At 70.8% G+C, this 41035-nt stretch carries 13 protein-coding genes and 1 pseudogene (1 of these 14 cut by a window edge); 2 read left to right on the top strand and 12 right to left on the bottom strand.

Annotation, left to right across the window (positions count from 1 at the left end; translation table 11 throughout):
* The 11 genes and pseudogenes from LFM09_RS21855 to eccD all read right to left on the bottom strand — a co-directional run.
* Window positions 1–23480, bottom strand: a pseudogene (locus tag LFM09_RS21855) (hypothetical protein); the annotation flags it as partial.
* An 84-nt stretch (window positions 23481–23564) separates the two neighbouring features.
* Window positions 23565–24608: a hypothetical protein gene (locus LFM09_RS21850; RefSeq protein ID WP_414098373.1), complete on the bottom strand. Its 1044-nt coding sequence runs from the start codon at window positions 24606–24608 to the stop codon at window positions 23565–23567.
* 31 nt (window positions 24609–24639) lie between these two features.
* A complete protein-coding gene (locus tag LFM09_RS21845; RefSeq protein WP_414098372.1) occupies window positions 24640–24960 on the bottom strand; it encodes a hypothetical protein in 321 nt (106 codons plus the stop codon).
* A 13-nt stretch (window positions 24961–24973) separates the two neighbouring features.
* Window positions 24974–26959, bottom strand: coding sequence for a hypothetical protein (locus tag LFM09_RS21840; RefSeq protein WP_414098371.1), 1986 nt, complete (start codon window positions 26957–26959; stop codon window positions 24974–24976).
* Window positions 26960–26965: 6 nt separating this feature from the next.
* A complete protein-coding gene (locus LFM09_RS21835; RefSeq protein WP_414098370.1) occupies window positions 26966–27376 on the bottom strand; it encodes a YbaB/EbfC family nucleoid-associated protein in 411 nt (136 codons plus the stop codon).
* Window positions 27315–29429, bottom strand: coding sequence for a hypothetical protein (locus tag LFM09_RS21830; RefSeq protein WP_414098369.1), 2115 nt, complete (start codon window positions 29427–29429; stop codon window positions 27315–27317). Before LFM09_RS21830 ends, LFM09_RS21835 begins: the two co-directional genes overlap by 62 nt.
* A 6-nt stretch (window positions 29430–29435) precedes the next feature.
* The gene (locus LFM09_RS21825) at window positions 29436–29885 is read right to left on the bottom strand and encodes a hypothetical protein (RefSeq protein WP_414098368.1); all 450 of its coding nucleotides are present in this window, start codon (window positions 29883–29885) and stop codon (window positions 29436–29438) included.
* Window positions 29886–29918: 33 nt separating this feature from the next.
* Entirely contained in the window at window positions 29919–30218 is a 300-nt protein-coding gene (locus LFM09_RS21820) for a WXG100 family type VII secretion target (RefSeq protein ID WP_414098367.1), read from the bottom strand.
* A gap of 39 nt (window positions 30219–30257) precedes the next feature.
* On the bottom strand, window positions 30258–30611 hold the full coding sequence (locus tag LFM09_RS21815) for a WXG100 family type VII secretion target (RefSeq protein ID WP_414098366.1): 354 nt from the start codon (window positions 30609–30611) through the stop codon (window positions 30258–30260).
* 127 nt (window positions 30612–30738) lie between these two features.
* A complete protein-coding gene (gene eccB / locus LFM09_RS21810; RefSeq protein ID WP_414098365.1) occupies window positions 30739–32148 on the bottom strand; it encodes a type VII secretion protein EccB in 1410 nt (469 codons plus the stop codon).
* Window positions 32149–32151: 3 nt separating this feature from the next.
* Window positions 32152–33525, bottom strand: coding sequence for a type VII secretion integral membrane protein EccD (eccD, locus tag LFM09_RS21805; protein ID WP_414098364.1), 1374 nt, complete (start codon window positions 33523–33525; stop codon window positions 32152–32154).
* A 136-nt stretch (window positions 33526–33661) separates the two neighbouring features.
* On the opposite strand from eccD, the gene eccCa reads away from it, so the two are divergent.
* On the top strand, window positions 33662–37633 hold the full coding sequence (eccCa, locus tag LFM09_RS21800) for a type VII secretion protein EccCa (protein ID WP_414098363.1): 3972 nt from the start codon (window positions 33662–33664) through the stop codon (window positions 37631–37633).
* 219 nt (window positions 37634–37852) lie between these two features.
* Here the strand turns inward: eccCa and LFM09_RS21795 are convergent, their stop codons facing one another.
* The gene (locus tag LFM09_RS21795) at window positions 37853–38980 is read right to left on the bottom strand and encodes a S8 family serine peptidase (RefSeq protein WP_414098362.1); all 1128 of its coding nucleotides are present in this window, start codon (window positions 38978–38980) and stop codon (window positions 37853–37855) included.
* A 142-nt stretch (window positions 38981–39122) separates the two neighbouring features.
* Here LFM09_RS21795 and LFM09_RS21790 point away from each other — a divergent pair, with 142 nt between their 5' ends.
* Window positions 39123–41035, top strand: partial view of a right-handed parallel beta-helix repeat-containing protein gene (locus tag LFM09_RS21790; RefSeq protein WP_414098361.1) — the 5' portion only. 1372 nt of this gene lie beyond the right edge of the window; the window shows 1913 of its 3285 coding nt (coding positions 1–1913); it begins with the start codon at window positions 39123–39125; its stop codon lies off the right edge, out of view.

The following is a 41035-nucleotide window of genomic DNA, read 5'->3' as shown; positions in this document are numbered from 1 at the left end:
ACCGCCGACCGCGGCACGTCGGTCCACAGCACGCGGGTGAACGGCCCGTCCAGGTACTCGAGTTCCTCAGCCGTTTCGGCGAGGTTGTCCCGCATCTGCACGCGACCCGCGCTGCTCGTGTCCAGCGGGCCGCCCAGCCAGATCGAGTACCGCACCCGCGGCAGCTCCAGCGCGCCCGGCAACGGCACAGGTGCCGCAGGTGCCCAGTCGTTCAGCGTGTCCTCGGGACGGTCGGCCAGCCAGACCCGGTCGAGGATGTCTGCCAGGTTCTCCGGCGCGGTGTCGTCGTGCGACGGCGCGGGCCTGCGCATGTCCAGCAGGTCCAGCAGATGCATTCCCTGTGCGGCGGTCAGACCGGTGTAGTCGTGGCCGCGCAGGAACTCCGGCGCCGGCGGCGCCGACAACAGCCCGAACAGATCCGGCTCCGGCACGTCGGCCACCTGCTGGGGTGCTGTCGCCTCCACCAGCTCGTCCAGCAGCTCATCGGCCGTGGTTCCGCTCCCTCGGGCCGAAGCGAAGTCGGCTCCGCCGTCCAGTCGCGGCCGCTCTCGCAGCGACGACTCCTGCCACTCCCGGTACCTGCGGTCCAGCCGCCGCGGGTCGTTGCCCCACGCACGGAGGTCGGCCTCCGCCCGCTCGACCCGGCCCAGCGCCGCGTCACGCGCGGTCGCCAGCTGCACCAACCGGGCGGCGTCGCTGGAAGAGCCCACGCCCTGCGCCACGCGGGCGGCCAGCTGGTCGTGGGCCGTTCTCGCTGCGGAGAGTTCCTCACGGGCCCGCAAGAGCTCGCTCCACGCCTCTTGTCTCGACGCCGGGAACGTGGCCGGATCGGTGATCAACGACGCGATGGGCACGACCCTGCCGCCCGCGTCGTCGTCGAGGATCCGCAGTCGCTGGTCCGAGTTCTGTTGCCAGGCTTGCGTGATCGAAGCCGCAGGCGGGGTCGTGGTCTCGACGTCCACGGTGACCACCGCACGCCGGCGCGCCTGCTTCGCGGTCATCCCGTCCGGCAACGACCCGTCGCCGAGATCACGGCCGTTGGACGTCGACACGATGTCGACGACCTCGTCAACGCGATCGCGGCTCTGGTCCAGCTCGTCCGCGACGGCGTCGCTGAGCGCCTCGACGACGGCCTCCGCACGCGCCTTGCCCGACCGCACCGCCTGCTTGGTGTCGAGCACCGAACCGTTGCCGTAGCCCACGACCGTCGCCCGCGGCCGCGGCAGGCCGCTCCCCTGCCGTGCGACAGCGGCCCTCGCCAGCAACGCCGCGATCGGGGCCAGCTTGGGCCGTTCCTGCTCCGGGAACGTCTTGACGCCCTCCGGGAACAGGATCTCCTGCCGCGACACCGGTTCCTCGTCGCTGCTTTCCTCCGGCGTGTCCTCTGGCAGTGCCGCATCGTCCACAGGCGACGGTGCGGAGGCGTGCTCCATGGTGGCAGGCCGAGTGAACTCGGCCAGGAAGCTGGTGACCGGTCCGTCTTCGACGGTGAAGAGCCGTAGCGCCTCCGTCGGCAGCTCGACCGCGCGCTCCTGGCCCAGTGCGACCAGTTCGCGGTCGGTGACCGTGCGCACCAGCTCGGCCAGCTCCGGCCGTGACGCCAGATACCCCAGCGCCGCCGTCCACACGAGATCCGGATCGTGGTGCCGCGCCACCGCGTCCGCGATCACCGTCAGATGCAGGTCGCCATTCCGGTTGTACAGCTCCCGCACCAACGTCTGGACCACCCGCTTGGTCAGCTCCAGCGTGGCGTCGACGTCCTCGGTCCGCACGGAGGCCGGCGGCCGTTCCCTGCCGGTCCAGCTCGCCCCGCTCACCACCGGTGAGGTGTAGGGAGGCAGCTGGTCCGCGCGCTCCCAGCCGAGCCGGGTGGCGAGCGTCGCGAGGTTGTCCGGCCCGGTGCGCAGCATCACCGAGTGCCGCCGGGCGAGCAGATCCGGTACCGCGAAGAACTGCGCGGGCCCGAAACCCGCGGCCTCGGCCAGCAGGTCCCGCTGCGGCCTGCGGTAGTTCTCCCCGATCAGGTCCAGGAACACGGACGCGACCGGATGTCCCTTCGGCATCAGCAACACGTCGTTGCCCTGCGAGTTCTCGTGCTTGTGGATGCCGAACGCGGCCTGGGACTGGAGCACGCGTTCGATCTGGACCCGGTCCTCCGGGGTCGTGACGTACTCGCCGTCGCTGTAGAGCCCGCCGAAGCGCTGCAACACCGTCAGCCTCAGGACGTCGCTCGCGGCGGCGTAGCCGTGCCTGGTCTGCTTGGCGAGCTCCGCCTGCAACGCCGCCTGCAACGGCATCGGGCTCTCGGCGTTGAACACCTCGAACACGTTGACCAGAACGATGTCGTTGCTCTGCGCCCAGGCCAGCATCTCCCGCACGCCGCTGAGCGGATCCTCACCGTGCGCCTCGGGGAACAGGCGCGCCTGCTCGAACGCGGAACGGGGCACGTCCGTCCACAGCACACGGGTCATCCACCCGCCCAGTTGCCGCGCCGACTGCGCGAGGTTGTCCCGCATCTGCACGCGACCCGCACTGCTGGTGTCCAGCGGACCGCCCAGCCAGATCGAGTGCCGGACACCCGGCAGCTCCAACCTGCCCGGCAGCGGCGGGACCGCACCCGGTGCCCAGTTCGTCAGCGTGTCCTCGCCACGCCGCACGACCATGACCAGGTCGTCGTGGTCGGCCAGGTTCTCCGGCGCCATTTCCTCGTGCGTCGGCGCGGACCGGCGCAGGTCCAGCAACTGCAACAGGTGCAGGCCCTGGCGCGCGGTCAGGCCGGCGTAGTCGTGTCCCTGCAAGAACTCCGGCGCTGACGGTGCCGACAGCAACCCGAACAGGTCCGGCTCCGGCACATCTCCCACCAGCCGCGACCGCGTGGCCTCCACCAGCTCGTCCAGCAGCTCTTCCGGTCCGAAGTTCGGGATCTTGACGTCCGGACCGGGTGTGTCGCCGGCGCCGCCGGGACCGTTGACGTCCGGGTTGACCTGCCGCTCGGCCGGGCCGCCGGTGACCGGGTCGACGCGGGTGGGGGTGATGACCTCGGGGTTCGGGCCGCGCTTGTCCAGCAGCCACAGGTCGGCCGGCGTGACCAGGGCACCCGGCCCGCGGGCCTTCGCGCCCATGATGCTGTTGTCGTCGACGATCCGGCCCCGGCCGACCACCTCGACCGTGCCATCGGTGTGTCTGACGGTCTTGCCCTTGGCGTTGTGCTGGAAGATGCTCGGGTTCTCGTCCGGTCCCTCGGCGTAGGTGTCGTCGAGGCCGCCGAAGTGCCCGCCGATCTCGTGCGCGAAGTGCACCGGCAGCGCGTCGATCGGAATGGTGAGCTGGTTGGGCCGGGTGCCCGCCGGGCCGACGGTGACGGTCCCGGTGGCAGCCGCCGGATCATCGGTGAACTCGACGTGGACGTTGAGCTGGTCGCCTCGCGGCAGGGCGTGACCCTTGTTCCAGAACTGGTCCATGCCCCGCTGGGCGTTCGCCTTGAAGGCGGTCAGGTCGTAGCCGTGCGGGTTCTTCAGGTGGATGCGGAACGTGCGGTCCTGCACGATCGTGCTCGGCCCGCCGTCCGGGCCGGGGAACTCGAACCGCCTGGCCTCGTACGCGATCGGGCTGCGCCACGTCCTGAAGTCGAACCGGGGACTGCCGTCCTCGCCGAAGGTGATCTTGCTGTCGTCGGTCAGACCGCCCGACTCACCGAAGAACCGGGTGGGTGCCACCAGGTCGCGCACCGCGTTGATCCGGTCGGCACCCACCGGGTGCGGATGCGTCGCCCAGCTCGCGGCCGGGTCGTCGAAGCCCCGCTCGCTGTGCCGCCACGACTCGTCGGCGAGCACCTTCTCCCCGCTGCTCCGCTTGGGCCCTGCCTCGACGAGCACGAAGTGGCCGCGCTTGTCCACGTTGATCGCGGCGAAGACCGGAACGAGGTTGATCGTCTCCGTGGGTGCGAAGACCTCCCGCGTGACCCCGCGTTCGAGCAGGACCCGGCGGAACTCGAAACCCGCGCCGCCCGGCCCGTTGAGCTGACCCGACTCGCACGCCAGCAACACGATCGGCCCGCGCGGCCGTTCCCGCGCGACCTGCTGGAACCTCTCGTCGGCGAGCACGATCTCGGCCAGCGTCGCGCCGTCCACCCGCAGCACAGACCTGTCGCCGGTCCTGACCTTGAACGCCGTCTCCCCTGCGTGCAGGTAGAGGTAGATCGGCTGTGCGTCGGGATCGTCGCTGGCCCACGGGACCGCGTGCGGCGTCGACTTCGGCGCCGTCCCCGCGGCCTTCTCCGCCGCCTCCTGGGGAATCAGCGAGCTGTACTCGACGACCGGCTTCGCTGTGGTGCGCGAGGCCCACCACTGCGCACGATGTTCGTCGCCTTTCTTGCTGGGCAACGAGATCCCGATCGGAACGCCGTCCTCGTCCGCCATCAGGTTCGGCTCGACCTCGCCGAGCCGGAACGTCGTCGGCTTGCCGAGCAGGCCGGTGCGGGCCGGCAGCAGCGGGCGTTGGTCCACTTCGGATGGTTGGGCCGGCGGGAACCCCGGCGTCTTGGGTCCGGCGAGCACGGCGTCCTGCTGGTACTCGTTCAGCCAGGTGCGTTCCGTGCCGGGTGTGACGGTGAGAAGTGCCTGCGCCGCATCGGGAAGCGTGACCTGGCGCAGCTGACCTGAGTCGAGCTTGCGGTCGGTGACCGTGCTGACGAGCGAGGCGAGCTCCGGGCGTGCCGCGATGAAGCCGAGCGCGGCGGTCCAGACGACGTCCGGCCGCGGATGCCGGTTGACCGCGTCTTCGACGAGGGTCAGGTGCAGGTCGCCGTCCCGGTTGTGCAGCTGGCGCACCAGGGTCTGCACGACCTTCTTCGTCAGCTCGGCGGTTCCCGCCCGGTCGAACGACGGCGCGGCTCCGGGCGGCGGCGGCTTCAGCCAGCTGCCGGCGCTGTTCATCCTGATCCCGGGGATGCCGGGGTAGTCCACGAGCAACCGCCGGTACCCGAGCTTCTTGGCCAGATCGAGGAGCAGGTTGGGGCCCGTGCGGAGCATTACCGAGTTGCGGTGGACCCGCCCCAGCGGCGAGTCGAAGAATCCCGGTGCGAAACCGGAGACGTAGGACGGGAACAGCTCCTTCTGGGTCTTGCCGTAGTTGGCGCGGATCTCGTCCAGGTAGAGCTGGGTGAACGGGTGTCCCTTGGGCAGCACGAACGCCGAGTTCCCCGCCTTGCCGTCGCCCTCCTTGTTGACCGCGAACGCTTCCTTGGTCCGGACGAGCTCGTTGACCTGCTCCAGGTCCTCGATCTCGTTGTCTCCGTCGGTGTAGACGCCGCCGAACCTCGCGAGGATCTCCATGCGCAGGACGTCGCTGGCCGCGGCGTAACCGGGGCCGGCCTGCTTGGTGGTCTCCGTCAGGTAGAAGGGGTGCAGCTGCATCGGGGACTCGGCGTTGAACACCTCGTCCACGTTGATCAGGCGGATGTCGTTGGCCTGGGCCCACTCGCGCATGCTCCGGACATCCGCGAGCGGATCCGGCTCACCGTCCGCGGGTGCCGGGGTGTCACGCGCCAGGTCGAACTGGCTGCGCGGCACGTCCGTCCACAGCACGACATGCATCATGCCGCCGTACTCGTACCCCGCGTTGCCGTAGTTCTCACGGAACCACGCCATGGTTCCGGCGTCGCGCAGCGGGCCGCCCAGCCAGATCGCGTGCAGGAGCGCCGGCAGCTCGACCGGGTTCGGCAGCGGCGGGACGTCGTCAGCGGGTGCCCAGTCGCGCAGCTCCTCCTCCGGCCGTTCGACAGCGGTGACCCACGCCGTCTCGTCCGTCAGCTCGGCGGGGTCCAGAGCCTCCGCGGTGGGGGTCTCGGCCGCGACCATGTTCAGCGTGTGCAGGAACTTCACCGACTGCCCCGGGGTGAGGGCGGAGTAGTCGCGGCCGGCGAGGAACGGCGGCGCGGGCGGCGGCGTCAGCAGCCCGAAGAGGTCCGGGCCCAGCAGGCCGGTCACCGACGCCGAGGGCACCACCGCATCGTCGAGGTCCTCGATCAGCTCGGAGAGCGAACCCGGATCGGGGTTCTCGTGCTTGCTGACCTGGTACAGGGGCGTGCCGCCGTCCAGCCGCGGCCGTTCTCGCCGCGAAGCGGTCAGCCACTCCTGCCACCGCTCGTCCACCTGCCGCGCGTCGTTGCCCCAGGCGCGGAGATCAGCCTCCGCCCGCTCGACCCTCGCCAGTGCCGCCTCGTGCAGGCCCGCCAGCACCACCAGCTGCCCGGCGTCGCCGGAGCCTCCCACGCCCTGCTCCACACGAGCCGCCAGCCGCACGTACGCCTGCTCGGCATCGCCGAGTTCGTTGCGGGCCCGTTGGAGCTCGGCCCACGCGTCCGCCCTCGTCGCCGGGAACGTGGCCGGATCAGTGACCAACGACGCGTTGGGCACGACCCTGCCGCCCGCGTCGTCGTCGAGGATCCGCCGCAGCTGCTCCGCATCCCGTTGGAACACCCCTCCGGTCCGGCCGTCGGGCGGAACCGTCGTCTCCAGGTCCACGGTGACCACCGCACGCCGGCGCGCCTGCTTCACGCTCATCCCGGCCGGCAACGGGTCGTCGCCGAGATCGCGTCCCTGGGACACGGGCACGATGTCGACGGCGTCGCTCTGGTTCAGTTCTTCCGCCACGGCCGAGCTGAGCGCCTCCGCGGTGGCGTCGGCACGGGCCTTGCCCGACCGCACAGCTCGCCGGGGGTCGAAGACCGAGCCGTTGCCGTAGCCGACAATCGTCGCCCGCGGCCGCGGCAGACCGCTCCCCTGCCGTGCGACAGCCGCCCTCGCCAGCAACGCCGCGATCGGGGCCAGCTTGGGCCGTTCCTGCTCCGGGAACGTCTTGACGCCCTCCGGGAACAGGATCTCCTGCCGCGACACCGGTTCCTCGTCGCTGCTTTCCTCCGGCAGGGACTCATCGTCCACAGGCGACGGTACGGGGACATGCCGCATGGTGGCCGCTCTGGTGTACTCGGCCAGGAAGCTGTCGATCGTCGCGTCCTCGACGGTGAGGAATCCGTCGACCAGCCCGGGCAGCGTCACGGCGCGCTCGTCGCGCTCGGTGATCAGCTCGCGGTCGGTGACCGTGCGCACCAGCTCGGCCAGCTCCGGCCGTGACGCCAGATACCCCAGCGCCGCCGTCCACACGAGATCCGGATCGTGGTGCCGCGCCACCGCGTCCGCGATCACCGTCAGATGCAGGTCGCCATTCCGGTTGTACAGCTCCCGCACCAACGTCTGGACCACCCGCTTGGTCAGCCCCAGCGTCGCCTCGCGGTCCTGCGCCGAGATCGAGGCTGCCGGCCGTGCCCTGCCCGTCCAGCTCGCTCCGCTCTCCACCCTGGCGACGCCGAAGGCAGGCAGCTCCTCCATGCGCTGCCAGCCGAGGAGGGTGGCGAGCGCGCCGAGGTTGTCCGGACCGGTACGCGCCATCACCGAATGCCGCCGGGCCCGCATCGAACGTTCCGTGAAGAACATGTCGGGCGAGATGAACCGCATGGCGCCCAGCAGGTCCCGCTGCCCCCGGCCGTAGTTCCTGCCGATCAGCTCCAGGAACACGTCCGCGACCGGATGCCCCTTCGGCATCGCCAGCACGTCGTTGCCCTGCCACATCCCGTCGTTGTTGACGCCGAACGCGGCCTGCGACCGGAGGACCCGCTCGACCTCGGTCAGCGTTTCCGGTGTGGCGACGTACTCGCCGTCGCTGTAGAGCCCGCCGAAGCGCTGCAACACCGTCAGCCGCAGGATGTCGCTCGCCGCCGCGTAGCCGTGCCCGGTCTGCTTGGCCAGTTCGGCCTGCATCGCCGACTGCAACGGCATCGGGGCGCCGTCGTTGAACACCTCGAACACGTTGACCAGGACGATGTCGTTCTCCTGTGCCCACGACAGCATTTCCCGCACACCCGCGTCCGGGTTCTCGAACGCCGCTCGTGGCACGTCCGTCAGCAGCACGCGGGTCATTCCCCCACCCAGCTGCTGCGCCGTGCTCGCGAGGTTGTCCCGCATCTGCACACGGCCCTGGCTGCTGGTGTCCAGCGGGCCGCCAAGCCAGATCGAGAACCGCACCAGCGGCAGTTCCAGCACCTGAGGCAGTGGTGCTACCTCACCCGGCGCCCAATCGGTCAGCGCGTCCTGGTGACGCTGTTCGACCAGCACCCGGTCGCCGAGATCGTGCAGGTTCTCCGGCGCCGTCTGCTCGTGCGACGGGGCCGGGCGGCGCAGATCCAGCAACTGCAACAGGTGCAGGCCCTGTCCCGCCGTCACGTCCGTGTAGTCGTGGCCCTGCAAGAACTCCGGTGGCGGTGGTGGCGACAGCAACCCGAACAGGTCCGGCTCCGGCACGCCTCCCACCAGCCGCGAACGGGTCGCCTCGACCAGCTCGCCGAGCAGTGCGGCGGGCGCGAGACCTTCCGGCTGGGTGAACCACGCCGGCGCGGGCTGCTCGGGGGCGAGCTCCTGCGGGACGGCCTCGCCCTCGCCACCCGGCAGGTTCGAGAGGTCTGGGGCCCAGGCACCCATGAAGTCGTCGCCCGAGAACACCGGGAAGGCGGTCTCCTGCGCGGGCACCACCGGCCCGTCGTCCCCGGCAACGTCGTCCCCGGCAACGTCGTCCGCCAGACCCGAGAAGTCCGGAACCCATGCGCCCATGAAGTCGTCGCCGGAGAACGCCGGGCAGGCGGTCTCCTGCGGGGCCGCTGGCCCGTCGTCCCCGGCAACGTCGTCCCCGGCCACGTCGTCCGCCAGACCCGAGAAGTCCGGAACCCATGCGCCCATGAAGTCGTCGCCGGAGAACGCCGGGAAGGCGGTCTCCTGCGGGGCCGCTGGCCCGTCGTCCCCGGCAACGTCGTCCGCCAGACCCGAGAAGTCCGGAACCCATGCGCCCATGAAGTCGTCGCCGGAGAACGCCGGGAAGGCGGTCTCCTGCGGGGCCGCTGGCCCGGCGTCCCCGGCAACGTCGTCCGCCAGACCCGAGAAGTCCGGAACCCATGCGCCCATGAAGTCGTCGGAGGAACTGGGGAACCGGGGCGCCAGCGGAACGGTCGCGGGAGCCGCCGCAGCGTCACGCAGGTGGACGACGGTCATCCCGGTCCAGTCGGTGGCCCGTTCGACCGACACGACCTCGAAGGACGCACCCGGCGGCACGACCGTCACGTCGTTCTGGGTCCCGTTCACCGCGATCCTCGCCACCTGGGTGTCCAGGACGAACTTGACGTTGCCCGAGGTGCCGCCGACGAGCATCGTCGGCTCGGTGACGATCTTGCCCTGTCGGTACGCGTCCAGCTGGGCGGCGGACCGCCACGTCGTGATCTCCACCGGGCCGTCGGCGGCGGGCCTCCTGCTCAGGGCCCGCAGCGCACGGAGACGCTTCTCGTGGAACGCACGGGCGTCCTGAGTGGACAGAGAGGCGTGCTCGCCGTTGCGGTCGTCGACGAGGTGCTCCATCGCGAGCGTGTCGTCGATGCGGCCCGGGCCCGGGTCAGGGCCGGCGGACCCGGTGAACGGCGTCGCGAGCGTGGTGGGGGTGGCCTCGACCTGGCGCAGCGTCACGTACAGCCGGTCGCCGTCCTCCTTCACCTCGACCACGTCGAACTCGGTGCGCGGCGGCAGCATCACCTCCTGCTCGCTGGGACGCCGCGATACGCTCTCGACGCTGGCGCCGTCGTGGACGATCGCCTTGACGATCACTTTGCGGTCGTTGTACAGCGTGTCATCGCCCCGCATGGCGCGGAAGAAGCTCGGGTCGGCATACCGTTCGCCGACGACGAAGAGCTGTTTGGCCTTCTCCACGCTCAGGCTCATCACCCGCGTCACCGGCCCGGTGTAGCGGGTGGGGATGCGGGTCAGCGCCGACGACAGCAGGCGGGTCAGCGAGGGCGCGTGGTCCGGGTGCTTGGCGCCGTGCAGGAAGCTGTCGATGAACGGGTAGTGGGTTGACGAATAGGCCCGGATGGCAGCCAGTTCGGCCTCACCCGTCGAGGCCAGGTACGGGTGGCTCCGCAGGACGGTGGCCACCTCGTCCAGGTAGCCGGCCATCTCCGGCTGCGCGCGGAACTCCTGCTCGTCCTGCGGTGAGGCGAGGAAGCCCGGCCCAGGTCGTTCGACCCGAGGCGGAGGTGGCGTCGGCCGCGGTTCGTCACCGACGAGCGACCGCGCGCGGTCCCACAGCAGCTGGAGGTTGCGCGGTTCCAGCACGACGTCGCCGGTGACGGCCGCCGCGGTCATCAGGCCGCGTCCGCCCGCGACCCGGCCGGCGCCGTCGAGGTGCTGGAAGATCGGCGGGTCGATGCCCGCCTCCTGGTCCTCCCGGACGAAGTACTCGTCGTACAGCCCGAGGAAGTGTCCCAGTTCGTGGGCGAAGTGGACGTCGTTCCCGTCGGCGGGCCAGTGCGTCTGGTCGGCCGGCGTGCCGGGATCGGTGACGAAGATCGTGCCGTGCGCGTCGGCGCGGTCGGTGAAGACGACGTCGACGAGCAGCTGTTCGCCGTTGGGCAGCCGGTAGCCCCGGTTGAAATGACTGTCCACAGCGGACTTGACCCGGCTCTGGAACGCCGTGAGGGCGACCTGGTTCTGCCCGGCGTTCTCCAGGTGGAGGCGGACCGTGTGCAGGCGGACGGGCACCTTCGTCCCGTCCCTGGTGATCTCGCCGGGCTGCAGGTCGTAGCCGATCGTGCCGCGCCAGAGCCGTCCCGCTCGGGTCAGCCCGCCGTCCTCGGACGAGACGACGGTGACCGGACTGCCGCCGATCTGGTCGCGAACTTCCTGCAGTGACAACGGGTTCGCGGCCCGGTGGTCGGGCGCGATGGCCGGGTCCGCCGATCGCCACCACTCCTGCTGAGCCCGCTCGCGCCCCCAGCGACCGGACGGACGGGCCGTTCGGCGCGGCGATCCGCCGACCTCGTCCCGCACGGTCCGATCGACGGGTGCCGGCGCGCTGAGCAACAGGGCGGCGGCCCGCTGTGCGTCCGCGGGCTCCGGCATCGCGGCCGCCCAGCGACGGGCCAGGTCGGCGTGCGTGTCCGCGTCGGTCTCGGTCCCCGCGCGCCAGGCGGTGTCGAGGGCCTCCAGTTCGTCCAGCACGGCGTTCAGGTCCGCGTGCGCACCGGGGACAGCGCGTCCCAGCCTGGCCAGGATCGCCGCCGGCGACGCACTGGTCCTGGACTGCATCGCCGTGGTGAACGCCTGCTCGAATTCGCCGGACATCGCGAACATCGCGTCGGCGAGCGCGTCCGGGTTCCCGGCGAGATCCCGGAACAACAGGTCCTCGCGCAGCGCCGAACGCACCGGCGCCGCCAGGTCGAGGAGGGCGAGCTGGGTGAGCCTCCTGGGCAGCGGGGCCTCCGGCTCGTAGCCGAGGTCTTTCAGCGACGCGACGTCGGTCAGGATCTCGCGAAGCCGTCCGGGCGGCAGCGGCCGCACCGCCGTGTCACCCCGGGACGGCACGAGGGTGGCGAGCAGCAACGCGTCGTTCGCGAGTGCCCGCGCCTTCCTCCGCACCACGCCGTCGATCGTGTCGTCGGCGAACACCTCGTTCACCTGCGCGAGCACGTCACCGAGCTCTGCCGGCCGCGCTTGCGGCGTCAGATCACCCGTCCCCGCCAGCAGGGAGAACTCGGCCAGTGCGGTGCGCAGCTCGCCATCGGGGAGGCGGAGCTGACTCAGGCCCTCGGTGTTCTGGTGGTAGGCGCCGACCAGGTCCGCGAACTGATGCGCCGAGGCGCGGCGTGGTGCGACGTCCGGCGCGGGTGAGATCGGGAACTTGGGATCCGCCACCGACTGGATCCCGCTGCCGGACGAGGAAGCGGCCGACGGGCGGTGCGGGGTGAAAGTCGTCTTGCCGTTCGGGTTCGGGTTCGCGTCGAGGTGCAGGTCGGGCCCCGGTGCCTTGCCGCCCTTCCGCTTGGGATCGACGAACGGCTTGAGGCGCTTCGGCTTCTCGCCGTCGCGGTGCACGACCAGCGGCCGGTTGAGCTCGGTCGCGAGCAGCCGCCCGGCGAGTTCCTCCGCCCTGGCCGCCTTGTCGTTGTCGGCCTGCTGCTCCTGCGTGTCCTCCTCAGCCGCGGTCTCGGTCTCGGTCTCGGTGACCGGCGTGCCGGCGCCGTTGCGCCGGAAGCTCTCCGGGAGCTCGGTCACCGGCGTCGGTCCCGGCTCGACGAGCGCCTTGACGAGGTGACCGAACGCCAGGCCGTGCTCCTGCCGGAAGTTCGCGATCTGCGTGATGATCCCGGCCGGCGCGCCGGAGCCCTGGCGGATGGTGTTCAAGCGCAGTTCGGTCGCCGGCGTCCTGGCCGCCGGTGTGCGCTTCGGCTCCAGGGCGAGCGCCCTGTGCACTGCGGCGAACAGGCCGTCCGGCCTCGGGTCGGAGGCGAGCGGCAGGCTGCCGTGCTCCAGCGAGCCGAACGCGCGGATCACGTTGCTGTTGTTGTCCGACAGCGCCATGTTCAGCACCGTGGCCATCTTCTGCTGTTTGGCCGCCGGGTCGATGTGCCCCAGGTCGGCCTCGGTCCTCTGCTTGGCATCGCCCCCGCGCGGCGGGTACTCGGTGGTGGTGTCGATCTGGGGATCGACGCCCATGTGCCCGTGGCCCTCGATCGGTGCGGAAACCGCCTTGTTCAGGACGTTCTTGTCCTCCCAGGCGAGTTTCAGCGCGTCGGTCTTCGAAGGCGTCCAGCCACCCTCCGACCCCCGGTGCGTGTGGACCTCGGTCTCGGGGTCGAAGTCGTACTCGTGCCTGATCAGCTGCTGGGCTTCGCGTTGCGCGTGCGACTTCGTCTTGGGGTTCGGCCGGCCGTCCTTGCCGGGCGGCTTGTCCTGGAAGTCGTTGCGGATGTCCGCCGCCGACGTGTCGGCCTTGGCCGCCTTGGCGTCCTGCGGCTTCTCACCGCCGTACAGACGGTTCGGCACGTTGTTGAGGGCGACGTGCGTCTGCGGCCACGACTTGCCCTCGCTCTTCGCGAACCCGAGCGCGATGCGGGACAGGTCGGTGCCCACCGCGCCGTCCACGAAGTCGGTGGAGAAAGTCACGCCGCGGTACGGGTTGCGGTTCGTCTGCCGGTCGACGTCGATCCCGGAGTCGACGACGGCTTCGTCGCCGGGTTTCGGCGGCGGCAGGTGGTTGCGGTGGATGTCGACGAGCTCTCCGCCGGCGAAGACGTTCATCGACTTGCCGAGGCCGTTGAACTCGTTGTCGCGGTCGCTGAACCTCACCGAGTTGTCGACCAGCGGGACGATCGCGTCGACGAACAGGTTGGGCTCCGGTGCGTACGGCAGCAGCTGGGCCGAGTCGCCCAGCCGGACCCGTGCGTCCATGTCGTCGTTCATCGCCTGCTGGAACTTCTCCACGAAGTCCGGCCGGTCGAGCTCCCTCTGGGCCGTGTCCAGCGCCTTCAGCCTCTTCGCCCGGTCCTCCGCCTTCAGCGCGCGATCGGCCTTGACCTCCCTGGTCTCCTTGGTGATCCGCTTCTGGACGTCGGTGCGGAGTTGCCCGGGGTCGCCGACGCGGTAACCGCCCGCGTACATCAGCGGCCGGATCGGGCGGATGCCCGGCGGGTTCAGCGAGTCGGTGAAGTGGGTGAAGACGTCCTTGCCCGACGGCACCCGGCGCGAACCGGAGTCGAAGTCCTGCATCGACAGGTACGGGTGGGTGCCCCTGCCGATCAGCGCACCCACCGCGAACCGCGTGGCCGGGCTGGTCATCGTCTCGTTGCGCATCCGGCCGAACGGGAACTCCTCGACTGCCTTGACCTCCGGCAGCGGCACGATCGCGATCGGCTCTTCCCGGTGCGCCACGGCGTTGTTCGCCGCCTCGATGTGGGTGGCCATGTCCGCGTTCGAGCCGGCACGGCCGTTCACCCCCACGACGAACACCATGTCCTTGCCGATCGGCCCGGCGTCCCTGGTGATGGCGTCGATGACCGCGTTGATGTCGCCCAGCTGGTTGTGGCCGACGATCATGTTGATCACGAACGAGGGTCGCCTGCCGCCCTCGACGTCGTCCTTGAGCCGCGCGAGGTAGGTGTTCCTGGTGGGCAGGTCGAACGGGCCGTTCGCCAGCTTCGCGAACTCGGCGTTGTAGGAGAAGTCGATGTCGCCCAGCGACAGGCTTTCGAAGTGAGCGGCCAGGTTCTCCGACTGGCTACCGCTCACTGCGCTCACGTCGACGTCCATCGCCGTGTCCGTGTCCGTGCTCCAGGTGCGCGGACCCGGCTTCCTCTTGGTGCGCCGGTCGTCGGTCAGCGAGGTGTCGCTGTCGCTTTCCTCGTCGCGGCGGTGCTTCGGCGTCGAGGCCGAGGAGGACGGCGGCACCGTGACGGGGCGGGTCGGCGGCGCGGTGCCGGGCCGGGTCGCCAGGAAGTCCGCGGCCGACGTCCGGACCACCCGCACCGGTTCGCCGAGATCCGGCCCCAGCGTGATCTCCGTGCCCTCCTCGGTCAGCACGCGCAGCCTGACGTTGAGCGCGACGGCGACCTCGTCCGGGGTCGCGGCCGGCCCGAGTGACGCGCCTGCCTGCCTCAACTCGTCCTGGCGGGTCCGGGAGTCCGGCGCGAGCGTCATGGTGACCGCCTCCACCAGGTTCGCTGGTGTGCCGACCGGGAAGACGTCGATCTCGTCGCGCCTCAGCACGTACCGCTGGGCCTCGCTGAGCACCGGTCCCGCCGCGGCCGGCTGGTCGTCGCGGTGGTAGGAGTCGGTGAGACGAGATCCCAGCTGGTCGCGCAGGATGCGGTGGATCATCCAGCTGTGGCGGGGCAGCAGACGCGGGACGCCGCGCTCCGGGTACGCCACGTCCGCGCCCATGATGCTGCCGCCGCCGGTGATGACAGCGCCCACGCCGTCGTCCGCGCGGCTCAGCAGGACGCGGTTCCTGTCGTGCTCCTCGTCGACCACGCCGAGGTAGTGGAGCAGTTCGTGGGCGAGGACTTCCGGTGTGGCGTCGGAGCGCCAGACGTCCTGCCTGGTGCCTTCCTGCTCGTCGGTGCTGACCACGACTTCCTGCGGGCGGCGGGACTGGCCGCTCTCGTCGGTCAGCGGATCCGCGGTGAACTCGGCCCGCACGTGCAGCTGGTCGCCGCCGGGCAAGCGGTAGCGCTGGTTGACCAGGGTGTCGAGACCGGTCTGAGCGCGTTCCTTCAGTTGCGCGAGTTGCTCTTCGGTGACGCCGGGGCCGCGCACGAGGTTGATCGGCACGGTGAACTCGGTGACACCACGCCCGTCGACGGTGAACCGCTGGACGGCGTAGTCGATCAGACCGTCGTACCGCTTGTCCCTGGTGGTGAGCAGGGTGGTCAGCACGTCGGCGGCCTGGGTGCGTACGGCCCACCTCGGGGTCTGCGCCCGCTGGTCCTCCCACTGCGCCGGGTCGAGCGGGTTCGCCGCGCTGAACCAGGGTGCCTCGGTGGCCCGGCTGTGCCGCCAGCCCTCGTCCTCCGCGGTGCGGGGCGCGACGGCGGCTCGCCGGGCGAACTCGGTGTCCAGCACGTCCTTCGCGAGCCACCACGCGTTCTGCTTCGTGTCGACGAAGTCCAGCCAGGCCGCCTGCAACGCCGCCTGGGACAGGGCGACCTGGTTGACCGCGGCGGTCCACCGCGCGGTCAGCTCCAGAGCACGGGTACGCGCGGCGGCCAGCTCCTGCCGCTGCTCCGCGATGATCGCGACGGCGAGGTCGTGCCGCTCCTTCTCGTTCTCGCGCTGGACCTTCACCTCCAGCGCCGACAACGCGGGATCCGGCCAGTAGGTCAGTTCCTTGATCCTGCGCGCGGATTCCTCCGCGACCTGCTGCGCGAGGAACAGCTCTCCGTCGGGGCCCTCCCACGCCGCTTCGAGCTCCGCGAGTGTGCGCTCGGCGTTGGCGCGGATCCGGCGCAGATCGCCGAGCTGGACCTGCGCGGCCTCGGCGATCGCCTCGGCCTCCCGCAGTGCCTTCTCCGCGACACCGGAGAACCGCTCGTGACGATCGGCCGGCGTCAGCTCGGTCAGCTTCTGCCCGTGCTCCCCCAAATCTTGTTGCGCGGCCTGCAGGTCTTGCTGTGCCCTGGTGACCTCCTCGGCCGCGGCGTCCCTCAGCGTCCGCGCCGCCTCGACGTCCGCCGGCGCGCCGTCCCGCGCCTGCCGCTGCCGTTCGAGGACCCTCGTGGCGACCTCCAGCCGGGTCTGCGCCTCGCCGAGCCGCTGCGCCTCGCTCCCGTCGTTCGCGGACTCCAGTTCGTGGATCTCCCGCGCGATGTCGTGCGCCGTCTGCTGGAGAACGAACATCGAACCGGCCGGGCCGTCCCATGCCGCTTGCAGCGCGGCGGCCCTCGCCTCGGCGGTGTCCACGCGCCGGCGCAACTCGTCGTGCCGGACCTGCGCGGCAGCGGCGGCCTTCTCGGCGGTCCGCACGGCGTCTTCAAGCACACGCCGGGCACGCCGCGCCTCCACCGTCTCCTCGTCCGGGTGCGTCCCGTCGTAGCGGTCCTGGGCGTCCTGGACGTACGCCGTCCGCAGCAGCTCGACCGTCCGGGCCCAGCCGTCGCCCACCCCCAGCTCCCCGACGAGCGCCTCGGCCCTGGACCGCTGCCGCCGCGCGCCGATCTCGGCGTCCTGCCACGTCTTCGCGGTCCGCGTGACCCGTGTCTGACGGGACCTCAGCACCCGCGAGACGGCGGTGCCGGAGACGTTCTCCGCGTCGGTGACCGGCATCCGCACGTCCGCCGAACCGGGCAGCGTCACGTCCACGACCTGTGTGCGCCCGCCGGCCCGCACCACGACCCGGTAGTCGACGTCGAACCGCACCAACGCGCTGCGCCCGGCGTTCTTGAGGTTCGCCACCGCGGACGTGCTCGGGTCGTCCGGCGCCGAGTCGACCGGCTGGCTCACCGCACGGAGCTGCACCCCGCTGAGGTCACCCGCGATGTTGCGCGGCGTGTTGGTGGCGATCACGCCGGGTACGCCGACAGACAGGTCACCACTCCCCACGACCTTGCGCTCCGCCACGGTGAGCTTCGACTTGGACGTGGGGTTGTCCAGCGTGACGCTGTCGCTCAACGCGACCACTCGCGGCACCCTCAACCGCGCGTGCACCTCGACCTCAGCGCGCTTCCCACCCAGCACCGCCGCCTCGCGCAGTGCCGGCACGGGCAGGCTTTCCGCGGTCATCGACGGCAGGAACGCCTGCAGCACCTGCGGGCTGAGCGTCGAGGACAGCGCGTTCACCGCGCTTGTGCCGTAGTCGGTGATGCCGTCGCCCGCACCGGCTCGCTTCAGCGCGTTCCGGACAGCCTCGCGCAGTTCCGCCGCTGCTCGCACGGACTCGACCGATGCTTGGTCCGGCAGCTTCGGCACGCCGCCCAGGCGCCAGGTGTCCAGCGACGTGGCCGCGTCGGCGTCCTGCTCGGTGACCACCGGTGCCTGGTCGTTGGACGGCTGGGTGACTGGCAGCTCGGCGTCCTGCTCGGTGACCACCGGCGCCTGGTTGGCCGGCTGACCGGCCTGCTCGACGTCCACCGGCGCCTCGCCGACGGACGGCTGGCTGACCGACGCTCCACCGCCCTGCCCGACCACCGGCACCTCGCCATCAGGCGGCCGGCTGGTGGTGAGGTTGTCGGCGGGCACGCGGATGCCGAGCGTCCGCTCCCCAGTGCCCACCGACGCGACGACGGAGTCCTTGTGCCGCACCTCGAGCGTGAACTCGACGGGGATGTCGAACAGCGCGGCCGGTCCGCTGACGGTGCGCAGCCGCGCCTGCTGGTCGGTGGTGATCTCGATGGAGTTCTTCTCCGCGGCGAGAGCGGCCGATCCGCCCGCGGCGCCGCCGGCCGTCGTCGTGTGCTGGGCGTCGGGAGTCTCGTGCGTTTCCCGCCCGACCGCCGTGCCGAAGACCGACCACGACCTGGTCGTGCCGTCCACCGTGATGACCCGGCTCGCGTGGACCGTGTTGTGCTCGATCGTGCGGCCGTCGTTGACGACCTCGCGGAACTCCGGCTCGCCTAGCGTCTTCGCCTTCAGCAGCACCTGGTAGCCGTTGCTGCCGAACGTCACGCCCGGTAGGTGGGCGTGCAGCGGGATGCCGCCGTCCAAGGCACTGTCCACCAGCGCCTCGACTCCGTCCGGGGACACGAGGTCGAGCAGGCGGCCCCAGTTGTTCATGGCGTCGTTCAGTTGCGCGTCCGGCAGCAGCGGCACCGCGGCCCGTGCCAGCTCGTCGCTCAGCCTCGGCACCAGGTCCGACAGGTCGGGCAACTTTTCCACGACTCCCAGGCCCAGCGCGCCGGATCCTCCTGCGGGCAGTGTCGCGGGTGGGACGAGGCGTTCACGCCGTTCGATGACGGGCTCGGGCGCGTCGGCGGGCAGCAGGCCGTATCCGCGTGCCTGGTCTTCCGTGAGCCACACGAGTGCCGAGCCGGGCAGGTCGACGAAACGTGCGGCGACCCGCGGATCGGGGCTTTGCACGACGTTCTGCTGCCGCGACTCGGCGAGCACGGTGAACCCGATGTCGAACCGCGCCAGGACCCTCCGCTCGCCCGGTGCCGTCGTCACGGTGCGGTCGATGTTCGCGGTGACGTCGGTGAGCTCCACGTCGATGTTCGTCTTCGACCACGGCTTGACGTTCACCGCGCCGATGCCGGTCGCGGTGGGGTTGTCCTTGGCGGTGCCGACGACCGTGGTGCCTGCGGTGACGGTGGTACCGCTCGTCTTGACCAGGCCGCCCTCGAACCGCAGCCCGCCGGAGGTGGACCGGTCCGCGGCCGCGTCGTCGGTGACCCGCACGAGGCCGGGGTTGGTCAGCCGCGCGACGACGCCCACCTTGCCCACCCGGTCGGCGAGGCGCCTCGGGTAGACCAGCTCGTCGCTGACCACACCGCCGGTGAGCCTGCGCAGCGAGGCCTTGAGGTTGTCCGGGCTGACCATCTCCTCGACGGCGGTCCACGCGTCGCTGCCCGGCAGGGTGAGCGCGCGGTCACCGTCGGAGGCCTCCAGCAGAGCGGCGCGCACCGCGTCGCGGACCATGTTCGTGTGCACGACGGTCTCGACGCCGACCCAGTCGCTGACATCGGGCGGTGGCAACGCCTTGAGGTGCTCGCCGATCGAGCGCGGCGGCACGAGTGAGTGCACGCGCCGCTCACGGACGGGCTCGCCCGCGGCGGGAGCGGTGGACGAGGTCAGGCTGTCGGGGACCCACAGGGTGTAGTTCGCCGGCAGTTCGTGCGCGTCGTCCTGGTCGATCGAGCGCGGGTTCTGGGTCTGCGTTCCCGGGAGCATCGACCTGAGCAGCTTGCGCGGCCGGGAGTGGGAGGTGATCTCGACGACGAACCTCGCCTGGTGCTCGAACACCTGCGCAACGGGGTCGCCGACGACGGTGCGGGCCGCCTCGGTGATCGGCCCGCCACCGAGACGGGTCGTGGAGGAGCGGCCGTACTTCACCGCGCCCGCCGGCACGATCGCGAGCTTCGACGAGAGCGACTCGGTGACGACGACCGTCTTCGCCTCCGGCCCCGCCGTCCAGCCCCGGCTCGTCTCCGCGGCGGCACCGGTCGCGGCTCGCCTCGTCGCGGCGTTGCGCACCTTCCGGTCGCCGACCTCGCCGACGTGGGTACCCGGCTCTGACTCCAGCCGGACGGTGATGGTGACCGCGTCGCGCGAGAACACGTCCTGGTGCTTGAGCGTGACCGACACGCCGGGACCCATCAGCGCGTCCAGCCGGTTGCGCAGGGCCTCCGGCGACAGTGCGGCCGCGAGCTTCTGCTCGTTCTCCAGCATCTGCCGGACGTGCCTCGTGTTCGCACGCTTGCTGCGGGAGTTGTCGTTCTGGCTGTCCCACGACGGCAACAGGTTCGCGTACCGGGACACACCCCGCAGCCGGCGCCTGATCTCCGGCACGACGGCCTCCGCGCCGTCGAACCGGCCGACCTTGACGTTGCCCGCCGCGAGTCGCTCGTGCAGGTGGGCGGGCTCGAAGCGCGGCGGACCGGATCGCTCGATGCGGCCGTTGGCGCCGCCGGGCGGCTGCAGGCCCAGCTCGGCCGCCTCCGCGGCGCCGACCCTGGCGTACACCACCGCGGTCTGGTTCTCGGTCTGCTTGCCGTCGAGCGACTGCACGACGATCTCGACGTCGAACCGGTAGAGCCCGACGTCGCCCTGGAGCCCGATGCCCGTCGTCGTCGACGACGTGCGGGCGGACGTGGTGAAGTGCGTGGCTGCGGCTGAGCGTCCGCCACCAACGCCGACTCCGACGCTCGCCACCCCGGGAACGACGTCGAACCCGTAGCCCCCGGAGAGCGACGCGTCGAAACCGCTCTTCGTGTACGCGGTCGTGGCCGACCCCGCGGAGGTGGACTCCTCCAGCCGCAGTGCGGTGTCCGCGGTGGGACCGACGAGCTCGGCGTACCTGAGGACGGCCTTCATCCGGACCTGGCCGGTGCGGTCACCGTCCTCACTGGACAGTGCAGGCGAGTTGACCCAGCCCGTCAGCATCGCGCCGAAGTTGTCCCGGATGCTCGCCCCGCCCAGGAACGTCCGCAGCGCGTCCCGGCCAGGGGCACCGACCGCGGTGACCGAGCGGTGCAGCAGATCGGCGGCCGCGCCGAACACGCCGGCCACCTCGGTGACCGCCTCCGCCACCGGGTGCTGGAGCCTGCGCCCGGACTCCTCGTTCAGGACAACGGGTTCCTGCCCCTCCGGCCGCGTGATGCGCACCAGGTTCTCCGGGACGCGCACCACGACCTGACCGGTCTCCGGCGGGCCGGCGGCCGGCGTTTGCTCGAGCTCGTTGCCGTGCTCGTCGCGGACGGTCACGACGAACTCGACGTCGAGCTCGACCTGCCGCCCCGCACCCGAGTCGATAGTCCGTTGGTCGTGCGAGGACGTCGTGACGGCCCGCGCCGCACCCGGTGTGGCGAACGAGACCTTGCCGCCGACCGTGACGTACGGACCGGTGCCCGGCGCCTTCACCGTGACGGAGCCGCCGACGTCACCAGCGGTGCGCCCGGTTCGGTTGTCGGTGTTCGAGCCGCCGCCCTTGACCGTGAGGTGCGACCCGCCGCTGTCCGGGCCGGCCGGCCTGGCAGCACGCACGACCGCGCGCACCTCGACCTCACGCCGGTTCCTGGAGGTGCCGACCGAGAAGAACATGCCGCCCAACGCGGACTCGAACCCGTCCCTGACGGCGTCGGTGATCTCGTCGACCTCGTCGCCCTCGACGTCGGGCAGCGCATGGTGCAGCTTCGCCCGGAGCATCTCGGCACACTTCACCTCGACCACGGAAGCGGACCCGAGCGACCTGCCCTCGGCCAGGAACGGCGCCAGGTCGGCCAGGGTCAGCTCCTGACCTGGCTCCACAGCGGCGTTCGCACTCCTGACCGGCGGCAGAGGCGGCGGTTCCGGAATGGCCGGGGCCGCGACCTCTTCTTCCACTGTGGACTGTGCCGTGTCCGGCGCCGCGGTGAGGACGGGACCGGCGGGCTGGTTCTGGCTCTCGGCCGCCGGACTCGCGTTCGCGACCTCACCGGCCGACTCGGTGGTGTTCGGGGCTTCGACCGGGTTCACCGCGACCGGGTTCGACTCGACCGGGTTCGACTCGACCGGCGCGGCGCCGGCGGAGGACGGCCCGCCGGCGTTCGCCTGCTGGCCGGAACCTTCGGCCGACATGGTGCGCTGCGGGGCGGGGCGCGTGCGAGGACGTTCCTCGTCCTGCCGAGATGCGTCCTTGTCCGAGGTCCGCACGTTGCCGGCCGCGTTCTTCGCGTCGGACTTGCTGTCGGACTTGGCGTCGGACACCGTCCTCGTGTCCGTCGACGTCTTGGCGTCCGTCGACGTCTTGGCGTCCGGCGACGCCTTGGCGTCCGGCGCGGACTTCGTGTCCGATGTGGACTTGGTGTCCGGCGTGGACCTGGCGTCGGAGGCCGCCTTGCTGTCGGGCGACGCAGCCTTCACATCGGAGCCGGCCTTGCTGTCCGAAGTGGACTTCACCTCGGACGGCGTGTACGGCGGCGGCGCACCCGGAGCCGACTCCGCGTACGCGGGCGGCCTGTCCGACGCGACATCGGTGTACAGAGGCGGCGGGTCCGACTCCGCCACGAAGTCGGGAGAGTCCTTGCCCCCGAACATGCCCTTGATCGACGTCATCATCGCGTCGAGGCCCTTCTCCCCGACGCTCTCGATGCCGTGACTGACCGCACCACCGACCAGGCCGGCGACGAAGCCCATGCCGTAGTCCTCGCCGCTGACTTCCTCTCCGTTGATCGCGGCCATGGCGGCCTGGGACATCACACCGGAGACGCCCTCGGCGAGGAACATGCCGCTGAACGCTGTCGCCTTGGCCGCGAGGTTGCCGCCGAGGTGGTCGTTCACACTGCGGGACATCACGTCCGGCACGTCGTCGGAGAGCACCCGCGTGACGTCCTTGCCGATCTTGTCCGAGTGCGGCGCCAGCACCGAGCGGAGATCGTTCTTGAACGCATCGACGCCACCGTCGCCGTGCCTGCCCCAGTTGCCGACGAACTTCTCCGCGTAGTCGCGGCCCAGCTGCCGGGCCGCGTCCTTGCCGAGGGTGTCGCCGAACGCGGTCTCGAACCGGTCGGCGACCTCGTTCGCGAACTTGTCGCGCTGCCACTTGGTGAACGCCGTGCCGGGACTGGTGAGCTCGCTGCCCGTCCGGCCGGTCAGGGTGTGCCCGATGTCGCGGAACCACGTCTTCGTCAGGTCGTCACCGGCACCGCCCGGCAGCTTGACGTCGTTGATCTTCTTCAGCAGGTCTTCTGTGGTGAGCTTTTTGAAGTCCTTGCCCAGCAACCCACCCAGCTTGCGGCCGAGCTGCTCGCCGAACTCGCCGACGACGCCGCCGAGCAGACCACCGACCACACCGGAGATCAGCGTGCCGGTGGTCGCCTCGCGGTCCCACGTCTCGCGTTCCTTCTGCAGCCGCTGCACCGCGACGTCGACGATCAGGCCGCCGGTCGTGCCGATGAACATCTCGAACACCGCCGCCCGCGCCAGCAACTTGAACAGCGCGAGCAGGTACTGACGGGTGGCGGCGTACTGCCAGGTGAGGTTCAGCATGGACAGGCCACCGGTGGCGGCGGCCATCGCGTACTCCAGCGCGATCTCCCACGCGAGCAGGAAGAGCTGGCCGATCGCGGAGTACTTCGCGTACTCGACCTTCAGCGCGATGTCGTCGCAGTTGTCGGAGATTCCCTTGGTGCCCTTGGCGAGCTCGTCGACGAGGCTCGGAGAGCCGCCGGCGAGTCGCTTCATGCTGTCGTCGAACGCCTCGGCCGCGTCGGGCATCCCGTGCCTGTCGGCGATTCCCCGCTTGGTCCGGTGGATGAAGTCCGTCAGCCCGAGGATCTTGTCCGTGACCTGACCGTACTCCCGCCCCACCGCGCGGAACTTGTGCTGGTTGGCCGACGGCCAGTCCACCCCGAGGATCTGGAGGAGGGTCCGTGCCCACTCCGGCAGATCACCGAAGTCGCTGCGATCGACCTTGACGGGCACCGGACCTCCACGAAGAACACCACTTCACCCGAGGCAACGCAGCCCGGTGGCCGGACGGTTCGCTCCCTCTGGTCTTGACGAACATCACGCCTGGCAGCTGGCCTTGACCGTCGCCGCGGCGTGGTGCGCGTAGTTCGTGGTCGATCCCTTCCAGTCCTCGCCCCTGGTGAGCAGCTGGACGGCGAGCTTGCCCCCCGTGACCCGGAAGGAACCGACGCTGACCCACTTGCCGCGGTTGGCGACCTGGCTGACCTGGAAGGACCCGGTCGGGGTGGCCTTGTCCACGGCGAAGCGGTCGTACACCCGGTAGTGCGTGGGGTTGCCGCCCACCTTGGTGATGTCACCGTTGGGGACGAACACCGAGACCGCGCAGGTGCCGGTGGTGACCGGGCCGGTGTTGAACGTCCACAACCCGTACGCGCTCGTGTCGTCCTTGTTCGCGTCGCCGGACATCGGGATCGAGACGAACGCGGTACCGCAACCGCTGCCGTGGTCCACCCAGCCGGCGTTGCCGTCGCGGTAGGAGCCGACACCGGAGAACCCCGTGCTGCCACCGCATCCCGGCCCGGCCGTCGCCTCGTACGGGGCAGCCTGCGCCGGTTGCGGAGCCCCCTGCGCGGGAGCCGGGTTCTGGGTGGGGGTCTGCCCTGGCACACCCGGAACCACCGGGTTCGCGGCCCTGCCGGGGGCGACGGGCTTGCCGTCGGAGGTCTGTCCCGGCACGGAACCGTTGGGCTGCGCCGGAGAGGACGTGTCGGTGTTCTCTGTCCGCGGATCCTCCACGCCCGGCACGAACCCGTCGACGGGCGGCGGAACCTGGGCGTAGCCCGCGTTCTCCGGCTGCTCACCGGGCTGGTCGTTGTCGAGCACCGTGCCGAAGGCCACCGGCAGCGCGATCAGCACGACGCCCGCGACCGCCGCCGCGACGATCATGGGCTTGGAGACCCGGGTGGCCTTCTTCGACGTGCTGACCGCCGTGGTCTGCTCCACGACCGACGGCACGGCACTGACACGGGTCTGGGTGGCGACCGGGCCGTCCGGCGTTGCCACGGGGGCGACGGGCGGTGCCTCTGGCGCCGCCGCGGCAGCGACCGCGACGCCCGTGGGCTGCTGGGGCTCGGTGGACATGGTGTTCCCAACTTTCTTCGAGTGGTGGGTGCTAGCGCCTGAGGTTGTGGTTCACGAGCGAGGTGTTGTTGTGCTCCATGGCGTTGAGCACGTCCTTCATGCCGTTCACCACCGTGACCTGGTTGCCGATGACCTCGACGACCGTGGTGAACGCGCCCTCGATCTTGACCGTCGGGCTGTGGAGGTTCTTCTTCATCTCCTCGCCGTCGTCGCCCTCACCGCAGGCTTCGAGCAGCATGGTGAGGCGGTCATGGCCGCCCTCGACGATCCCGGCGACGTAGGCCTTGACGTCCGCGAACCCCTTGCCGACCGCGGCCATGCCGTCCGGATCGGCGCTGAACGACTTGCTCATGGTTCTTCCGTCCTCATCCTGTGGTGGTGGCGCTGGTGCCGACGGCCGGACCACCGAGTCCCAGCGTGTGGTCGCGCTCGTCGTCGCCGCTCGTCGCGACGACGGGGAACCGCCGGGAAGGCTTGCGCCTGCGGCGACCCAGCACACCCGGCGCCACCGTCGGGTCGGTGCCCCAGGTCTCCTCGTCCTCCGCGAGCCACGTCTGCCGGTCCCGCTCTCCCTTGTTCTCGCCGCCCGCACCGGCGCCCATGCCCGCGCCCGCCGTGGGCGGGTAGAACGGCACGCCGCCCGTCCCTGCTCCGTTGCCGCCCGTGCCCCTGGGGCCACCGGCAGGCGGTGGTGCGCCGGTCGTCGACGGCACGAGCGACGGGGGCAGGTTCGACGTCACGCTGACGTGGGGGCCAGGCCTGTTGAGGAGGTTCGTGAGCGGGTCGAACCTGGACACGGTGACCGGCAGCGCGGTGCTCGGCGGCAACGGCGGCGCCACCGGTGGAGGCGTGCGCCGCAGCGAGTTGAGGTGGCGCTCCAGCGCCGACTCGTTCGACTCGACCGTCGGTGGACCGTAGGGCGCGCGAAGGCGGTCCTTCTGGTCGAGGACGGCACCGCCCTTGGGGCCGATGATCTCCCCGTTGGAGTTCACCCGCGAACCCTTGGGAACGATGATCGGCTTGCCGTCGGGGCCGAGCACCGGCCTGCCGTTCGGGCCGATCACCGTCCCGTTAGGACTGACGTGCGAACCGGTGGGAACCCTCAGCGGCGACTGCGGTCCCCCGATCCCGGGCCCGGGACCGGACGGCCCGTTGGGGTTCGTGATGACGGTGGGAGGAGGCGGTGGACCGCCCGTGCCGTTCGGACCGCTGGAACCGCCCGGCCCACCGGAACCTCCAGGTCCGCCGGAGCCACCGGAACCACCCGGCCCGCCGGAGCCGCCGGAGCCGCCCGACCCACCGGAGCCACCGCCGGGCCCCGGACCGGTGGGGAGCACGAGAGGCGTCGGCGTCACGATCTGCGGCAGATACCTCTGCGCGACACCGTAGGCGGCGGTCAGCATGCCCACCGCGCTGGCCGAGTAACCGTCCACATGAGACACGATGTGGTCCGCCCACACCCTTTTCGCCGCCGCCTCCAGTGCCAGCCACGGGCCTGCCTGGTCCAGCCTGCCGCCGAGACGGGTGCTGACGGGGTAGCGCGGCTGGTTGTCCATGTAGTCGGTCGTGGTGACGGGCGCGCCCGCCTTGATGTCCGCGACGAGCTCGGGCGACTGCCAGATCGCCGCGACCACACCCGCGGGCCAGATGAGGGCGGAACCCGGTGCCTGGACCTGGAAGCCCAGGCCGGTGTCGTAGGACCTGGTCTCACCGCTCTGCCACTGCAGCCACCCCTGCTGGAGCATGAGGGCGGTCCTGGCCAGCAGGTCCTTCGCCTCCAGGAGCGCGGCCCACGACGTGCGCTCGCGGCTCATCTGCTCCACGAGGTTCTGGCACCGGTGGGAGAGGCCGTTCAGCACGTGCCCGAACGCGTCCGCTCCCCTGCCCTGCAGCGCGCTGTTCTCGTGCCCCACGTCCTTGCGCAGCTTCTGCAGCGGTGCGACCTGGTCGGTCAGCGCCTTGGCCGCCCCCTGCAGGTTCCTGGCAGCGTCGTCGAAGGTGGTGCGCTTCGCCGTCGTGAGGGTGTCGCCGAGCGCGGCGTTCAGGATCTTGTTGGCGTTCGTGACCCACGGCGTCAGCGCGCTCTCGACCTCCGGGGTCATGCTCGCCTCGGCGAACCAGTACCCGTAGTTCGTGTGGTACGAGGCGCTGACCAGACCTCGCGTGCCCTGGTCGTTCACCTCCTTCTTGGCCTCGAACTTCAGCCACGCCGGGCCGGTGATCGTCTCGCGCGCCGGCACGAACGGGAAGCTCCCCTCGTCGCTGAAGATGTTGAGCGCCTGCTCCCACTTCCACTGGCGGGTGTCCGGACCGCCCACGGAGCCGGGTGGAGGCGTCCCGGGAGTCGTCATCGCCGGTCAGTCCTTCCCGCGGCCGAGGACGTCGGAAGGCGCCTCTTTCCAGATCGACGAGAACACGTCGTCCACCTCGGTGTTGCCCGTCATCGCCGCACGCAGGTCGGCGCGCTGGTCCATCAGCGGGCCGAAGATCTCGACCGTCGCGTCCGTCATCTGCTGCCGCGCCCTGCCGAGCACCTCGACGAGCGTCCGAGCCAGCTGCTCAGGAGGCATGGACCGGTACTTCGTGGTGTTGAACTTGAGGCCCACCACGGTGTTGTGCGCGTCCATGGTCACGGTGACCATGCGATCCGCGGAGGTCACCGACGCGGTGCGCGCCGCGAGCTCGGCCTTCGCCGCCTCGATCCGCTCACGCTGATCCCTCAACGCGGCCATGGTCTGGTGCAGCTGCTCCGCCAGCCAGTCGGCCATCGTGTCCTCCCTGTCCGTGGTTGTGGGCACCGAAACCCGCGTTCTGCCCGACCCGCGGCCGGCGTCTGCGGGCGCCGAGCACCGACGGCGGCAGCTTGGGGTCGGTGCCCCAGGTCTCCTCGTCCTCGGCGAGCCACGTCTGCCGGTCCCGCTCGCCCTTGTTCTCGCCGCCGCCCTGACCGCCGCCCATCCCGCCCGCCATCGGCGGGTAGAACGGCACGCCGCCCATCCCGTTCTGCGGACCGCCGTTGCCCTGCTGGTTCTTCACCAGCGAGGGACCCCCCTCGGTGGTGACCGGTTTCGGCGGAGAAGGCGGCGGCTCCTGCCCGCCCAGCCCGCTCACACCGGAAGAACCTCCGAGGCCACTGCCCGACCCTCCCGCGTGGAGGCTCGGCGGCACGGAGGCGTTGTTGTTCAGCAACGTGGGCAGAGACGGGGTGTTGTTGCCGCGCAACGACTTCAGATAGCGGTCGAGTTCGCTCTCCCGTTCCTTGTCACCGCTGACCTCCGGCCTCTGCAGCCGGTCCTTCTCCGCGAGCTTGTCGCCGTTCGGCCCGATGATCTCCCCGTCCGGGTTCACCTTCGACCCCGGAGGCACGACGATCTGCTTGCCGTTGCGGTCGAGCACCGGCTTGCCGTTCGCGTCGCGCACCACACCGTCCGGGCCGATCATCGAACCGGTCGGCACCTTGAGCAGGGAGTTCGGGGGCAGCGGTCCCGGCCCGGTGGAACCGTTGGGGCCGCCGGGAAGGTTCGGCGGGATCGGCGGCGGGATCGGCGGCGGACCGCTGGGACCGTTGGGCCCCTTGGGACCACCGGGACCGTTCGAACCACCAGAACCGTTCGAACCGTTGGGACCACTGCCGTTCGGACCGTTCCCGCCGGGCGAAGGCGGCCCCTTCGGACCGCCCTGCCCGCCACCGCCGCCGGAACCGGGTGGTCCCTTCGGCCCGCCTCCGGAACCCGGAGGCGGCGGAGCCGGCGGTCCCTGCGGACCCGGCGGAGGCTTCGGGTTCAGGTCGACCTTGGGCGGGTTGATGATCGTCGGCAGGTAGGTGGACGCGGTGCGGTAGTTCGGGTCGAGCGCCTGGACCACCTTGGCGGCCGCCGGGTCCAGGATCTTCTGCAGGTGGAACACCCAGAGGTCCTTGGCGGCCTGCTCGATCCGGTCCCAGAAGGCCTGGTTCCTGGCGTCGACCCCGGCCGCCTTGCTCTTCGCGTAGTGCTCCGCCCCGCTCCAGTTGGTTCCCGCACTCACCTCGAGATCGGCCTTGAACCCGTTGCTGTTGAACACGGCGTTCAGCGCGGCACCGGGCCAGGCGAGCTCGACGCTGGTCAGCCCTCCCGGATCGCCGAAGTGCGTCAGGTTGTAACCGGCCAGGCTCGTGGGCTCCAGCCATTTCCGGTAAGCCTCCGCGAGAGTGTCGATCGCCCACAGGAGACCGACCTTGCTCTCGTTGATGTTGCCGGTGTCCTTGTTGTCGGACTGGCCCTTGGCGTCGACGAGCGCGTTCCACGCGTGACCGTCACGGACGCCGAGCTGACGCGCGTAGCTGTCGCACTTGTCCCTCAGATCGCCGAGGACCTTCCAGAACGCCGAGGCACCGGCGCCCTGGAAGTCGTCACCCTTCTTGCCGACCTTGTCCTGCCAGAGCTTCATCTTCGCGCTCTGGTCGACGAGGACGTTCTTGGTGCCGTTCAACGCGTTGTGCGCCCTGTCGAACGTCCAGGGCTGCGCTACCGGGTTGTTGCCGTTCGACAGCGACTCGATGATCGTGCGCATCGGGACGAAGAAGTCGTTCATCGGCTTTTCGAGCCCGCTGTAGTCCGCGCTCGCCACAGCCCAGTAGTGCATCCAGCCCGTCATCGAGTGGATCTTCCAGTCCCAGCCCTGCGGCTCCTTGGAAAAGACCAGGGCGGCGGCCCAGACGTCCCACTTGAGCCACTTCGTTCCCAGGAGGGTGTCGCGGGAAGCGACTTCCTTGACGGACTCGCCGTCCTGGAAGTAGTTGAGGACCTGCTCCCACCTCGCGTTCATGGCCGGGTTGGTCATCTCCGGTCAGCTCCCCGCCGGGGGCGGCTGCGGCGCGGGAGGCGCCGGGCTGGGGCTGAAGATCGCGTTGACCTGCTCGATGCTCAGCTGGCTGGTGAGCTGCAGGTTGTCGTACTCACCCTTCTCGACGTCAGCCACCACCTTGTCGATCCTGAGGTTCAGCTCACGGAGGTAGGTCCTCATCGACACGATCTGGGTGAACAGCGTGGGCGCCGTCCCCTTGTTGAGAGCCTCGTACTTCTCGATCAGGAGCCTGGCCGGCTCGAACAGCTTCTCGTTGCCCGCGAGCAACCTGCGCTTGCCGGGGCCGCTGGACGTCGTCTGCTCCAGCTCGAGGATGTTCGGATCGGTCTCCAGAACTTTGAGGAACTCCGCCAGGAAGCCCGTCTGGAACGACCTGAGGAACGCGGGGGTGACCTTGATGTCACCGCTGCCGCTGGGCTCGTTTCCCGCCACGCCCGTTCTCCTTTCCGTTGGGACGGCGCGGAACTAGAACGTGAGGTTGGAGGCGTTCCTCAGGTCTGTCGCGTTGTACTCGGCGTGGGCCAGCTGCACCACCATCCCGCCGCTTTCGAAGCTCTTCGCCATCTGTCCGAGGACGGCGTTCCACCTCGTCTGACAGAGGTCGTAGGCGTTGGCACCCTCGCCGAGCCACGAGTCCCTCATCGGCGCGAGCTGCGTCCACAGGTTGTCGACCTCGCTCTGGAGCTCCGCCGTGTACGCCTTCATCTGAGCGCCCAGGTGCGGCATTTCGCGGCCTGCCAAGAAGCCGTCGCGGGGCAGAGTCATGATCCTTCTCCTTCGTGTTCCGGTGTGGTCGGGCGATGGTCAGGCTCCGGTGACGCCCTTGTAGACGCCTGCGCTCACGTCACCGAAGGCCTTCACGGAGAGCATGTAGTTGTCGTTCTCGGTGGTGTTCATCGCCGTGTTGCTGGACGTCACGAGATCCTTGATCGTCCGGAGCTCCTGGATGACGAGGTAGTAGTTGCGCAACCACTCGTCGAGCTTCTGGTTGAAGGCGGTGCCCGCGGAGCCCGCCCACTGGTCGTTCATCTCGACGCGAAGGGCCTCCGCCTTCACCCGGACCTTCTCGCAGTCGGCCACGGAGTTGTCGATCGCCGTGATACCGGCGTTCATCCCGGTGTCGGACTTCTGGATCCTCGGACTCAGCTGTGCGCACATAGGTCTGGTCCTTTCCTTGCATATGGCGGAAATCGCCGCCAGAGCGGCGCGACGGGAGACAGGAGATCAACGCGGAGCCGGCCAGACCATGCAGGACGACCGGCAGAACTTGCCGCAGATTCGCCGGTCATGCTCCGCAGGCGGCCGGCTCCGGCAGCACCGCACCCCCGTTGCGCAGCGACGACGGGTCCAGCGACGCACCGGTCGGGAGCAACGCGAGCAGGCTCGTGGAGAGTCCAATCGAGACGCTGGAGCCGTAACCGAGAGCCTTCGCACCGTCCGGTGGCACCGGGTACTTCACGCCGGTGTCGGTCACGAGGTACAGCGCGTCGCCCACACGGCCGGACGCCGTGGTGGCCCTCACGAGCGCGCCGGAGCCCGGCCGCACCCCGATCCGGTCGACCTTCGTGCAGGGCTCCGCGACACCCGGCTGGTCGTACGGCGGCTGCCCCTCCTCGGACACCTGGCTGCTCAACGCGATCTGCGTGCGCGGCGCGTCTCCGTCCGGAACGACGACCGCGCACAATCCCTGTCCACTGTGGAGTGTCACGGCACGGGGCGGTGACACAGGCGGTGGCGGCTCGGCCTTGGACAGGTGCTCGCTGACCACGCGGCCGGGCAGCTGGGTCACCGCGACCTCGCCGCCGCCGTACGCGGCTGTGCGGACCCGCGGGTCGGCGCCGAGCAGCCGTGCGTCGAGCGCCGACACCGGGGTGAGCCCCGCGGTGGTGAGAACGTAGTGCTGCGACAGCTCACCGGACACCGCGTACAGCCGGCCGATCTTCGAGTCCGCCGAGCCGAGACGAGGTCCCGCGCTGCCCAGCCCGGCGATCGCCATCGGTGCGAAATCCGGCCCCGTGGGCAGTGCGTCCAGCAGTGCCGCCGGCGCCTTCACCGGCTGCGGAACGCCGTCCAGCGCGTCGAGCGCGCCGTGCTCCGCCGCCACCCGATGCCGTTTGCCACGCCACAGCAGGGAGGTCTTGCCGTCCGGGGTCTCCACGACGACCGCCTCGTCGTCGCCGAGGGGCCGCGCGCCTGCCCCGCCGCCGATGCCCAGCGCGGTCTGGCCGGTCCTGTCACGGCTGACGGCGGTGCACACCTGCCAGGGGTCGGAGCCGAGCGCCGGCAACGCGTCCGGAGCGCCGATGATGCCCAGCGGGTCGCCGCGCGGCACGTCCTGCAGCGACTTCTCCGCGACGTGCTTCACGACCAGCTGGTCACCCGCCACGAGCTTGGCCGACGCGAAGTTCAGCACCGGCAACAACTTGCCGCCCGCGTAGAGGAACCGCGCCCCCGAGCCGTCGGCCACGACCAGCGCGCCCTCGACCTTCCAGGACTTGTTCCCACCGGGCGAGATGAAGCCGAACAGCAGCAGTACGAGGCAGACGACCGTGGCGATGATGCCGCCGATGGTGCTGCCGCGGTAGGTGCGGTGGAGCGGGCTCTCCGGAGCGTCCGGGTCGACGCGCAGCAGTGCGGACGTGAGCCTGCCCAGCATGAACCGGTGGGCCTGGACCTGGTCTGACTTGTTGTTCACGGTTCAGCCCCCGAACCCGCGCATGAAAGCGAACACGCCCAGCAGCCACAGCGCGAGCGGCAGCAGCGACAGCGCCGCCAGGCTCTCCGCGATGTCCGCGAGCCTGCCCCAGTGCGGCAGCATCCTGCGACCGGGCAGCGTCCAGCGCGCCACGATCAACGCCGACACGGACACGAAGAGAAAGGCGATCATCACCAGCGGGCGGGGCGACTCCTGGTGCCACGCGAGCAACAGCCGCAGCAGGCCGTACACACCGGGCACGATGACGGACAGCCGCTGCCACACACTGCCCAGCGCACGGCCGTGCACCAGCAGCAGACAGCTCAGCACCGCCACGAAGGTGGTGGCCTGCCAGGACGGGTCGCGCACGACGAGCTCGACCGTGATCGCGCAGGCGAGACCGATCGCGGCGAAGAGGGCTGTCACGTAGGCGTCCGCGACCCTGCCCTTGGTGACGACCTCCTCCCCCGCGTGCGGCTCGATGTCCTCCTGCAGTTCCTCCGCGGTGGTGGGCAGTGCGGGCAGCCGCAACCCGGCGAGCCGAACGGCGATCCGCGGCACGAACGCGCCGACCAGCACCGCGACCACCGCGATGATCGTCGCCGAGCCCGCGGCGCTCGCGCCACTCAGCATCATCACCAGCGCGCCGGACGCGCACAGCACCCCGAACGTCGCCACGGAGACGAACACCGGTGCCGCGCCGGCCACCGCGGCCAGCCCTAGCGCACCGGCTCCCGCGCCCGCCACGCAGGCCGCCAGCACGCGCGCGCCGGTCAGCACCGGTCCTTCTGGTCCACTCGGGACGATGAAGCCCGCCAGCCCGACGAACGGCACCGCGGCGAGCGCCAGTGCGAGCGCCGCCACCGCGTCACCCAGTGCGCGAGCCGCGGTCGCGGCGCACACCAGCAGGAAGAGCGCCGCGAGCGCCGCGGCCAGGAGTGTCGGCCAGGTCTTCATCGCGGTCGCCAGCAACCCGAAGCCGAACGCCGCGATCGCGAGGACGCTGCCGAGCATCGTCCACCGGGTGGCGTCCGGGCTCCACGAGTCGGGCCGCGCCCGCGCCTCGGTGGACAGGCCGTCGATGATGTCGTCGAAGTGGACCGGCGGGAGCTGTTCCCGGCGGGGCACCAGGTGCAGGGTCTCACCGTCGTGCAGCTTCAGCACGTCCACGGTGGCGTCCTGGTCGAGCGGTGTCTCGCCGAGCCGCTGCAGGATCCAGCCGTCGTGCTCAAGTCCTTTCTCACCCAGGTCCTGGCCTGCGTAGCCGAGGATCGTCGGCATCAGGTCGATCAGCGGGATGTCCACCGGCACAGCGAGCTCGAAGCAGGTGGAGGGAGCCCGGACGCGAAGTTTGCACAGTCCGGAAGTGGTCGCCATGGCACACGCCTTCGTTCGGCGACCAGCGCGACGCGCCCCTGCTGAGACGCCGGGAGCGAACCATCGCGTGGTCGGATTTCGTCACCTCTTGTGGAGCTGCCACCACAGCGCGTCCGCAGAGGGAAGGAATCCGGGCTTGAGTGTAATAGTCTTCCGCAAGGGGCCTCGCCGGCCCGGACCGGAAATGCCCGAAGGCGAGCTGAGCGTCCAGGAACCGCCGACGCTGCCGGAGATCCAGCGCAGCGCCGGCGCGATCATGATGTACCTGCCGATGGCGTTGTCCTCCACGGCCACCGTGCTGCTGTTCGTGCGGCCGGGTGAGAACGGCGCCTTCAGCTATCTCGCCGCGGGCTTGATGACCGTGTCCTCGATGGCCATGCTCGTCGGCCAGCTCGGCCGCAACGCGGGTGAGCGCAAGCAGAAGCTCAACGACGCCCGCCGCGACTACCTCCGCTATCTCGCGCAGTCCCGCCGCAAGATCCGGGAGGTGGTGGTGAGCCAGCGCGAGGCTCTGACGTGGCGCCACCCCGACCCGGCGACGCTGTGGTCGCTGCCCGGCACGTCACGCATGTGGGAGCGGGAGGCGCACGACGACGACTTCGGCGAGGTCCGCATCGCGCTGGGCCCGCAGCGTCTCGCGTGGCGGTTGAACCCGTTGTCCACCAAGCCGGTGGACGACCTGGAACCGCTGTCCGCGCACGCGTTGCGCCGGTTCATCCACGCCTACGGCACCGTGGGAGACCAGCCGGTGGCCGTGTTCCTCCCGTCGTTCGCCCGGATCCTCATGCGGACCGCGGACGCCGGCGACGACGAGCGGATCAGGGCGCTGGCCCGCTCGATGATCGCCCATCTGGCGCTCTTCCACTCCCCGGCGGACCTGCGGATCGTCGTGGTCGCCGCACCCGAGCGCAGAGGCGCGTGGGAGTGGGTGAAGTGGTTGCCGCACAACCTGCATCCGAACGAGACGGACGGCGCGGGCGAGGCCCGGCTGACCGTCGAGTCGATGCCGGAGCTCGACAACGCGCTGGGCGACGAGTTCGCGGGCAGGCCGGGGTTCGACCCGGACGCCATGCCGGACCGCACCGAACCGTGCCTGATGGTGTTCGTGGACGGTGTCGACGTGCCGCCGACGTCCAGGCTGTCGGGAGACGGTTACCGCAACACCACGGTCATCGACCTCTCGTCCTCGCTGTCCGATCAGGACGATCCGCAGACGCTGCGGATGCGGCTGGAGGACGGCGTGCTGAAACTGATCACGGTCGACCAGCACAACAAGGAGGTCGCGGGCGACCTCGGCCGGCCGGACGGCATCGGGATCAACACTGCCACGGCACTGGCGATGCGGCTCGCCCCGTTCCGGGTGGGCGCGCCGAGGCGGAGCGCCGAGCCGATGGCGGCCAACTTCGACCTCACGGCCCTGCTGGGCATCAAGGACATCCAGACCCACGACGTCGAGGGCGGGTGGTCGGCGCGGCGCCCCGGTGGACGCCTGCGAGTGCCGCTGGGTGTCGGGCCCACCGGGGCACCGGTCGACCTCGACATCAAGGAGTCCGCGCAGGGCGGCATGGGGCCGCACGGCATGCTCATCGGCGCGACCGGCTCCGGCAAGTCGGAGCTGCTGCGCACGATGGTGCTGGCACTGGCGCTCACGCACTCGTCGGAGATCCTCAACTTCGTCCTGGTGGACTTCAAGGGCGGCGCGACGTTCCTCGGTCTGGACGGGCTGCCGCACACCTCGGCGGTGATCACCAACCTGGCCGACGAGGCGGCGCTGGTCGACCGCATGCGCGACGCTCTCAACGGAGAGCTGGTGCGGCGCCAGGAACTTCTGCGCAAGGCGGGCAACTACAGCTCGGCGCTGGACTACGAACGGGCGCGGGCCAACGGTGCGCCGCTCGATCCGCTGCCCACGCTGTTCGTGGTGGTCGACGAGTTCAGCGAGCTGTTGTCGGCGCACCGCGACTTCATGGACCTGTTCATCATGATCGGCCGGCTCGGCCGGTCGCTGGGTGTGCACCTGCTGCTCGCGTCGCAGCGGCTCGACGAGGGGCGCATCCACCAGCTCGAGTCGCACTTGTCCTACCGGATCGGCCTGCGGACGTTCTCCGCCATGGAGAGCCGCGGCGTGCTGGGCGTGCCCGACGCCTACCAGCTGCCGTCCGACCCCGGCAACGGGTTCCTCAAGAGCGGCATCGGGGAACTGACCCGGTTCAAGGCCGCGTACGTGTCCGGACCGCACCGCGTGGCACGCCGCAACGTCGAACAGGCGGTGGTGGCGAAGCAGATCGCGCCGTTCACCGCGAAGTTCACCGTTCGCCGCGACCCGGAGCCGGTTCCGACTCCGGTGGCGGAACCGGAACCGGACAGCTCGGTGCAGAGCCTGCTGGAGCTGGCCGTCGAACGCCTGCGCGACAGCGGTCCCGCCGCGCACCAGGTGTGGCTGCCGCCGCTGGACGCTCCGAACTCGCTCGACGAACTGCTGCCGCCGCTCCAGGTCACCCCGCAGCACGGCCTGTGCGCGGTGGAGTGGCACGGCAGGGGCAAGCTCACCGTGCCGGTCGGCCTGATCGACCGGCCGTTCGACCAGGCTCGTGACCCGCTGCTGGTCGACCTGTCCGGCAGCGCAGGGCACGTCGCCGTCGTCGGTGGTCCGCAGAGCGGCAAGAGCACCGCCCTGCGCACCCTGATCACCGCGCTGGCGCTCACGCACAGCCCGGCCGAGGTCCAGTTCTACTGCCTCGACTTCGGTGGCGGTTCACTCGCCGCCCTGCAGAAGCTGCCGCACGTGGGTGGTGTGACGGGCAGGCTCGACGTCGAGCGCATCCACCGCACCATCGCCGAAGTCACGTCTCTGCTGGCGCGCCGGGAACGGTTCTTCTCCGACCACGGCATCGACTCGATGGCCACCTACCGGCGCAAGCGGGCGGCGGGAGAGTTCCCCGAGGAGCGGCACGGCGACGTCTTCTTCGTGGTGGACGGCTGGGGCACCATCCGCCAGGACTTCATGGACCTGCTGGGCGTGTTCTCCGAACTGGCGGCACGCGGCCTCAACTACGGCATCCACCTGGTGGTCGCCGCGACCCGGTGGAGCGAGATCCTCACCGGCGTGCGCGACCTGCTGGGCACGCAGCTCGAGCTCCGCCTCGGTGACCCCGTCGACTCGGTGATCAACATGCGCGCGGCGGCGGGAGTGCCGAAGATCCCCGGTCGCGGCCTGACCGACCAGAAACTGCACTTCCTCACCGCGCTGCCCTCGATCGACGGCGCGGACCGCGACGTCTCCGACCACCAGGCCGACCTGGTCGACCAGGTGGCCGCGGCCTGGACCGGTCCGTCCGCTCCCCCGGTCAGGATGCTGCCCCCTGTTCTCGACCGGAACGAACTTCCCCTGCCGGACAAGGACATGCGCCTCGCGCTCGGCCTCGACGACCAGCGCCTGGAGCCGCTGTGGCACGACTTCGAGGACACACCGCACCTGGTGGTGGTCGGCGACGTCGAAAGCGGCAAGACGAACGCGCTGCGGCTGGTGATCGACGGCATCACCCAGCGGTACACCCCGCAGGAGGCCCGGATCATCACCGTGGACTACCGCCGCGGGCTGTACGACGCGGTGCCAGAGGAGTACCGGCTGGGCTACGCGGTGGCGGGCGACATCGTGCTCGAACTGGTCGACGGCGTGGCCAGGGCGATGCAGACCCGCATCCCCGGCCCGGACATCACCCCTGCCCGCCTGCGCACCCGCGACTGGTGGACCGGCCCGCAGGTGTTCGTGATCATCGACGACTACGACATGGTGGCGACGGCCGGCAGCATGTTCGACCCGCTGTTCGACCCGCTGGCGCAGGGCAACGCCCTGGGCCTGCACGTGATCGTGGCACGCGGCGCGAACGGGATCAGCCGCGGCTACAACGACCCGCTGCTGCGCCGCCTGGTCGAGGTCAACACCCCGGTGTTGCTGCTGTCCTGCCCGCTGTCGGAGGGCATGGTGTTCGGCGAGGTCAAGCCGCGCACCCTGATCCCCGGCCGGGCGCAGTACGTGACGCGACGCGGGACGACCGTGGTGCAGACCGCGATGTCGGCCCACGAAATGACGCTCAACGCCAGATGACCACCCGTTCCCGGTCGCTGCGGCGCGGCCGGGAACACTCCCGGCGGCCGACCCCCCGCCGCCAGACGGGGCCCCGGACCTGTGGTCCGGGGCCCCGTTTCAGGTTCGAAGGCCGGTGTTGCGGGGTCAGGCGCTTCGGGTCATCCGGGAGGTCGTCGTCCGGGAGGTCGTCGTCCGGGTCAGCTGTCGATCGCCCCGGCACACCACCCACGACGGCATCTAGCTGTCCACGGGCCCAGCACGCCAACCACGACGGCGCCCCCGCGGCACGACCACCGCCACTGCGGCAAGCAGGCAAACGCCGAGCACAACACCACCGGCGACGGTCAACGCGGACCCGCGAACAGCGCCGAAGTCAGGAATTTCCCGCACCACAACGGATTCCCGGCCCACCGAGGAATCACCGCCGCGGTTCAGCCCGGTCGTGAGAGCCGCGAGCGGATCCACGACGGCACTTCCCGGCTGCCGGTAGGCGGTTTCCGTGAGCAGCCGGGACACCTCGGCCGTCGACAGCTCCGGCCGGTAGGCCCGGACGAGCGCGGCGGCCGCGGCGACGTGGGCGGCGGCGAACGCCGGCCCGGCGGCGACGACCTGTCCACCTCCGGGCCCCGCACCCATGACGAGGTTGCCCGGCGCGACAAGGGTTCCGGCGACGGCACCGGCTTCCGGTTTGCCGTCCGGCCCGATGGCGGCGACGGACAGCACCCCGGGGAACGCCGCGGGGTAGTACTTGGCCGGGGCGCCGGACCTCCTCGACCCGGCGTCCGGCCCGGCGGCGGCCACGACCAGCGCGCCGGCCGCGAGAGCACGGTCGACCGACTGGCGGAGAACGGGGGCCTCCTCCGCGGTCACCGCGCCGACGCAGATGATCCGGGCGCCTGCCGCCACCGCCGCGTCGATCCCGGAGGCGATGCCAGCGCCGGTCGCCGCACCGAACTTGTCGGTGCCGCGCGCCACGACGACACGTGAGGCCGGCGCGAGCCCGGCGAACTTGGAGCCCTCCTTGACAGGCGCGGCGATCAGGCTCGCGATGACCGTGCCGTGCCCGACGCAGTCACTGCCCGCGTCGCCGGCGACGTCGGCCGGGGTCGCGGACCTGTCGACGCCGGTGTCCACCACGGCGACGGTCACGCCTTTGCCGGTGCTGAGCGGCCACAGCCGGTCCGCGCCCAGATAGGACAGCTGCCACGGCGCGTCCGGCACCTTCTTGCCCGACGGCGGTGTGCAAGCCTGCCCGGCGCGCAACGCCTGCGGGATCCGGGGAAGATCGTTGTCCTGAGCGGCCGCCACGCCGCCGTTCGCCGCGAGCGTGAGCCCCAGGCACGCTGCCGCCAGGTGTCGCCTCATCGTGAGAGTTGAGCACGGTGCCACGAAGCCCGACAGGCAGAACCACCGGCAGGAAACCACCAAGGCAAACCAAACGGGGACCGCGCCGCGTTGTCCGATGTGGAGCAGTGTGCTCCTCCAACGGACGACGAGGGGAGCGCTCGTGTCACGGCACGTGCTCACAGTGGACCGCGACAACGGCTACCGCACCATTTCCGCCGCCCTGCAGGACGCGCGCAACGGATCTGTGATCTCCGTGCTGCCCGGCCGCTACGACGAGTCGCTCGTCGTGACGAAGGTGGTCACCATCGCGGCGAGCGACCCGCGCGGCAGCGTCGAGATCGTGGCCAGGCAGGGCAGCGTGGTGCGGCTCAACGCGGAGGCCGTGAAGCTGACCGGTCTGGTGTTGCGCGGGCAGCACGAGGAACTTCCCGCGCTCGACGTCGCACGCGGTCAGGCGGCCGTCGAGGACTGCGAGATCATCGGCGCGGCCTGGACCGCCGTGATCGCGCACGGCTCTGGTTCGCTCGCGATGCGCGGCTGCCGGGTGACCAACTCCGCCGGCGCCGGCATCGTCGTGACCTCGTCGTCCGCGAGCACGATCGAGGACTGCGTCGTCGAACACGTCGAGACCTCCGCTGTCGTGATCGCCGACCGCGGCAACCCGGTGGTGCGCGACTGCACGTTGCGGCACGCCAAGGGCAACGGCGTGTGCGCGAACGGCCAGGCGCAGGGCACCATCCAGCACTGCGACATCTCCTCCACCGACCGGCCGGGCATCGCGCTGGAGGAGGACAGCTCGACCAAGGTGATCGACACGACCGTGCGGGACAGCGCGAGCGGGGTGTTCGTGAGCACCCACGCCTCCCCCGTGCTGGAGGAGTGCCGCATCACGAACACCGCCGGCGACGGCATCACCGTGGCCGGCGGGGCGGACCCCGTGCTGCGCCGCTGCCGCACCGCCAAGACGGGCGGATCCGGTGTGCGGGTCACCGGCCGGGCGCGCGGTTCCTTCGAGGAGTGCGAGGTCGCCGACGCGACAGGCGCCGGCATTCATGTCGACGACGCGAGCGGCCCGACGTTCACGCGCACCGTCGTGCGCGGCGGGTCGTCGGCCGGAGTGCTGGTCGCCGGCGGTGCGACGGCCGAGTTCGACCGCCTGGAGGTGCGCGACGTCGCCGGCGACGGGGTCCGCATCGAGTCGGCCGCCAACCCGATGGTGCGCCGCGCGACGCTGGACGGCTGCCAGGCCAACGGCATCGAGGTCACCGGCAACGGCCGCGGCCGGCTGGAGGACTGCGACGTGCGGGAGGCGCGGAAGTCCGGGCTCAGCGTCTCGGAGGGCGGCAGCCCCTACGTCAGCACGCTGCGGGTGTTCCAGTCCGGCGAGGCCGGGGTGCTGATCGGCCCCGGCGGCGTCGGCTCACTGCGGGACTGCGAGATCGGCGAGGCGCGCGGGGACGGTGTGGTCGTGCGCGACGGCGGTGAGCTGATGCTCTCCCGGTCGAAGGTGCGCCGGTCCCGCGGTCACGGTGTGCTGGTCTCGGCCGGTGCGCGGGCGAAGCTCACGAACGACGAGCTGAGCGGCAACACCGGCGACGGCGTGCGGGTCGACTCGACCGACGAGGTGAGCCTGGTGGACTGCGCCGTGTCGGACAACAACGGCAGCGGCCTGCGGGTGACCGTGCCCAGTGCCCGGATCTCGGTGGAGAACCTGTCCAGCAAGGGCAACGGCGCGGCGGACGCCGACGGCAGCACGGCGACCGCGGAGGCCGTGCCGGACCACGCACCGGGAGCAACGCCGCCCGACGGGAACCCCGGTGAGGCGGCACCGCTCGCGAAGCTGGAGGCGCTGGTCGGGCTCACCGCGGTGAAGCACCAGGTGAAGACCCTGGTGAACCTGAACAAGATGGCGCGCCGCCGCCAGGAGGCCGGGCTGGCCGCGCCGCCGACCAGCAGGCACCTGATCTTCGCCGGCCCTCCCGGCACCGGCAAGACGACCGTCGCGCGGCTCTACGGCAGCATCCTCGCCGAGCTCGGTGTGCTGCGCGACGGTCACCTGGTCGAGGTCGCGCG

The organism is Lentzea alba (assembly GCF_047445655.1).
In the GTDB taxonomy this organism is placed as follows: domain Bacteria; phylum Actinomycetota; class Actinomycetes; order Mycobacteriales; family Pseudonocardiaceae; genus Lentzea; species Lentzea alba_A.
The sequence above is the reverse complement of the archived record's forward strand: the minus strand, read 5'-3'. Positions and strand labels throughout refer to the sequence as shown.

Coding starts and splice junctions, on each gene's coding strand:
- LFM09_RS21820 (WP_414098367.1), bottom strand. CDS start 30,218: ATGACTCTGCCCCGCGACGGCTTCTTGGCAGGCCGCGAAATGCCGCAC.
- LFM09_RS21815 (WP_414098366.1), bottom strand. CDS start 30,611: ATGTGCGCACAGCTGAGTCCGAGGATCCAGAAGTCCGACACCGGGATG.
- LFM09_RS21840 (WP_414098371.1), bottom strand. CDS start 26,959: ATGACGACTCCCGGGACGCCTCCACCCGGCTCCGTGGGCGGTCCGGAC.
- LFM09_RS21830 (WP_414098369.1), bottom strand. CDS start 29,429: ATGACCAACCCGGCCATGAACGCGAGGTGGGAGCAGGTCCTCAACTAC.
- eccD (WP_414098364.1), bottom strand. CDS start 33,525: ATGGCGACCACTTCCGGACTGTGCAAACTTCGCGTCCGGGCTCCCTCC.
- LFM09_RS21835 (WP_414098370.1), bottom strand. CDS start 27,376: ATGGCCGACTGGCTGGCGGAGCAGCTGCACCAGACCATGGCCGCGTTG.
- LFM09_RS21795 (WP_414098362.1), bottom strand. CDS start 38,980: ATGAGGCGACACCTGGCGGCAGCGTGCCTGGGGCTCACGCTCGCGGCG.
- LFM09_RS21850 (WP_414098373.1), bottom strand. CDS start 24,608: ATGTCCACCGAGCCCCAGCAGCCCACGGGCGTCGCGGTCGCTGCCGCG.
- LFM09_RS21845 (WP_414098372.1), bottom strand. CDS start 24,960: ATGAGCAAGTCGTTCAGCGCCGATCCGGACGGCATGGCCGCGGTCGGC.